55 protein-coding genes (1 of these 55 running past the window's edge) are annotated in these 57,671 nt (G+C 58.9%); 26 read left to right on the top strand and 29 right to left on the bottom strand.

Going from position 1 to position 57,671, the window contains the following annotated elements:
* The 4 genes from Q4481_RS21280 to Q4481_RS21265 form a co-directional block, all read right to left on the bottom strand.
* Positions 1-286: the start of a sugar ABC transporter ATP-binding protein gene (locus tag Q4481_RS21280; protein WP_304378425.1), read on the bottom strand. Its footprint begins 1,214 nt before the window's first position; the window shows 286 of its 1,500 coding nt (coding positions 1-286); the start codon lies at positions 284-286; its stop codon lies beyond the left edge, outside the window.
* A gap of 75 nt (positions 287-361) precedes the next feature.
* A complete protein-coding gene (locus tag Q4481_RS21275) occupies positions 362-1,309 on the bottom strand; it encodes a sugar-binding protein (RefSeq protein WP_304378423.1) in 948 nt (315 codons plus the stop codon).
* A gap of 128 nt (positions 1,310-1,437) precedes the next feature.
* Positions 1,438-2,424, bottom strand: a complete 987-nt coding sequence (locus Q4481_RS21270; protein WP_377353352.1) for a substrate-binding domain-containing protein — start codon at positions 2,422-2,424, stop codon at positions 1,438-1,440.
* 47 nt (positions 2,425-2,471) lie between these two features.
* On the bottom strand, positions 2,472-3,452 hold the full coding sequence (locus Q4481_RS21265) for an NAD-dependent epimerase/dehydratase family protein (protein WP_304378421.1): 981 nt from the start codon (positions 3,450-3,452) through the stop codon (positions 2,472-2,474).
* A 153-nt stretch (positions 3,453-3,605) separates the two neighbouring features.
* Between Q4481_RS21265 and Q4481_RS21260 the strand changes: the two genes are divergently transcribed.
* The 3 genes from Q4481_RS21260 to Q4481_RS21250 are packed head-to-tail and all read left to right on the top strand — an operon-like array spanning position 3,606 to position 6,407.
* Positions 3,606-4,346 carry an ATP-binding cassette domain-containing protein gene (locus tag Q4481_RS21260; protein WP_304378420.1) on the top strand — a complete coding sequence of 247 codons (741 nt, stop codon included), beginning with the start codon at positions 3,606-3,608 and terminating at the stop codon, positions 4,344-4,346.
* Between the two features lie 12 nt (positions 4,347-4,358).
* On the top strand, positions 4,359-5,348 hold the full coding sequence (locus Q4481_RS21255) for an ABC transporter permease (protein WP_304378419.1): 990 nt from the start codon (positions 4,359-4,361) through the stop codon (positions 5,346-5,348).
* A gap of 48 nt (positions 5,349-5,396) precedes the next feature.
* Positions 5,397-6,407, top strand: coding sequence for a LacI family DNA-binding transcriptional regulator (locus Q4481_RS21250; protein ID WP_304378418.1), 1,011 nt, complete (start codon positions 5,397-5,399; stop codon positions 6,405-6,407).
* A 126-nt stretch (positions 6,408-6,533) separates the two neighbouring features.
* Here the strand turns inward: Q4481_RS21250 and Q4481_RS21245 are convergent, their stop codons facing one another.
* From Q4481_RS21245 to sctV, 11 genes are all read right to left on the bottom strand, one after another.
* Positions 6,534-8,312 carry a protein kinase domain-containing protein gene (locus Q4481_RS21245; RefSeq protein ID WP_304378417.1) on the bottom strand — a complete coding sequence of 593 codons (1,779 nt, stop codon included), beginning with the start codon at positions 8,310-8,312 and terminating at the stop codon, positions 6,534-6,536.
* Positions 8,313-8,321: 9 nt separating this feature from the next.
* Entirely contained in the window at positions 8,322-8,780 is a 459-nt protein-coding gene (locus Q4481_RS21240; protein WP_304378416.1) for a type III secretion system chaperone, read from the bottom strand.
* 259 nt (positions 8,781-9,039) lie between these two features.
* Entirely contained in the window at positions 9,040-9,360 is a 321-nt protein-coding gene (locus Q4481_RS21235) for an EscF/YscF/HrpA family type III secretion system needle major subunit (protein ID WP_304378415.1), read from the bottom strand.
* A 29-nt stretch (positions 9,361-9,389) separates the two neighbouring features.
* Positions 9,390-9,665 (bottom strand): hypothetical protein, encoded by a 276-nt coding sequence (locus Q4481_RS21230; RefSeq protein ID WP_304378414.1) that lies wholly within the window; start codon positions 9,663-9,665, stop codon positions 9,390-9,392.
* Positions 9,666-9,672: 7 nt separating this feature from the next.
* Positions 9,673-10,350 carry a Crp/Fnr family transcriptional regulator gene (locus Q4481_RS21225; RefSeq protein WP_304378413.1) on the bottom strand — a complete coding sequence of 226 codons (678 nt, stop codon included), beginning with the start codon at positions 10,348-10,350 and terminating at the stop codon, positions 9,673-9,675.
* Complete coding sequence (locus tag Q4481_RS21220; RefSeq protein WP_304378412.1) at positions 10,347-10,547, bottom strand: hypothetical protein; 201 nt, start codon at positions 10,545-10,547, stop codon at positions 10,347-10,349. The genes Q4481_RS21225 and Q4481_RS21220 overlap by 4 nt, the downstream gene beginning before the upstream one ends.
* Positions 10,548-11,171: 624 nt before the next feature.
* The gene (locus Q4481_RS21215; protein ID WP_304378411.1) at positions 11,172-11,474 is read right to left on the bottom strand and encodes a hypothetical protein; all 303 of its coding nucleotides are present in this window, start codon (positions 11,472-11,474) and stop codon (positions 11,172-11,174) included.
* Positions 11,475-11,554: 80 nt separating this feature from the next.
* Entirely contained in the window at positions 11,555-12,358 is an 804-nt protein-coding gene (locus tag Q4481_RS21210) for a hypothetical protein (RefSeq protein WP_304378410.1), read from the bottom strand.
* Complete coding sequence (locus Q4481_RS21205) at positions 12,343-12,852, bottom strand: hypothetical protein (RefSeq protein WP_304378409.1); 510 nt, start codon at positions 12,850-12,852, stop codon at positions 12,343-12,345. The genes Q4481_RS21210 and Q4481_RS21205 overlap by 16 nt, the downstream gene beginning before the upstream one ends.
* Complete coding sequence (locus Q4481_RS21200; RefSeq protein WP_304378408.1) at positions 12,849-13,883, bottom strand: MotA/TolQ/ExbB proton channel family protein; 1,035 nt, start codon at positions 13,881-13,883, stop codon at positions 12,849-12,851. The genes Q4481_RS21205 and Q4481_RS21200 overlap by 4 nt, the downstream gene beginning before the upstream one ends.
* An 82-nt stretch (positions 13,884-13,965) precedes the next feature.
* Positions 13,966-16,074 (bottom strand): type III secretion system export apparatus subunit SctV, encoded by a 2,109-nt coding sequence (sctV, locus tag Q4481_RS21195; protein WP_377353334.1) that lies wholly within the window; start codon positions 16,072-16,074, stop codon positions 13,966-13,968.
* 338 nt (positions 16,075-16,412) lie between these two features.
* Between sctV and Q4481_RS21190 the strand changes: the two genes are divergently transcribed.
* The 13 genes from Q4481_RS21190 (at position 16,413) to sctU (ending at position 26,478) form a co-directional block, all read left to right on the top strand.
* A complete protein-coding gene (locus Q4481_RS21190; protein WP_304378406.1) occupies positions 16,413-16,787 on the top strand; it encodes a hypothetical protein in 375 nt (124 codons plus the stop codon).
* Positions 16,788-16,863: 76 nt separating this feature from the next.
* The gene (gene sctI / locus Q4481_RS21185; RefSeq protein ID WP_304378405.1) at positions 16,864-17,307 is read left to right on the top strand and encodes a type III secretion system inner rod subunit SctI; all 444 of its coding nucleotides are present in this window, start codon (positions 16,864-16,866) and stop codon (positions 17,305-17,307) included.
* A gap of 150 nt (positions 17,308-17,457) precedes the next feature.
* A complete protein-coding gene (gene sctJ, locus Q4481_RS21180) occupies positions 17,458-18,294 on the top strand; it encodes a type III secretion system inner membrane ring lipoprotein SctJ (RefSeq protein WP_304378404.1) in 837 nt (278 codons plus the stop codon).
* Complete coding sequence (locus Q4481_RS21175; RefSeq protein WP_304378403.1) at positions 18,291-19,037, top strand: hypothetical protein; 747 nt, start codon at positions 18,291-18,293, stop codon at positions 19,035-19,037. Before sctJ ends, Q4481_RS21175 begins: the two co-directional genes overlap by 4 nt.
* Positions 19,016-19,681, top strand: coding sequence for a hypothetical protein (locus Q4481_RS21170; RefSeq protein ID WP_304378402.1), 666 nt, complete (start codon positions 19,016-19,018; stop codon positions 19,679-19,681). The genes Q4481_RS21175 and Q4481_RS21170 overlap by 22 nt, the downstream gene beginning before the upstream one ends.
* Positions 19,678-21,063 carry a type III secretion system ATPase SctN gene (sctN, locus tag Q4481_RS21165; protein WP_304378401.1) on the top strand — a complete coding sequence of 462 codons (1,386 nt, stop codon included), beginning with the start codon at positions 19,678-19,680 and terminating at the stop codon, positions 21,061-21,063. Before Q4481_RS21170 ends, sctN begins: the two co-directional genes overlap by 4 nt.
* Entirely contained in the window at positions 21,060-21,563 is a 504-nt protein-coding gene (gene sctO / locus Q4481_RS21160) for a type III secretion system stalk subunit SctO (protein ID WP_304378400.1), read from the top strand. The genes sctN and sctO overlap by 4 nt, the downstream gene beginning before the upstream one ends.
* Positions 21,560-22,360 carry a hypothetical protein gene (locus tag Q4481_RS21155; protein ID WP_304378399.1) on the top strand — a complete coding sequence of 267 codons (801 nt, stop codon included), beginning with the start codon at positions 21,560-21,562 and terminating at the stop codon, positions 22,358-22,360. The genes sctO and Q4481_RS21155 overlap by 4 nt, the downstream gene beginning before the upstream one ends.
* Positions 22,357-23,460: a FliM/FliN family flagellar motor switch protein gene (locus Q4481_RS21150; RefSeq protein WP_304378398.1), complete on the top strand. Its 1,104-nt coding sequence runs from the start codon at positions 22,357-22,359 to the stop codon at positions 23,458-23,460. The genes Q4481_RS21155 and Q4481_RS21150 overlap by 4 nt, the downstream gene beginning before the upstream one ends.
* Positions 23,461-23,547: 87 nt before the next feature.
* Positions 23,548-24,198 (top strand): type III secretion system export apparatus subunit SctR, encoded by a 651-nt coding sequence (gene sctR, locus Q4481_RS21145; protein ID WP_304378397.1) that lies wholly within the window; start codon positions 23,548-23,550, stop codon positions 24,196-24,198.
* Between the two features lie 12 nt (positions 24,199-24,210).
* Positions 24,211-24,480, top strand: coding sequence for a type III secretion system export apparatus subunit SctS (gene sctS, locus Q4481_RS21140; protein WP_304378396.1), 270 nt, complete (start codon positions 24,211-24,213; stop codon positions 24,478-24,480).
* A gap of 7 nt (positions 24,481-24,487) precedes the next feature.
* Complete coding sequence (gene sctT, locus Q4481_RS21135; protein WP_304378395.1) at positions 24,488-25,363, top strand: type III secretion system export apparatus subunit SctT; 876 nt, start codon at positions 24,488-24,490, stop codon at positions 25,361-25,363.
* Positions 25,360-26,478: a type III secretion system export apparatus subunit SctU gene (gene sctU, locus Q4481_RS21130; RefSeq protein WP_304378394.1), complete on the top strand. Its 1,119-nt coding sequence runs from the start codon at positions 25,360-25,362 to the stop codon at positions 26,476-26,478. The genes sctT and sctU overlap by 4 nt, the downstream gene beginning before the upstream one ends.
* Before the next feature lie 26 nt (positions 26,479-26,504).
* On the opposite strand, the gene Q4481_RS21125 is transcribed toward sctU, so the two are convergent.
* The 3 genes from Q4481_RS21125 to Q4481_RS21115 form a co-directional block, all read right to left on the bottom strand.
* Entirely contained in the window at positions 26,505-26,969 is a 465-nt protein-coding gene (locus tag Q4481_RS21125; protein WP_304378393.1) for a type III secretion system chaperone, read from the bottom strand.
* A 235-nt stretch (positions 26,970-27,204) separates the two neighbouring features.
* The gene (locus Q4481_RS21120; RefSeq protein WP_304378392.1) at positions 27,205-27,810 is read right to left on the bottom strand and encodes a hypothetical protein; all 606 of its coding nucleotides are present in this window, start codon (positions 27,808-27,810) and stop codon (positions 27,205-27,207) included.
* Positions 27,811-27,942: 132 nt separating this feature from the next.
* A complete protein-coding gene (locus Q4481_RS21115; RefSeq protein ID WP_304378391.1) occupies positions 27,943-30,570 on the bottom strand; it encodes an FHA domain-containing protein in 2,628 nt (875 codons plus the stop codon).
* Between the two features lie 753 nt (positions 30,571-31,323).
* On the opposite strand from Q4481_RS21115, the gene gspD reads away from it, so the two are divergent.
* Positions 31,324-33,528, top strand: coding sequence for a type II secretion system secretin GspD (gene gspD, locus Q4481_RS21110; protein WP_304378390.1), 2,205 nt, complete (start codon positions 31,324-31,326; stop codon positions 33,526-33,528).
* A gap of 248 nt (positions 33,529-33,776) precedes the next feature.
* Here the strand turns inward: gspD and Q4481_RS21105 are convergent, their stop codons facing one another.
* Positions 33,777-34,271, bottom strand: a complete 495-nt coding sequence (locus Q4481_RS21105; RefSeq protein WP_304378389.1) for a type III secretion system chaperone — start codon at positions 34,269-34,271, stop codon at positions 33,777-33,779.
* Positions 34,272-34,383: 112 nt separating this feature from the next.
* On the bottom strand, positions 34,384-37,386 hold the full coding sequence (locus Q4481_RS21100; RefSeq protein ID WP_304378388.1) for a coiled-coil domain-containing protein: 3,003 nt from the start codon (positions 37,384-37,386) through the stop codon (positions 34,384-34,386).
* Positions 37,387-37,809: 423 nt separating this feature from the next.
* On the opposite strand from Q4481_RS21100, the gene Q4481_RS21095 reads away from it, so the two are divergent.
* Together Q4481_RS21095 and Q4481_RS21090 are read left to right on the top strand one after the other, a co-directional pair.
* Positions 37,810-38,118, top strand: coding sequence for a hypothetical protein (locus Q4481_RS21095; protein ID WP_304378387.1), 309 nt, complete (start codon positions 37,810-37,812; stop codon positions 38,116-38,118).
* A complete protein-coding gene (locus tag Q4481_RS21090; protein ID WP_304378386.1) occupies positions 38,115-38,792 on the top strand; it encodes a L,D-transpeptidase in 678 nt (225 codons plus the stop codon). The genes Q4481_RS21095 and Q4481_RS21090 overlap by 4 nt, the downstream gene beginning before the upstream one ends.
* A gap of 56 nt (positions 38,793-38,848) precedes the next feature.
* On the opposite strand, the gene Q4481_RS21085 is transcribed toward Q4481_RS21090, so the two are convergent.
* The 9 genes from Q4481_RS21085 to Q4481_RS21045 all read right to left on the bottom strand — a co-directional run bounded on the left by Q4481_RS21085 (position 38,849) and on the right by Q4481_RS21045 (position 46,828).
* Positions 38,849-40,669 carry a hypothetical protein gene (locus Q4481_RS21085; protein ID WP_304378385.1) on the bottom strand — a complete coding sequence of 607 codons (1,821 nt, stop codon included), beginning with the start codon at positions 40,667-40,669 and terminating at the stop codon, positions 38,849-38,851.
* 3 nt (positions 40,670-40,672) lie between these two features.
* Positions 40,673-41,206 (bottom strand): hypothetical protein, encoded by a 534-nt coding sequence (locus Q4481_RS21080; protein ID WP_304378384.1) that lies wholly within the window; start codon positions 41,204-41,206, stop codon positions 40,673-40,675.
* A 57-nt stretch (positions 41,207-41,263) separates the two neighbouring features.
* Positions 41,264-41,719: a tetratricopeptide repeat protein gene (locus Q4481_RS21075; protein WP_304378383.1), complete on the bottom strand. Its 456-nt coding sequence runs from the start codon at positions 41,717-41,719 to the stop codon at positions 41,264-41,266.
* 146 nt (positions 41,720-41,865) lie between these two features.
* Complete coding sequence (locus Q4481_RS21070; protein ID WP_304378382.1) at positions 41,866-42,399, bottom strand: hypothetical protein; 534 nt, start codon at positions 42,397-42,399, stop codon at positions 41,866-41,868.
* A 28-nt stretch (positions 42,400-42,427) separates the two neighbouring features.
* Positions 42,428-43,270: a hypothetical protein gene (locus Q4481_RS21065; protein ID WP_304378381.1), complete on the bottom strand. Its 843-nt coding sequence runs from the start codon at positions 43,268-43,270 to the stop codon at positions 42,428-42,430.
* Positions 43,271-43,301: 31 nt separating this feature from the next.
* Positions 43,302-44,528: a type III secretion system translocon subunit SseC family protein gene (gene sctE, locus Q4481_RS21060; RefSeq protein WP_304378380.1), complete on the bottom strand. Its 1,227-nt coding sequence runs from the start codon at positions 44,526-44,528 to the stop codon at positions 43,302-43,304.
* Between the two features lie 27 nt (positions 44,529-44,555).
* A complete protein-coding gene (locus tag Q4481_RS21055) occupies positions 44,556-45,104 on the bottom strand; it encodes a tetratricopeptide repeat protein (RefSeq protein ID WP_304378379.1) in 549 nt (182 codons plus the stop codon).
* Between the two features lie 102 nt (positions 45,105-45,206).
* Positions 45,207-45,590, bottom strand: a complete 384-nt coding sequence (locus Q4481_RS21050; RefSeq protein WP_304378378.1) for a type III secretion system chaperone family protein — start codon at positions 45,588-45,590, stop codon at positions 45,207-45,209.
* Positions 45,591-45,601: 11 nt separating this feature from the next.
* Positions 45,602-46,828, bottom strand: a complete 1,227-nt coding sequence (locus tag Q4481_RS21045; RefSeq protein WP_304378377.1) for an HrpJ domain-containing protein — start codon at positions 46,826-46,828, stop codon at positions 45,602-45,604.
* Positions 46,829-47,127: 299 nt separating this feature from the next.
* On the opposite strand from Q4481_RS21045, the gene Q4481_RS21040 reads away from it, so the two are divergent.
* From Q4481_RS21040 to Q4481_RS21010, 7 genes are all read left to right on the top strand, one after another.
* Positions 47,128-47,592 (top strand): type III secretion system chaperone, encoded by a 465-nt coding sequence (locus Q4481_RS21040; protein ID WP_304378376.1) that lies wholly within the window; start codon positions 47,128-47,130, stop codon positions 47,590-47,592.
* Between the two features lie 243 nt (positions 47,593-47,835).
* The gene (locus Q4481_RS21035) at positions 47,836-49,266 is read left to right on the top strand and encodes a coiled-coil domain-containing protein (protein ID WP_304378375.1); all 1,431 of its coding nucleotides are present in this window, start codon (positions 47,836-47,838) and stop codon (positions 49,264-49,266) included.
* Positions 49,263-49,778, top strand: coding sequence for a hypothetical protein (locus Q4481_RS21030; RefSeq protein ID WP_304378374.1), 516 nt, complete (start codon positions 49,263-49,265; stop codon positions 49,776-49,778). Before Q4481_RS21035 ends, Q4481_RS21030 begins: the two co-directional genes overlap by 4 nt.
* 70 nt (positions 49,779-49,848) lie before the next feature.
* Entirely contained in the window at positions 49,849-55,056 is a 5,208-nt protein-coding gene (locus Q4481_RS21025) for a hypothetical protein (RefSeq protein ID WP_304378373.1), read from the top strand.
* Between the two features lie 8 nt (positions 55,057-55,064).
* Positions 55,065-56,573 carry a hypothetical protein gene (locus Q4481_RS21020; protein ID WP_304378372.1) on the top strand — a complete coding sequence of 503 codons (1,509 nt, stop codon included), beginning with the start codon at positions 55,065-55,067 and terminating at the stop codon, positions 56,571-56,573.
* Between the two features lie 13 nt (positions 56,574-56,586).
* Positions 56,587-57,009, top strand: a complete 423-nt coding sequence (gene sctX, locus Q4481_RS21015) for a type III secretion apparatus assembly protein SctX (RefSeq protein WP_304378371.1) — start codon at positions 56,587-56,589, stop codon at positions 57,007-57,009.
* Positions 57,010-57,048: 39 nt separating this feature from the next.
* Complete coding sequence (locus Q4481_RS21010) at positions 57,049-57,504, top strand: hypothetical protein (RefSeq protein ID WP_304378370.1); 456 nt, start codon at positions 57,049-57,051, stop codon at positions 57,502-57,504.
* The last annotated feature ends 167 nt before the right edge of the window (positions 57,505-57,671 follow it).

The raw sequence follows: 57,671 nt of genomic DNA, 5'->3' as shown, positions 1-57,671 counted from the left end.
AGAATGGATTGAGTTCCTGGTGAACGAAGGCGATCCCATGGCCGAGAGCCACGGCAGGTGTCAGCTGCGACCGCTCGACGCCATCGATGACGATCCTGCCTTCATCGGGCGCAATCGTGCCGCCCAGGACTTTCATCAAGGTCGATTTGCCGGCACCGTTTTCGCCGATCAGCCCCAGCACTTCGCCACCCCGGATACCGAGCGACACGCGGTTCAGTGCGACCGCGCTCGGATAGACTTTCGTGATACCGGCAAGTTCGAGCGATATCGGGATGGCAGTGGACATCAGGAACACCTCGACTGGAAATGAGGGCCTGCGCGGATCCGAAGTCTCCGCGCAGGCGAGACACCGGAAGCTGTTTCAGCCGCCGATCCGCTCCTTGAGCTGCTTTTCGAAGGCATCGACATTCGCCTTGTCGATAACCTGGGTCGGAACGATGATCAGCCCGTCCGCCGGCACCTGGGACTTATCCCCCTTGAGATAGGCCGCCATGAGCTTCATGCCCTGGTAGCCCCACTGGTAGGGATCCTGCACAACGGTTCCGGCAAAGCTGCCTTCGCGGACGGCTCCTAGCGTGATCGGATCTTCGTCGAAGGCAATGACGGTGATCGCCCCGAGCTTGCCTGCTGCCTGCAAGGCCTCATAGATTTTCGGCGGATTGTAGGAATAGAAGCCGACCATGCAGTTGATATCCGGATTGGCGGCAAGCACATCATCGACATTCGAGCGGGCGCGGGCGAAATCGACATCGTCGCCGCGAACATCGACAAGCTCGATCGACTTTCCTTCGACGGCCTTGCGGAAGCCGGCAATGCGTTCCTTGGCGTTATCCGCCCCCAGGAAACCGACAAAGCCCATGCATTTGCCGCCGTTCGGCATGGCCTTGACGGCGATCTCACCGGCCTGAATGCCGGCATCCGTATTGGACGATCCCAGATAGGCGATGCGATTGGACTGGGGTGCGTCGCTGTCGGTGGTGAAGAGCGGGACTTGCGCCGCGATGCGGTTGAAAGCGTCCACGGAATTCTTCGGATCGGCAGACGAGATCATGATCGCGTCGGTTCCCGCGGCCACAAGGTCGTCCATGAGCGCGTTCTGAAGTGCTGCGGTGCCCTGCGCGGGATAGCGGAACTGTAGCTCAAAATCCGGAAGTTCAGCCTGGGCCGCTTTCACGCCGGCCTCTGCAAGTTTCCAGAAATCCGAGGCGGCGTTGACCACGAAGGCAAGCGCCTGTTTCTCCTGGGCGACCGCCGGGATTGCCGTCATCGTCGCCACGGCCGCAAGAGCCGTAATCATCAGCTTTTTCATTGTGTCCTCCCGCAGCCCGTTCCTCCTGGGCTGCTCATTGTTGAAAGGCGACAACCGGGAATGCGTTTCAACCAACCCGGTTGCCGGATTCATGCTCGGCGGGCGCACGAAATGTGCGCCTCCTGGCCTCAGTTATCCTTGCAGAAGCCGGGATCTTCGGTGTTGCAGACATCAAGGCCGGTATAGAGCGGATCATCGACCGCCTCGCCCTTGATGAGCCGGATCATCACATCGGGAGCCTTGTATCCCATCTCGAACGGGCGCTGCCCGACCTGGGCATGGCTGCGACCTTCACGGAAAGCCTGGGTCTGCGGCGGCAGTGTGTCACCGGCCACAATGATCAGTTCCTTTGATTTCAGCTTGTCCATGACCTGATCGGTGACTTGCGTGTAGGCCTGGGGTGCAAACTGTGCCCAACCGCCGATCAGGATAAAGGCATCGAGATCCGCATGGGCGGTAAAGACATCCGACATTTGCTGGTTTGCGAGATCAGCCTGGTCGTTGGTGTAGACCGGGCATCCTTCAATCTCCGTCCAGCCGTTCTGGCCAGTCAGGCGCTCGACATCCTTGGCGCCGGCAATCGTGTCGCGAAAACCCTGGGCACGGGCGTTGATGTTGGCGGCAGCGACATTACCAAGCTGCAGGCAGACTGTTCCACCCTCAGCCTTCAGTTTCTTCGCCTCCTCCGCCATCTTCACACCCATCAGATAGTTGTCGGTGCCAAGATAGGTCTTGCGGAGATCGTGGTCCTTTTCGAGAAAATCCGCATCAACCGTCATGACGGGAACCTTCGGGGCAATCTCGCGAACCCGGTTTGCCATCGCCGGCGCATTGGACGGCGAGATGGCGATGGCCGCGACGCCCTTGGTCAGGAGATCGTCGACGATCTGGACTTCGCCGGCTTCATCGGCGGATGATGCCGGTCCGGTATAGAGGCATTCATATTCGCTGTCGGGGTTTTCCGAGAGCCATTTCTTGCAGCCCAGATTGATCTGCTCGAAGAACGGGTTGTCGAGACCCTTCACGACGATCGCCAATGTCTTCTTGCCCTCAGCAGCGCTTTCTCCGGCCAGCAACATGAGAACAGGTATTGCAGTGAATGCCAAATATCTGATGTTCATTGCCTTTCTCCTCCTCCAAATCGCCGGCCGGGCCCTCCTGCTCAGCCGGGATACCAAATGACGCGCGGATCATCCGGTGCGCGTGCATATTTCCAGGCCCGCTCGACGAGACCGCCAAGGTCGATCTCAGGCTGCCAGCCGAGCACCATCCGGGCCTTCGAGTTATCGAGCCAGTTGCTGTGAAAGGGCGTCGGTATATCGTGGCGAATATGTTCGCCTGTTGCTTCCAGGAAGCTGGCCACGTCGCCGTAATCGACAGGTCGATCCATCGCGACATTGAAAAGCTGTTTGAAGGCCGCCGGATTGTCGAGCGCGGCGAGCACAGCCGCCACGAGATCATCGACATGAATGAAGTTGCGCTTCAGATAGGCGCCGGTTCCGTCGCGCAGGGCAGGAACAGCATGCTCCTGCTTGATCTTCGTCAATTCATCCTCTTCCAGAAGGCTTTCCCAGGAAGGGCCGCCGAACTGATCCTCGCCCAGCGCGAGAGCGTAGCGGAAATCATCCTTCTCCATGATCCAGGGCGCCCGAAGCGTCGTCCAGTCGAGCCCCTCCTGGATCCCGAACTGTTCGAGCATGGTTTCCTCCAGAACCTTGGTCAGGGCATAAACCCCGCGATAAGCATGTCTCGGCGCCTGCTCGGTGATCGGCTCGCGATAACCATGGAAGATATGCCCCACCACGCAATCGCCGCTGAGCAACAGGAACTGGCGCCGCGATGCCGCACGGCAGAACCGATCAAGCAGCAAATAGAGGCCCTTCAACGCCACATCGATCGCCTGGTCTGGCGTCTCCTTCACGGCAGCGAGATGCAGGACATGGGTAACCCCGTCCAAGGCCCGGACAACGACTTCCGGATCGGCGACAGAGCCCTTCACCACCGAAACGCGCGGCTGCGGGGCAAGAGAGCGATTGTTGCAAAGGGCCACGACCTCCCAAACCGCAAACCGCGGATCGGACAGAAAGGCCGGAAGGAAGGCTTGGCCCACCTTTCCGGTGGCGCCCGTGATGAGCAGCCGCATCCGAACCTCCCCGACTTCGTTTCCTGGTTGAGCAATTAATATTTAGTAATAATATTAAGTCAAGCATCATTAATATCAATTTGCGCGCACCAAACGTGCAAGCTATGGTGCCCGAGGAGGACCATCACGAGATCAGCCGGGGGAGGGCGGAGCGTGCCGCGACTTTCATTGCATTCAATTTCAAAGAGTTATGGCGCCATACAGGCGCTATCCCAGGTCAGCCTGACGATCGAGCCGGGCGAAGTGCTGGGCCTGATGGGAGACAATGGCGCCGGCAAGAGTACATTGGTGAAGATCATCGCGGGCAACTTTCCGCCATCGACCGGCGAGATCCTGATGGACGACCAGCCGGTCGCCTTTCACAACCCAAGAGATGCACAGCGTCATGGGATCGAAGTCGTCTATCAGGACCTCGCCCTGTGCGACAATCTCTCAGCCGCCTCGAACGTTTTCCTCGGTCGCGAGACGCTGCGGCGGTTCGGCCCCGTGCGCTACATCGACTACACGGCAATGAACCGCATTGCGGCGGGCCTCTTCCGTCAGCTGAAATCGGAGACCAGACCGCGCGATCTGGTCAGACGAATGTCCGGAGGACAACGGCAGGCGGTCGCCATCGCGCGGACCCTGCTCTCGAAACCCAAGATCGTGATGATGGACGAACCGACCGCCGCCATTTCCGTGCGCCAGGTCGCCGAAGTCCTCGATGTTATCCGCAGGCTGCGGGACCAGGGCATCAGCGTCATCCTGATCAGCCACCGGATGCCGGACGTCTTCGGCGTTTCGGACCGGATCGCGGTGCTCAGGCGCGGTGAACTCGTGGCCAGCAAGCGCGCCGAACATTCCTCACCCGAAGAGGTGACCGGTCTCATCACCGGCGCCATCGAAGCCGCCTGAAAGGGGATTGCCATGACCACACTGGACGATGTCATTGGCCGCAGCGAGCATCGCAACTGGTTTTCGCGTCTGTCGAGCCAGCAACTGTTCTGGGTCTTCGTGGCCGCCGTTCTGGCCTGTCTGGCGCTGAGCTTGCTCACTGACACCTTTGCGACCGAACGCAATCTCTTCAATGTCGCTCGCAATTTCGCCTTCGTCGGCATCATCGCGATCGGAATGACGACCGTCATTGCCTCCGGCGGGATCGATCTGTCGGTCGGCTCGACTGTGGTGCTGAGCGCCATGGTGATTAGCGTGGCGATGGAGGCCGGTGCGCCGTTCGTGATCGCGGCGCCTCTGGCCCTTGTCGCGGCGCTGCTGGTCGGCCTTCTCAACGGCGTGCTCGTCGCTTATGCTGGCATGCCGCCCTTCGTCGTGACACTCGGCAGCCTGTCAGCCGCCCGATCGCTCGCCATGGTGCTTTCCGACAACAAGATGATCTGGAATTTCGGCCCGGACCACGACCTGCTGATCTGGATCGGTGGCGGCTCGACCCTCGGAGTTCCCCATCCCCTGTATGTGCTGGCGGCGCTGACGCTGATCATGTCGCTGGTTCTCAAATGGACGCGCTGGGGTCAGCATCTCTTCGCCATCGGCAGCAACGAGAATGCAGCCATTCTCACCGGCATTCCCGTCCGCCAAATGAAGGTCAGCATCTATATGTTTTCAGCGCTCACGGCCGGCATCAGCGGCATCCTGATGGCGGGCTGGCTTGGCAGCGTCACCACCAATCTCGGGCAGGGCATGGAACTGACGGTGATTGCCGCAGCCGTGATCGGCGGCGCCAACCTGGCCGGCGGCGAAGGCAATGCACTGGGGGCTGTGGTCGGCGCGCTGTTGATAGAGGTTATTCGCAACTCCCTGATCCTGCTGGGCATCTCGACATTCTGGCAAGGAATGTTCATAGGTACCTTCATTGTGGTTGCTGTCGCCTTCGATCGTATCAGGACCTTGCGATCCTGATACGTGTCAGATGCCTTCAAAACCACGGTGTTCGACATGGAGCATGCCTTGAAACCGACGATGATGGATGTGGCAGCGCTGGCGCGCGTCTCGCAGGCGACCGTTTCCCTCATTCTCAACGGCAGTTCCGGCGCCCGTTTCAGCGAAGCCACCCGCAAAAGGGTGTTCGATGCGGCAGAGCAACTGGGTTACCGCCTCTCCAACAAGTCGGCATCCCAGACAAGCTCAGGCAGCACCCACACGAACAAGGTCATCGTCTTCGTTGTCGACGAGCTGACGACCGATCCCTGGATGTCCATGGCTTTCGAAGGCGCCCGCGAAAAAGCGCTTGAGCTTGGTATCATCGTCACGCTGGGCGTTTTCCGCAAAGGAGAGGACCCCGATGGCGGCATCTTCTCGGTCTGTGATGGCCAGATCCTGGTCGGATATGTGTTCGGCACGATCCTCACGCGCAAGATCGACCCTCCCGAACCGCTCCTGAAAGTGCCGTCGGTGCTGGTCAATTGCTACGATCAGGAACGCCGGCTGGCGTCGATCCTGCCGGGTGATATCGCGGGTGGCAGGGCCGCGACAGAAAGGCTGATCGCCGCCGGGCGCAAGCGCATCGCCCTGATCAATGGCCAGGAAGGGCTGGACAATCCGCGCGACCGGCTCCGCGGCTACAAACAGGCACTCGCCAGCAACGATCTCGCCTATGATCCCGACCTCGTCCACTATGGCAACTGGGAGCCATCATCCGGCTATGAGAAGACCCAAGCGTTAATGAAGCTCAAGAACCCTCCCGACGGCATCTTTTGCGCCAACGACCTGATGGCGCTGGGCTGTATCGAAGCGTTGAAGGAATTCGGCAAGTCGGTGCCGAAGGACGTTTCCGTCATCGGCTTCGACAATCGTGACATCGCGCAGTTTACCATGCCACCACTGACGACTTTCCACCTGCCGATGTTCGAGATGGGCGCCATGGCCGTCGAATTGATCAGCGATCTGGCGGGCGGGCTCACCAGTTCCCACGACCAGTTGAAAGTCGAATGCCGGCTGGTGGAGCGCCAGTCGGTGTAGGAACAGAACTGCGCGCTTGCGGCGCGCAGTCTCGGGTGGGGCCCGATCAAGGGAGCTATGAAAGGATAGCGGCACAACAAGTGCTCGGCTATTGCCGTTCGTTTGACCCGCCTGAACCGTGACGCTTCAGACCGTCCCGAGCAATCGGGTCAGGTTCGATCGGGCGCGAGCAATATCGCCTTCATCACCCGAGGCGATTGCCTTGATCAACTCACGCACCTCAGGCGACCCGACACCGGGACGATTCATAACAGGACTGGTTTCAACCTCGAAGGCAGAGCTGCGGCCTTCCGGATCAGCGCGGAGCATGCCGTTGATAAAGCTATCGAGACGATTGTCGCCCGTGCTCTTGCTGGAGAGGCCACCCGCATGACCGATCGCGTCGAAGCCGGTCTTTCCCCAGTCCGCGATTTTCCGCTCTGCGATAAACTGCTGCGCATCACCCTCGATCTTATCTTCAGTAACACGCTCGCCGACGAGCAATTCGAAGGCGGCCGTGCCGAGGCCCCAGACATCAATTTTTGACGTTCCGAACAACCCGGCACGATTTGTTTCCGTAACATTCAGAACCGAATGAAGTTCGTCCACAAGCACGTTGCCCATATTGTACCAACTCTGACCGATCTCTTGAATACCTTCAGGTGACACGCCTTGTTTCGACAGGTAGTCATCGAGCTCAAGCTGTAGCTCCTGCTTCAGGGAGATCGGAGCCTGCTCCTTTACAGCCTTGCTTTCATGGTCGAACCGCTTGAGTTCCGGCGCACGGTAAAGCGGGTTGGCGACAATTGACTTGACGTTCGGATTCAGCTTTTTGCCCTGCAGGCTTTCACCAAAGTCGATCACGACAGCGCGACCATTGCTGTCAATCATCATATTCTGCGACTTCACATCAGCGTGGATATAGTCTCCCTGACGTTTGATCTTGTCGAGGCCGGCAGCGGCATCCTTGATCAACGTCAGCGCAACAAGCTCGCGCTCCTGTTTGGTGATCTTGCCCGGCAACGGCGGAATTCCGGTATTTCCGGTATCGACGGTGACATCTTTGAGCTTGGAGCTCATCTTTTCCAGGTCGCCGTGGGTGGCAAGCTTGCCGGCTAGCGCCAGGCCTCCGTTTGCAAGGGGAACCACTTTGCTGAAGCCGAGCGCATTCGGGTTGTTTGCAGTCAGTCTGTTGGCAACATGGTACTCCTCAAGAGCAATCTGTCTCTGGTCTTCCGGGTCAGGCGTGTTCGGCGAAAAAACCGGCAGTTTCACAGCAAGAGGCTCGCCACCCGGTGCATCGTAACGCACCACGACGCCGGCACCGCCAGCACCCATAACCTGCGTGGGCGTGTAATTCAGGCCGTCAATATTCATGTTAGGAAAAGTGCCAAGCTTGTTTGCCGGCGGAATGGGAAGCGAGACTTCGCCGGCGACCACCGTGTTGGCCGTATGCGGCATGGGTGTAGGAATTTTCTCCGGAACCTCGTATCGGTCAAGCAAACTTGCAATACGTCCCGTCATGCGCTCCATGACGCCGAACGTATCGGCGAGTCTATTTGCGCGCACCGCGCCATAATCGAAGATGTTCACGTCGATATGCTTGAAAATGTCGGTCAGTTTCTGAATTGAACTTTGCTCAAGTCCGGCTCGCTGACGAACTGGGTCCAGCCGTTGATGAACAGACTGGTTATATCTGCCAACGAGCGTCATGATTGTCTCGTTCGCCAGCTGCTTTTTGTAGGTGGCGCGGCTCATCAGCTTGCCGTCGTGGAATTTCAGCCTGATTTTATCGAGCTTGTTCGACTGCGGCTTTGTATAGAGTTCTATGCCGCCATCAACATGTTTGGCGACGATTTTCTGATCACCCTTGGATGACAGGAATTGGGCGGCTTGCCCGAGAGTCGTATTTCCATCTACACGCATCTTCGTTCCTCACACCCGAATCATTGCATGGTTGTTGACGGCATCCGGCTCATCGGCCACAACCGCCCCCCGCAGGATCAGCGACCAACTGGCCGCAACATTTCCGAGACCGGCCGCAGTTCTGGCGACAATGGCAGAAGTCGCGAGCGCCGCCGGAATGTCGATGGAGATTTCAATGGCGCCGTTGTTGCCGGCAAGCGCGATCCGGACACCGCCGGTCTCCCGCCAGAGCCCGTTCTGCGCCAGCATCGCGCGGAAGGCGTCCGCCTCTTTATCGGCGGTCGGCCCATCGATCAGGATCGAGAAAAACAGCTTTCCAAGTTCAGGGATATTGTCAACGATCACGTCATAGTTTTCGAAACGGATGAGCCATTGCCCTTCGCTGTCTTCAAGGGCAACGACACTCAGAATCCCCTCATCCTGAGGCCCGGATTCTGCGATGATCGCCGCGATTGTTTCATTGTCCATCTGTCTTGCTCCCCTGGCCATAGAACCGGTTTTTCAGTAACCGGAGACTAGCAAGAGCACGGGAAGCGCTTTGGTGTTGGGCGATACACAACAGGCATGTCGTTTGACATCACCAGATCTGCAGCGAGAGGACGTCGGTCACTATCGTCCGCTGGCCCGTGCCGCCTTCGGTGCACAGCCGAACACCGGAAATGCAAGAACCGACCAGCCAGCCAAGCCGACTGATCGGTTCTCTGATTGCTACACGAAACCTGAGAAATCAGGCGACGTTGCGGATGATCGACTTCAGCGTATCCGAGATCGACTTCATCATGTTGGTGCGAAGGTTGGTGATCGTCGACCAGGTATTCATGAGCATCTGCATTTCGAACATACGCTCGGTGTCAGACAGGTTTTCATTCTGCTGGATCGCGCGAAGCTGGTCTTCGAGCTTCTGACCCTGTGTCTGAAGCTGCGACTGAAAATAGGCAAGGTCGAAACCCTGCTGGCGGCGGAAGGACGTTGAGTCAACGCTAATCGAGGTCAGCGTCGCGTTCATCGCGGTAGCTGTGGTCTTAGCATCTGCCGGGGTTACAGCCATTTTTGAATTCCTTTGTTCCTGTCTGGAGATCAGCCCACACGCCGTGTCGCCAGAATGCTTCCGGCGGCTAGCACGGCCTTTTTCAATGCAATCACGACTTCAAAAGCGTCTTTGGGAAGACCTTTGCTCTCGAGGCCGGCGAGATGCTTGTCCAGCTCGATAAGACGCTCCATAACGGCTTGCGCCTTCTCCACACCGTTGGCACCCAGAAGCTCCGCTTCAAGATCGGAAAATCCCAGAAACTCTTGCAGTTCGATATTGGGATTAACGGTTTCTTTATCCCCTGGGTGTGTCGTTTGGCTCATTTGGTTCTCACAAATTGAAGGCGATGGCCTCGAGCTTGGTCCGGTTCGTCACGATGATATGGCGATCTTCGACCACAACCAGACCATCGGCGATCCAGGCCCTGAGGATCTTGTTCACATTCTCGCGCGTGCCGCGTGCCATCGCCCCGAGATCGCGCTGTGTCACCACCGGTCCAAGCACGGGTGCCATCTTGTTCTGGTAACGGATTTCGTTGCCGAGACTGTCGAGCAGCCGGATGATGGAAAGAGCGAGCCTGGCTGTCAGCGTTGGCAGATAGAGGGCGCGGGCAAACTCCATGTGGGACCGGTAGCGCTTGGAAATCATCCGCGCGATGACGGTCCGCAATTCATTATAGGGAGCGCCTTCCTTGTCCATCCATTGTAACGAGATCGCGGTCAGTTCCACGGCATCGATCGTCGAGGCTGTATCGCAATAGCCGAGCCGGTCGAAAGCGCCCACTTCCCCGAAGGAGGCCCCCTGCGGAATGATGGCATAAAGCGCCACCGACCCGTCTTCCATGATGTGGGACAGGCGCACATGGCCACGGTCGATAATGAAAAGAGTGTGCGCGGGATCATCCTGAAAATAGACGATCGTGTTGGCGGCCAACTGTTTGCGACGCGAATGAGAAAACAGGATAGCCTTGGCTTCTTCGCTGACATTGTCGAACGGGCTGTGACTCATAGTCTGCCGATCGCCTCCATCAGCACCCGGTCCCCGTTGGAATAGAAACGGCGCATGCCTTTCGCGGCAAGAGGCGCCAAAGATAGACATCTCAGGTCGACAGCGGCGTCACCCATCCGGACAATCAAAGGGCCCGGCTTTCCTCTGTCGGGTACTATTCTGTCGATGCCGTGTCCGCCACCCATGATGGTTGCCATTTCATTCCTCCGGCCGTGCTCCAAGGCCTGGAGCCCCCGCTTTTGTGCCGTTATCGAGGGTCTGCCGCGCACGCCGATCGACGCTCTTCGTGCCATCGAGGTCAATCTCGCGCTTGCCTTCCGCCATGACGACAACGCCCAACCCTCCGTCATTTCAGGAACTTCTTCAAAACCTCCGGGCAACGGTCAAGACCTCGATCGTCAAATGGGATTCTGGGATAAGCAATTGAGACGCTGGGATAATGCGCGCCAGCGCTTGTCCCGTCTTGAGACACGTCTCACGACCCTGCAACCGCCTCTCGTCCCTTCATGGTGCAGGAAAAGAACGGGACCCGCATCGACATGAGGCCAGCCTGCTTTCTGCTCGAAGGCGGTGGGAACCTCGTTCCTTGTGGACTCGATGCTGATGGAACAGACGTTCGACAGGGGATGGCGACATGTCTTTCATCATCACCATGCTGAACCGCTTTGATCCGACCGAGACCGCGTCTGACGATGAAAATCGTTAACCGTAGGAAATGCGCCTCAAGTCTCCGGATCGGGAACGGGCTTGCGATCTTGTGCCGCAACAGGCCAAGGCCGAGAGATCAGAGAGCCGCAAAAGGTCCGGCCAATATTCCCGGTTCACACAGCCTGGTTTTGCCCAAGGGCACCATATCCCTGCAAAGCTGAATTCCTGGCGATTTCCGCAGCCGGATCGAACGTGTTGGACGGAGGCGTATTGTTGGCGAGGACGGTCGTCACCTGATTGCCGTTGAGATAGTTTTCGAAATCTTCCGTCTGCTGTTGAACCTGACCCTGCCGGTTCACGACGCCGACCTGAATATCCTGCGTGACGGGATTGTTTTCCGGCGGCTGGCGTTTGCCGAGATTCTGGATCTCGCCGGACTGGTAGGGCGCCATTGGCGGCAACTCGCGCTCGATCATGACAAGCCTCCTGAAATCTGCTCATAGCGTTGGATTTTGGGCATCATTTCACAAGGCTTACCGGCTGGCAGTGACATCCGTCACTCAATAGGCTTCTGTCGAAAGCCCAAGGATCTGCGACGAAACCGGATCATGAAAACCAGCGCCGCACCGACCAGCATCAGGCGCCACCAGAACCCGACCGTTTGAAGAAGCCTGTCGAGCGCTGCTTGAATGCCACTTGGGCTCGAACGGAGACCATTCGCTGTTGTCACGTCCCCGACATCGCCCTGCCCGACAAGAATTTGCTGAAGGCGTTGCTGGAACGTCTGCCGATCCAGATCGCGCCCGAACAGTGATTGAAATCCTCGCGACCAGCTCTCCGCATCGTCAGCACTTCGCAGCGCCAGGGGAACATCTATCTCCCGGCTGGGCAACCCCGCCTTGTCGATCGCGGTTCGGACAGCGGCATAGCCGGACTGATCGAAGATAAAGAGCAGGACGGTTGCCTTGCCGCTTTCGGCCAGCAGACGCGCGAGTTTTCCCACCGTCACATCGCGATGGCTGAGCCGCACCGAAGTGGCCGGTGGGGAATGGGCGCGCTTGACCGTCACGCCAGTCTCATCGACATCAATGGTAACGCTCTCGGCCATCGTTCCCGTCCTTGCACGAAAGGCGTCAACCAGGCCGGAAGGCGCCAGGATCGGCGCAGTGACGACGGATACATCCTCGCGTACAGGTTCCGCGCTGCGCCGGTCGATGACCAGGCTGAGCACGAGAAGGATGATGGCGGTGCAGAGCAGGTTGGCGGTCACATCCAGCATCACGGTCAGAAATGCCGTGTCTGTCGCGGAAGACGCTGTGTCAGGGTACTGCGGAGCCCGCTTCGTTACCGGCGTCGGCATGATATCCGCCATCCGGTTGGTGCAATCTCGATCGTCTCGATATCTGCACAATCCCTCTCCAGCCGTACGCGCCGCACTGAGGGAACCCCGAGCGCCGCCAACCGCGCCGTCAGGTGAAAGGCTGCATCGATACCGTCCGGCGCAATCACCAAAGTTGGTATCCCGGTCAGGGCTAGGGATGGCAGTCGGCTATTGGCCGCAATCTCGCTGACCGTGACAAGATGGTCGCTGCCGGCAAGACGGATCCCTCGAGCCTCGGCGAAGAGGACGGGCCCATCTGCTGCCGCAAGAAGTGCATCAAGCCGGGCGGTCGACGGAGGGGCATCACTATCCGGGAGCGCTTGCTGGCGCATCGCCTGCGCTCCAACGGCCAACAGGACGACCAGAAGCAAAGCGGTCGTCCCCAGCATCAGATCGACCATGGCACGGGTGCCGGCCTCATCGGCGAGCGTGTCGGTTTCGGCCTCATCGTCCGCCACCGGCCGTTTCGTCATGCCTTATCCGCCCTATCCGGATCCACCGTATCATTTGCTTCCAGAAAGGCTTCGGCCCTTTCGATCTGGGCGAGCGCCAGCGTCGCCGCAATCGAGCCGAGAAGTCCAAGCAATGTCGTCTCAAAGGCCGTGGCAATACCCTTGAGGCTCTTCGTCATATCGGAAATCGCTTTCGACATGTCCCCTGCCTGATCCTGAAAGAACAGTTCCCGCGGAATATGCGAAAGCGCGATCTTGATGCCCCAGACTGTGCCGAGAAAACCCATCACCGGCAACAAGGCGATCAGGGTCTTGAGGAACCGGCGCTGGATCTGGCTGCGCATGGCGATCAGCTGAGCCGGATAAACCGCATCACTCACAGACCGGATCTGTCGCGGCGCATCCAGCCAGATGCTGAAAAGCACGCAACAGATGGCGGCAAACAGCACCAGGATGGCCAGATGAATGGGTGTAGCGACCAACCAGGCCAGCCCGCTTCCGGCGCCCACCGCGCCCGCCCCGTAGTAAGTGATTGAAAGGATCGTGAGCGTCAGAGCGATCGCATAGTTGACGAGCGCTCCGCTCGATCGGACAAATTGTTCAAGCACGGTCTTTGCGGCGGGGGATGCGGGCCTTTGCCTCCGCATGATCTGCCGCATTTCCGAAGCGGTGGCCAGGGCATCGAGCGCCCCACCAGCCAAAAGGCCCGTCACGATCACGGGCCAGAAGGAAAGGCTGGCAAAGGCCGCGATCAGCAGACTTTGCTGGTTCGCCTCCTCCGGTGGGGCAAAGTCGATTGTGCCGAGCGCCAATCCTCCAACAGCAAGCGAGGCAATCAGGACGGTTGCAGCGGCATAACCGATAAGCCCGGGCCAGCGAAGACAAAGACCCGAAAGCATCGGCCCGCTGATGATGGTGGCGATCAGCACGGTACCGGAAAGACCCTGTAGCGCGATCGGGAAAAGAAACAGGGTCAGAGCCTCGCCCAACGCAGCAACCAGCGCATAGGCCGATGCCCGATAGGCCAAGGCTTGCACAATGTTTTCCGGCACGGCACTCCCCCGCTGCAATGCAGTTCCTCAAGTCATCATGAGAGGGCGTCACTCGCCAGGAGCCGAGCCCACACCCTCGATGTCAGTTTACCCTTATGCGATCGAGAGGCTGCACATTCACATCCGGCGCCAGTTCCTGGAATGACAGGATGGCGAGTTCGGGGAATTCCCTTTCGACGATCTTGCGCATGAAGCGGCGGATATCCATCGGCGCCAGGAGCACAGGCGGCAGCGCGTGGCGCTTCATGTCGCCGATACTGCCGCGCAGGCTTTCCGTGAACCGGCGATGGAAATCGGGCGACAGGGCCAGATAGGAAGCGCCGGATGTCTGGCGCACAGCGCCGCGAACTTCATCCTCCACTTCCTTGGAAAGCAGGTAGGCCGGAATGACATTCTGCCCTGCCGAGAATTTGTGCGTAATATAGCGCGACAGAGCGCCACGCACATGTTCGGTCAGCAGGATCGGGTCTTTCTCGCGCTGTCCCCAATCGACCAGCGCTTCCAGAATTGTGCGCATGTCGCGGATCGAAATGCCCTCTCCCACCAGCCGCTTGAGTACATCAGTGATAGTGATGGTCGGCAGGACACGGGTTGCCTCGCGCACCAGCTGGGAAAAGTTCTTTTCCATCTGGTTCATCAGGAACATGGTTTCCTGGACACCGAGGAAATGCGGCGCATTGTCCTTGAGCACATGGGCAAGATGGTAGGTCAGCATGTTCGGCAGCGTCATCTTCTGGATGCCGGCCTGATCGATGACGGCGATATGCTTGCTCTGAACCCAGAGGCTAGGCGTATTCGGCAGAAAGTCCTCACCCTTCTCAAAGGGAATGTCGAACATTTTCAGATTGGCTTCGCTTTCGCGAACGATCACATAATCCGCACGCGCTGTGCCGGCCGCGACCGGGACTTCGTTGACCATGATGCGATAATGGCCGTCCGGGAGATTCTCGTTCAGGCGCAAATGGATGCCGGGAAAGGGCACGCCGAGATCGAAATAGAGGGCGCGGCGTACGCGCGCCACCTCTCGATCCAACCGGTCGGGCTTGATGGCATTGCGCACAGAGGCTGCAATATCCACCATCAGCGGCACGGTGAGGGCAAAGGTTACGGGTTCGACCGGGCGCGTATCGTCTTCCTCGTCGGGAAACCGCGGCGACTGGCCCGCAGGGGCAACAGCTGCCGCCAGCGCCGGCATGCGGTTATTGTCTGTCGCCGCTCCAGCACTCTTGCGCTGACGGCCGATATAATAGCCGCCAAAACCCAGAACGGCCGCCAGCGTCAGGAACACCAGCGTCGGAAAGCCCGGAATCATCGCAAAGCCAAGCATGATACCGGCCGAAACCAGCAGCGCCTTAGGCTCGGTTACCAATTGATCGCCGATATCGGAACCGAGATTTTCGCTTTCATCCGAAGAAACACGGGTAACGATGAAACCGGCGGTAATGGAAATCAGCAAGGCCGGAATCTGCGCCACCAGGCCATCACCGATGGTCAGGATCGCATACCGGGTCAGCGCATCGCCAATGCCCATGCCGCGCTGCATGGTGCCGATCAGGATGCCGCCGATGATGTTGACGAAGATGATGATGATGCTGGCGATGGCATCGCCCTTGACGAACTTCATCGCGCCGTCCATGGCGCCGTAAAGCTGCGATTCCTTCTCCAGCTTGCCGCGGCGGCTCCGCGCCTGATCCAGGTCGATCATACCGGCCCGCATATCGGAATCGATCGACATCTGCTTGCCGGGCATCGCATCGAGCGAGAAACGGGCGGCCACTTCGGCCACGCGCTCGGAGCCCTTCGTGATGACCATGAAGTTCACGATGGTGAGAATGAGAAAGATGACGCCGCCGACGACCAGATTGCCGCCCACCACGAACTTGCCGAACGTGTCGACGATATCGCCGGCATGGGCATGCAGAAGAATGAGGCGGGTCGTCGAGATCGACAAAGCCAGGCGGAACAGGGTCGTCAGGAGCAGGAGCGACGGAAAAGCCGAGAATGCGACGACATCCTTGAGATAGATCGCCACCATCAAGAGGATCGCAGAAATGGTCAGATTGGTGGCGATCAGCACATCGACCAGGAACGGCGGCAGCGGCAGGATCATCATGAAGACGACGCAGACCAGCAGGAACGCCAGGATGACGTCGTTGCGCTTGGAAATGGTGATCAGTAGCTTTGTCAACACAGCAGGCGAACCTAGGGTCAGGATTCAATCAGGTTTCGGATGTGGCGCGAGCCCAAATCCACGACAGGGTTCGACATAGATCCGGGGCGGATGCTCGATCCATCATCGGCTCCGCTCCTTAAACCGAACGGTCCTGCCCCATACCATGCTCCAAATCCTGAGCGCGCTTTGACTCTCTCGTGCTTCACGTACCCACCTGCCGTCTTTCTGCCCGCTTTCGTAGCGGGAGGCGTGTATCCGATGACACCGTCGATGGCCGCGGGCACCTGATAAGCAGGAAGGAGAAGAAGGGCCAAGAAGGCCGGCACTTGAAGTGACAATTCGGGGAACAGGCGAGCGTGGTAGAGATCCTGTCGACAGATGCAGCCAGACTGCTGGCATCGCTTGGCATGCTGGGCCTGTCGCGTGGCGCCTTCCAGCAGGCCGAAACGGTGTTCAAGGCCCTGAGCCTTGCCCGACCCGACCAGGAAATCGGCCCGCTCGGCGAAGGTCTGACGCTGCTGGCCAAAGGCGAGACCCGGCGCGCGATCGCGCGGCTGCGGCAGGCACCGCCAACCGAAAGCGCGAACCTCTTCCTGGCGATGGCCTATGGCCAGATCGGCGAGCGCGACGAAGCGCAAGATATTCTCGAAAACCTCCTCACCGCAGATAATCCGGCTGTCCGCCAACTGGCGGGCCAGATGCTGACGGAGGGGAGCGGCATGAGCGCATGACCCCCGAAAATGTATCAGATCCGGTACGGAACGAACCGGATCCGTCTTGAGCAAGCCAGTAAACAGGAAACAGCAAATGGTTTCGTCAATTGAAGTTGCCCAGCTTGCCACACAGCAACCGGTAACCGCCACAGATGCCCAGCTGCCCAGCGACGAGCGGGTGGAAGCTTTCGAGCAGATTTTCCGGGATGCCAACAGCCGGCAGCCGACGGCGACGGAAACCGCCCCCGCGCCCGAGAGCCAGGATGCCCGCCAGAACACGATCAATACGCTCGACCTCAACAACAACGCCGCACCGGCCAGTACGACCGGCGACACGATCCTCAATGGCTTTTCGAAGCTCCGCGAGATCTTCGACGTCGAGCAGGCCAAACTTGCGGGCATTGGCTACACCGATTCAGCATCCGGCCTGATCGCCGCCCAGCTGGAGGTGGTGAAATACAGCATGCTTGTGGATGTGACCTCCAAGTTGACAGGCAAGGCAACCCAATCGTTCGACACGCTCATGAAGGGTCAGTGACGGGGGCGAAGTCACCGGCCGCCTGCGCGGAAGGTGCGGCGGGTCAGCATTCGGAGCAGGTGGAAAACAATGGGCGGAAGCAGGATTGCGACACGCATTGGGGCCGTCCGCTGAAGAACGCCCCTCCGGTAAAGGACTGAAATACTCGTGATGGAAGCTTTTCGTACTGCGTATTATGCATTTGCCGGCAGCATCAGGCTGCTTGTCAGGCTGGTCATTGTTTCCAGCCTGCTGCTTCTGGCCGGCTGTTCAACGGAGCTTTATTCCAAGCTGTCCGAGACGGACGCCAACGAAATGCTGAGCGTGCTCCTGGCCAACAATATCAATGCCGAAAAGCAGCCAGGCGCCGAAGGTACATTCAATCTTGTCGTCAGCGACGAAGAGGTTCTGCGCGCGCTCGATGTGCTGCGCAATGCCGGTCTCCCCCGCGCCACCCGGGAGAATATGGGCCAGGTCTTTGCCAAGTCCGGCATCGTTTCCTCACCGTTTGAGGAACGCGTCCGCTATATCTACGCGCTTGGCGAGGATGTTGCCGCAACGATCCAGCAGATCGATGGGGTGCTCACCGCTCGTGTGCATATCGTGATGCCGGAAAAAGCGGAACTGGGCCAGGAGATAAAGCCATCTTCGGCGGCCGTTTTCATCAAGCAGCGTCCGAATGTCGATCTCGACTTTCTCGTTCCGCAGATCAGGCGGCTGGTCTCGAACTCGATCGAAGGCGTCACTTTCGACAATGTCACCGTTGTTCTTGTCGAGGCCATGGACACGCCACCCGCTGCAGCGGGCCGTGACGAGCCGAAACTCGAGCAGATCCTGCCGGGAGTGACGATTGCGGCGGCTTCCGCCTCGGGTGTGTGGATCTGGATATCGGTCGTCGGCCTCGTCCTTGTCGGCCTGATCGCCGGCATCGCCGTCCTTGCCTGGCTACTCTTGCGCAAGAGGGGACCGGCGGGTGCAACCGGCAGGGAAGCGGAGGCCGCACGTTGACCGAGGTTCCGCAGTCGATCCGGTTGATTGCCCGCCTGGCGGAAGTCATGGCACGACCTGCCGAGCATTGGCCGCAGGAAATGACTGGCCTTGCAACCATGCCTCCTGACACCGTCTCCGGCCTTTATCGTGGCAGCCGAAGCGCCCTTTTCCAGAAGGCGTTGGCGATCGATCTCAAACTCGCCGACATCAAAATCGACGACAGTTTCATGGTCGACCTCCGAACCGTTCCCGATATGGCGCATGCCGTCCGTATTGCCTGCGCGCCGATCGCCGAAATCATGGTGGCGCTGCGCCATCTGGCGGCCTGCATCTATTGCAAGGCGGTCAATGGCGCGGTGCGGAAATCAGACCGGGAAGCGATGCTTGACATGCTGGGCGTCGACGGTCTTCTGACCGCCCAGCGGCAGGCCGATGTCTTCTGGCCATCCTTGTCTGGCCTTGCCGCTGTCACGACCGGGCTGGCCACAACGCCCGCCGAACCGCCGACATCCGATGGACCATGGCACAGGCCGTCCACAAGCAAGGCCATCACCGCAAGGCCGCCCGCACTTCAGCACGCCTACGCCGTCCTGCTTGGCCATGTGAACGCGCTTAGTGAAACAGTCAGCAGGATATTGCAGGCACGACTGGGCACAGTACCGGCCAGCTACGGGCCACAAACGCTGTCCCCGCAGCAGGATCGGGATATCCGAGATCTTCTGGAGCGAAAGGTACCGACATGGTCGACTACTATCGCCTGAAGGAGGTCGGGCTTCAGATTGGCGCAGGCACGCGCATCATCAAGCGTGCGGAGATGGCCGATGTGGAAAATGCCACCGATATCATCATCGCCGCCCGGCAGAAGGCTGCGGAAATCGTGGCCGAAGCCGAACGGTTGCGCGAAGCGGAGCGCCGCCGCGGTTATGAGGAAGGCTTGAAGGCCGCCGAAGTCGAATCCTTCGAGCGCTTGATCCGCGAGCAGACATTGTTCGACGATGCGCTGGAACGGTCACGCGGCGAGATCACAGAGCTCGTTCTGCGCTGCACGCGCGCGATCGTCCAACATCTCAATCCGGTGGATGTCGCCGTCTCCATGACACGTTCCGCCCTTGGCCGCATGCGCCGCGAGAAACGGTGCCAGCTCTATGCACCGGCAACGATCGCGGCTGAAATCCAGACGCGTCTGGAGACGATTCTGGCCGATTTTCCGGAGATCGAGCTGGTCGATGTGGTGGAGGATGCAAGCCTCAATGCACCCAATGTGGTCCTCGTGTCGGCGCTCGGTCGTGTCAGTTGCTCTGTCGATGAAGCGGTGATGGCGCTCGAAGCCGCGCTGCATGGTGGCATGAGCGGCCGCACGCGACCGGAGCCGGCAGCTGTGCCTCAGTTCGGGGTAGAGCCATGAACCTCAGAGCGCGCGCCCATGACCAGAGTGAGGAAATCACCCGCCGGGAACAGTCGATATGCTCGTTCCCGTTCGATCAGGTCGCCGCGTTGAAATCGCGCGCAGGCGATTACAATGCTTTCCCGTTGCTCGGGCTGGTCAAGAAGGTCGTTGGCACCATCATCCATGCGTCGGCGCCGGGCGTTCAGGTGGGCGAACTCGTGGAATTGCGTACGCCCGCCACCGGCCACAGGTTGATGGCCGAAGTGGTGGGCTTTCTGGGCGACGAGGCACTGCTGTCGCCGATCGGCGAAACCCAGGGCATTGCGCCGCATACGGAAGTCGTGCCCACGGGCCGCGTCCAGTCGGTGGCGGTCGGCGATGGCCTGCTGGGTCGCGTCATTGACGGGCTGGGCAACTTTATCGACGGCGTCAACCGACCTTTCGAGCCCGAGACCTATTACCCGATCTACCAGCTGCCGCCGGACCCGATGAAGCGGCGAGTCATCACCGAGCATCTTTCGCTCGGCGTACGAGCGCTCGATGGACTCCTGACCTGCGGCGAAGGCCAACGCATGGGCATTTTCGCCGCCGCCGGCGGCGGCAAATCCACCCTCCTGTCGATGCTGGTCAAGGGCGCCGACGTAGATGTAACGGTGCTGGCGCTGATTGGTGAACGCGGCCGCGAAGTGCGCGAATTCATCGAGCACGATCTTGGCCCGGAAGGTCTGGCAAAATCCGTGATCGTCTGCGCAACCTCCGACAAATCCTCGATGGAGCGCGCCAAGGCAGCCTTTCTGGCGACATCGATTGCGGAGTTCCACCGCGACAAGGGCCGCAAGGTTCTGTTTCTGATGGATTCCGTCACGCGATTTGCGCGCGCGCTGCGCGAAATCGGCCTGGCCGCCGGCGAGCCACCGACCCGTCGCGGCTTTCCGCCATCGGTATTTGCCAACCTGCCCAAGCTTATGGAACGCGTCGGCATGAACGAGAAGGGTTCGATCACCGCTCTCTACACCGTGCTCGTCGAAGGCGACGACATGAACGAACCCGTGGCCGATGAAACCCGTTCGATCCTCGACGGGCACATCATTCTCTCGGCCAAGTTAGCGCAGCAGAACCACTATCCGGCGATTGACGTGCTCGCCTCCAAGAGCCGCGTCATGACCAAGGTCACGGCACCTGATCATCTCGAAGCCGCCGGCGCCGTCAACGAGCTGATGGCCGTCTATAACGAGGTCGAGCTCTTGGTGAAGATCGGCGAATACAAGGAGGGGTCTGATCCCCGCGCCGACCGCGCCATTCGAAAGGTCGAGCAGATCCGGTCCTTCCTGCGCCAGAAGACGACCGAGCTGACGCCATTCGATGAGACTGTCGCCATGCTGAAGAAGGTGGCCTCATGAACGCGCTCGTCCAGTACAGGACACTGGCCAGGGTCAAGTCGCTGCGGGAGCAGAAGGCGCTGGAGGCCCTGCAGAAGGCCAGGCGGGAGGAGCTGGAAGGCGAACGCAAGGTGGAACGCCTGACAGAACAGCTGGCCGAAAGCGCCCGAACGCTTCCCGATCGTATCCATGCCCTGTTTCAGGAAATCATCGGCACGCCGGTTGCGCTCGACGACATCGACGACGTGAAGTACCGCGCCACTCTTCTTGAGGAAGAGCACCAGAAGATTGCCGACCGCAAAGCGCGCGCCGAACACACCTTGCTGAGCCTTCGCGAACGCACCAGGGCAGCACTCGCCGCCTACAAGGCCGCACAGATCGATCGCGAAAAGTATGACGACCTGATCCGCGATCTGAAAGTCGAAATGCTGGCAGCCGCGACGGCCGCCGAGGAAGTCGAAGTCGAAGATCTGTTTTCCCGCCCGCGCATGATGAGCGGCAGGAAGGAGGCTACCCAATGAGCATCTTTGATCCCACGCGCCCAAACCAGCTCAATCCCTTCCGGCAGAAATCCGGTCACGATCTCGGAGGCTATCAGGAGGGTGAGACCGGAAAGCAGCTCGAAACGGGCCTGAATTCGCAACAAAGTTTCCGCGATTCCGCCAACCAGGGCCACCAGATGCGTGACCGCGAGAACAGGTTCGCCGCCTCGCTCAAAGCCCAGCTCAGCCATGGCAAGCAGCCGAAGCCCGACCGGCATGGGCCGGACGACGAGTTCCATCTGCTCGCCCGTATCATGCCGCGAAAAGACAATGAGCATGACAAGGCCGTCAAGCCGTCCACGATGGAACTGCCCATGCAGCTCTCCTTCATGAATCCGGAAGGCGACGGGGTGCTGCTGACGGTCAAGGTGAATGTGGAGCCGAAGGCGCTGTCGCAGGAACTCGCAAACCGGGTCCGGCACGTCGCCAAGATCGTCGGCGATCAGATCAACGCCAACCTCAGGACCAATCTCGAAGGTGCTGGCAAGGATGGCGTGCGCTTCGATATCCAGGTGCAGGACAAGGGCATCGCGCTCAACGGCATCTCGGTCCACAGCCAGGGCAATGTGATCACGGTGACAATGCGCACGGTCGAAGGGGCGCTTGATCCGGAAACCCTGAATTCCCTTGCCGCCTCGCTCGCGTCCAGCCTGTCCATGCGCTTTCCGAGGAAAGTCATCGAGATCGCGGGCCGCATCGATACGAACGCCAGAGAGAACAAACATTCAGAAAGAGGCAGCGGCGATGAAATCGCCGCCATACTTGGCAAAAAATGAACGAACACGCCTCTTTGCATATTGCGGCGGATGCCGCCACGACAGCCGATGAGGTGGCAGACGACACCGCAGCCGGAGCGATTGCCGCTGCCCTGCCCAGGATGATGTTGGGCAGAGAGCAGCTGGACCTATGGAATGCGCTGATCCGAACGCAAGGCAAACTCGTCCATGCCGGTGCGATGCAGCTGATTTATGAGCAGGTTGCGGCGGGTGACGATCGCCTGTTCCGTCAGCAGGTTGCTTGGAACGACGCCCATGGCGAACATCACGCATTGCTGGCGCTCGAGGAATTCTCCTTCCGGGAAACGCATGGCGCCGAGCTGACCATGGAATCGCTCGGCCAGATGCCCGAGGCAATCGCTTCCGTTCTGGAAAAGAGCGCCCTCGATATAATCGCCGAACGACTGCAGCAGGCAGGACTGAAGGGACGGCAGGTGGCGCCTGTGATCGCGCCGGCCGAAACAGGCAGCATTGAAGTCAGGGTCAGGATCGGCGGGCTCTTTGCCGAACCTGTCGGATTTCGGTTGAAGGGAACGCCCGCCGCCCTGGCGCTTCTCGCCGATGTTGGCAGCCTCTCGGCACTCAGCGCCGTGCCGGAAATCGCATCCTCGATCAACCTACCGGCAAGGATCGAACTGGGAGCGGTCGTGTTGGCGGCTCGCGATGTCGCCGATCTCGAAACAGGAGATGTCCTGCTGCTGACAGAAGAGCGGGATCGGGCACCGATAACGATCTTGGTGGCTGGCCGGCGGCTACTGGCGGCTAACCATGAAGGGCAATGGATGATCAGGGAGACAGGAATGGCCGACGAGGATCCGCAGATGGGCAGGGAAGAAACGGATCTGGCTGAGATCGGCTCCGCCGATCAACTTCCCGTCCGCGTTCATGTCGAGCTGGCCAGTCTCGATCTGCCGCTTTCCCAACTTGGATCCTGGGTTCCCGGTGCGCTCGTCGATATCGGCCTCGGGCCGCTTGCAAACGGTCTGCCCATCACATTGCGCGTCGGCGGCAGGAAGCTCGCTTCCGGCAATCTGATCACCATCGACGATCGCTTTGCCGTCCGGCTTTCGACGGTCGGCATGGCGCCTGCAAAGAGCTGAGCGGGAAGATCAAACGACACACCCGCGGCGCGCGCGCCGACCTATAAACGACTGTCCGTTCACTGCTGCACAACCGTGGAAGCACCCATGATCGATCCGCTTAATCTAATTCTCATCCTGGCGGTCGCGGCCCTGCTTCCCTTCATCGCGACCGTGGCAACCTCCTACATCAAACTGTCGGTGGTTTTCCTTCTGTTGCGCAATGCACTGGGCGTGCAGCAAATTCCGCCGAATTCGGCACTGAACGCGCTGGCCATCATCCTTTCCGGCTACATCATGACGCCGGTCTTCTATGAGACGGCAAACATCATCTCGGCGGGCAACTACCGTTTCGACACCGTGGAAAATATTTCGGCCACCTTCAATGCCGCCAAGGGGCCGCTGGTCACTTTTCTCAAAAGCCATGCGGACCTCAAGGAAAAAACCTTTTTCCTGGAGGCGGCAAGCCAGCTCTGGCCGCCGGCGGTCCGTGCCACACTGACCGAGGACTCGCTTGCCGTGGTGCTTCCGGCCTTCACAGTCAGCGAACTGAGGGAAGCCTTCGAAATCGGCTTCCTGCTCTATCTGCCCTTCATCGTCATCGACCTGATCGTCTCGAACATCCTGCTCGCCATGGGCATGATGATGGTGTCGCCTTTGACGATCTCCCTGCCTTTCAAATTGTTTCTGTTCGTCATGGTCGATGGCTGGTCACGCCTGATCCTTGGCCTCGTGACCTCCTACCAGATAACACCATAGCGGGATCAGGCCATGAGAGCGGATGAAGCGCTGTATTATGTCACGCAATCGATGACCCTGGTCATGGTGCTCTCCATGCCGCCGATCATTGTCGCTTCGGTCGTCGGCATCATTATTTCTCTTTTGCAGGCGCTGACACAGATCCAGGAACAGACGTTGCCCTTCGCCATCAAGCTGCTGGCGGTCGCGCTGACGATTGCAGCCATGTCGGGCATCTTGGGTTCGGAACTGCTTCATTACACCGAGGGCATTTTCAACGACTTCCCGAAGCTGGTGAGGTGACCCCGCCTTGGGAGAGCTGATCCTTTCGGTCATCAACGAATACAAGCCTTATCTGCTGGCCCTGCTGCTCAGCTTGGCGAGGCCTCACGCCTTCTTCTCGGCGTCACAGGTCCTGGCTCCCAGTGCCGTACCGCGGATGGCACGAAATGCCGCGATCCTCACCATCGTCGTCCCTATCGTGCCGGTCAACATCGCCTATGCGCAGATCATCGAACCGTCGCTCTGGACCTATGTGATGCTGTTCGCCAAGGAATATGCGCTTGGCTTCCTCATGGGATATGGTGTCGCCTGGCTGTTCTGGGCGGTCCAGACCGCCGGTGATTTCATCGACAACCAGCGCGGCGCGGCGATCGCGTCCTCCATCGATCCGCTGCAGGGCCATGAAGCCTCGCCGCTCGGCAATCTGTTCAGCCAGGCCTTCGTCACCTATTTCTTTTCCATGGGCGGCTTTCTTCTGGTGGTCAAGCTGCTTTACAGCTCCTTCTCGGCCTGGCCGGTGATGCGGGGATTGCCGCTTCTGTCGCCCGAGTTGCCGGCTCTGGCACTTCAGATCATGGACAGCGGCATGCGGCTGATGTTCGTGCTTGCCGCGCCCGTCATCGCCATCATGTTTCTGGCCGAATTCAGCCTGGCAATCGTCAGCCGTTTTGCACCGCAATTGCAGGTCTTCATTCTGGCCATGCCGATCAAGAGCGCGCTCGCGCTGATGATCCTGATCTTCTATTGCGTGACCATGTTCGAGGTCGCCTACAGGAATTCCTCCTCGTTCGAGCCCTACATACGCAAGCTCTACGCCATCATGAACGCGGGAGATGAAGCGGCGCGGACCATCACCTGGCCCACTGTTCCAACCGTGCCACCCGCGGGAGACAGGGCGCCATGAGCGAAGGTGGGGAAAAAACAGAGAATCCGACACCGAAAAAACTGCGTGACGCCCGCAAGAAGGGCCAGGTCGCGCGCTCGCAGGAACTCGCCACGACGATTTCGCTCTTCGGCGTCATCGCGCTCATCTGGATGATCGGATCCATCTACTATCAGCAGCTGGTGGGGATGATGGATACGGTGGCGCAGCTGGCCGCCAATATGGATGGCCACAGCAAGACCACCATGAATTCCGCGGTCGCCATCGTCTACAAAATCGGAACGGACATCCTGTTTCCGATCCTGGGTGTGACGATCTTCGTGGGGATTGCCGCGAACTATATTCAGTTCGGCAGCGTCTTCTCGCTCGAGAACCTTATGCCCAAGCTCGAAAAGATTTCGCCCGGCGCCGGTTTCAAGCGGATCTTTTCAGTCAAGCAACTGATCGAGACCCTGAAATCGATCCTGAAAATCGTTTTCCTTTCTGTTCTTCTCTATTTCGTCATTCGCAAGATGATCGGCCCCTATATCACGGCGGTCTATTGCGGCATGGATTGCCTGATGCAGGTGACTGTCCATTCCTTGCTCCTGGTTTTCGCCTATAGCGCGCTCGCCTTTACGGTCGTCGCCATCGCCGATTTTGCCTATCAGAAACACACCTTCACCAAGGGTCTCATGATGTCGAAAGACGAGGTGAAGCGCGAATACAAGGAAAGCGAAGGCGACCCGGTGGTGAAGGGCCAGCGAAAGCAATTGGCCCATGAATTGCTCATGAGCGATCAGGTAGGACAGGCGCGCAAATCCACTGCCGTCGTCATCAACCCGACCCATCTGGCCGTCGCGCTCCGCTATGAGGAAGGGGAAATGCCGCTGCCGATGGTGGTGGCAAAGGGCCGCAATCTCAATGCGGTGGCAATCCGCGCAGCGGCGGAAGAGGAGGGCGTACCGATCTTCCGCAACGTTCCGCTTGCCCGCAACCTGTTTGCCGATAGCGAACCCGGCGAATATATCCCCGACGAGGCCTTTGAGATGGTTGCAGAGATCCTGGCCTGGGTCGCGCGAAACAGGGATCGGCTCTACCAGGGGCCACTGCCCCACGGCGTTCTCGACATGGATAACGAAAAGCTTCCCGACTGAACCCGTTTTGGATCGAATGCCAGGCTCTATACCCGGATCAGTGGACCGCCCTCGCCATCCTTCGACAAGTCATCTGCACGCACCGGACTGCCGGGATCTTTGGCGATCGTGAGATCGACATCACGGAAAGTCATGACTGTTTTCACGAAATCGAGCACCAACCGGTCCAACGCTTCGCGGTCGACGAGTTGAACATCGACCCGCTGACAGAGAAACGGCACACCGCGGGCATCGAGCGCAAAGCGTGCCGCGCGCAGGCCCTTGTCGATGGAGTTCAAACGCAAGAGAGCCTGGAGCTGTTCAACGGACACATAACGATCCGTAGCGGTCGTATAGGCCGTCAGTTCGAGTTCGTGATCGGAGATGCGAAAGATATAGAGGGAGATCTGGTCCTCGATGATGAGTTCCGCACGGCCAACACCGTCGAATTCAAGCGTCGGAGCGCCAACAATGTCCTTCAGCGCCTCAAGGGCGTCTCTTACGTCCCTCACCTCTGGACTCCCACTGCACTCCGGCAGAGCAATGCCGCAGGCTGCGCATCAGATTTGCTTGCGGTTCGATTGTCAAACACGGTCGTCTTCCGAGTAAGTTGGTCGCCGCCCATCGGATCGACGGGCGTTGCTTGCGGGTCTGGGCAAGCGGCCGGATCTGGCAGCGATAAATGACGAAAACCTCTTCCGGGGGCACATCGCGCTGACCATCCGGCCATTCATCGCACCAGTCCGTTCAGCCCTCCTGCGATTCATTTGGCATGATGCCGAACTGTATCCCGATGAGGATGCGCTGGGCCGTATGCTGGTCTTCGCGATACTTGGGATTATGGCGGCCGCGCTGAGCCACCTGCATCAGATGACGGCGGGCCTCGGCGACCTGATCGCGTTCGAGCGCATTGAGCCCCAGCAGCAGATAGACCCTGGGATGCGCGAGCTCCTGCTCGATCAGCCAGTGGCAAATCCTGTCGGAAAGATCGCGCGCATCGGCCCCGGCTGCAATCGACGCCAGGCCGAACAAGGCCGGCAGATGCGGATTGCTCGGAGCCGTCATCCTGCCATAGCAATAGGAAATCACGAAACCGAAGGCCGCATTCCGCCGGTGTCCGGCCTGATGATCGCGGCAGGCTCGTTCGTAAACCGCCATGATCGGCACTTCCTTGCCGTCGAAGCTCTCCTGATACTGGCGGATATCGCCATCCATCAACCAGGCACGAATGAAGTCAGCCATCACCGGAGCCATATCACCGAGAGGGGCCCAGAAATCGCTCCGAGAAGCAGCCTCTATGATCTGAGGTACCTGTTCGACCTTCAGCACGGCATGCTCATCCTTTGCCTCCATCCGCAAGCTACTCGTCACCCACGCCATGGGCGCCAAAGCGCGAATTGCCTGAGCCTGCATTATGGTCTTACCTTTCCTTGCCACGCCTTACTCCCTTCATAAGCAGAGAGTATCATCGTGTGCGTTTAGTTCCTAGCGTATCATCCACGGCATGGACTTCGGATAAACTTCCGCCACATAGCCGTTCGGCACTTTCACGAGAACGCCCAGCTCGCCGATACTGGCAATTCGGCTGTTCAGCGACGGCGCTGCACCCTCAGTCAGCTTGTCGCCATTATCCAGCTGGATATATCGTGAACCGTTCGTATTGGCGCCCGCGAGCGCCAGAGTGTATGTCGGTGAACTGCGAAGCAGGAACCGGATGAAATCGGGATTGCGCCCGACTTCTTCCAGATAGATCGAGCTTTCAGCCAGTTTTGCGATTTCCGGATCCTTCTGGCGAAGAAGGCAATCGCGGACGCGATCGGGCGACAGGCCTGCCTCGAGCAGAAGACCGTAATTGTCGATGAACAGATCGTTGATCGACACATTTTCCGAAATGCTCAACAGATCCAGCCAGAAGATCAGTGTCGGCAGGACGTCCGGCGTGATGTTCGATCCCTGCCAGCAGGCGCTGGCATCCTGCGGGCCGGCCTTTTCGGCAATCAGCGGTCTGATGGCCGCCTGCTGTTTGACATTGACCGAAATCCGGTCGAGCGCCTGCTGCACGTCCTTGCCGCGTTCGGGTCCCAGGAGATCATTGAGCCGGGTACTCTTGTTGAGTTTGAGAATGGCGGTTGTCGCATCCCTGAGCTGGCGAACCGCCTTCGCCGCTTCCTTGGTTTGCGTGAGCTGGGCGACGTCCAGAACGGGCGGCGTTTCAGCTTTTTTGGTGGTATCGGATTTGTTGGTTCCATCGGTCGCCGGCTTGGCAGGCACCTCGGCTTTTTCGGTGGCGGCGGGCAACTCAGGTTTGGACATGTCGTCGGCGACAACTGGCGATGATTGATCGTCCGGCGTCTTGACCACCGCAACGTTGACCGCTTCGGCGGTATCACTGACCTTGTCGGCTGACTTGTCGACAGCGTCCTCGGTCGCATCGGTCGTGTTCTTGATTGTGTCGTTCTTGTCCCTGGTCGTATCCGGCAGCCGGGCGGTCTCCGGACCTTCCTTCGCCCCTTCGTCGTCAGCAGGCAAATTGTCGGCGGCAGGCGTCACGCCAAGCGCCTGCATCAGCGATGTATCCGAAGGATTGTTCGGTTTGGACCTGTCGTCCGTCAGCGCCCTATCGGCATCGGCAGCCTTGTCTGTATCGGGATCGGTCGCAACTTCATCAGAATTGTTCTGCTTGTCAGCAGTCGTTTTCCGAACTGAATCCGGCTTAGCGGGATCGGCCTTTGAAGCGTCTGCCTTGACAGGATTGCTTTGGTCAGCGTCGTTCTTGCTCTTGGAAGGCGCGACAGCATCAAGCAGCTTTTCGTAGCTTGTCTGGTTGTTGAGAAACATGTCGAGCGGCACGCGGCGACCCACAGTGCCCGGCGCAGACTTCTCGCTCGCCAGGATGAGGGGCACCGAGGCTGGGGCATCGTCTGTCGTCTTGACTGTGTTGGCAGGACCGGGCGCCGCCGGATCTGTCTTGTTGACGATGACCGTCTGCCCCTCGATCCCGACATAGGAACGCAGGGCCATGATGTCGGCGATGCTCGCGGCATAGGATTTCAGAAAGCCGAGCCAGGCATCGATCTGGTCGTTGCGGATCGCCCCGGTCGCCTCGATCAACTGACCACCGCTATCGAGCGATGCCAGCCTGAACAGCACACCTTCGCCCACCTTGGCGCGGCGCGCGAGTTCACGCACATTCTCGAGCACATTTTCTGCTGTCTCGACCTCAGAGCGAACCCCGGAAACACCCACGACCTGTTGACTGATCAACGCACTCAGCTCATCGACCTTCGCCTTGTCCAGTTCCCGCCCCTTGAGCACGATCTGGCCATCCTTGGTCATGTCGAAGGTAAGCGGCAATCGCCGCACATCGATCAGGGAGGTCACTTCATTGCGAACGACCTCGCGCGCCCACAGGCGCATTCTCACTTGCACGCCACTGGCCGCCACAGCATCGTTGACAGCGCGACGTTCGACCAGGCTATCGACATAGCCGCTAGCGAAGATCGACCCATCAACCTCTTCAATGACCTTCACCTGGGCTGCAAACGGGAACCTGGCGATTGCGGCGCGGACAACCTCGACATCGCTGCTGTTGCTGCGTTTGATCAGGCTGGAGATCGAGCCCTGCGAGTTCGTAAGCCCAATGGCCAGGAACGTGACAAGCACGACAAGTGCCAGAACGGGCAGGCCATATCGCATCAGCGTGCCGGAATGAACGGGCAGGCTGCTCTCGGTACGAACGGTTTTTTCAGGCGACGCGTTGGCCGATGCGGAGGCAAGAAGCCCCGCCCAGTTGGCGCTCGCCTTGCCGACCGCAAAGCGTGTCGCGCCTGTGGTTACGACATCGAGCTGGTCGATATCGTGCCATGCTGTCTCTCCGGCGTTGAGGATGAGACCGGTAGAGGTTGAAATCGAGCCGCTCCCGGCTGTGATGGAAATCCGCCCATCGGCAATCCGCAGCCGACCATGCTTTCCGCTCAAGGCGACATCGGTAATCTGCAGATCATCGTCGCGGTCATTGCCGATAGAGTATTCGCCAGATTCAAGGGCGACCTCGACCCCGTTTTGCGGGCCGTTCAGGATCTTGAAGATCATGCTCTGACTGGGGTCTTCCATACTCTAGCCCTGATTGATGCGAACTGCGGCGTTGCTGCGCAGGACGCCCCTTTCCCCTGGCCGTCCGACTGTTGCTGCCCAAATGGCAATTTGAACTCTGGGCGCTCTCCCTTCAAAGAGCGCGTGACCCCAACAACCATTTTTATCAGGCTGCGAGTGTGACCATGGACACACCGGCTCAAGGCACCATCAGCTTCGCGCAAGGCAAGGGTTGAGCCGAATTGATAGCGGCAATCGCACAAGCAAAGGCTTTTTGAATTTTAGTTGCCGCATAAGTTTTTAATTTCAATAGCTTACAGCCACGCGTGAACGGACCGCTCCGTCAATCAACCCGAGCCCAGCCAGCAATGCCGGGATCCATCCCTGTGTTGCATGGAGTGTCATGCGATACACCCAGCACCAGAGGCTCAGTTAATACCTTACTTAATGACGCATTTACGATTGCCGCATGCATCCAGCCACACATGTCGTGGATCTGTGAGGAACAAGAGCCGGGATTGCAATGGCCTGTATTGAAGCGCTCTGGGGATGCAGAAATCCAGGATGTATTGTGTCGCGCAGAAATTGAAAATGCAAGGGTCGGACCATTCTATTTATAGAAATAGGTCCGTCAACTGGGTGAGGCAATGCTGAAAACAAAACTATCATCTGGTATAGGATATTTAATTCGACATATATTTTTTCATTACACAACAGAGAAATCTGAAAATACATCTATCCGCCTTCTGAATTCGACGAATGCTTGAGGCGGACATGAAGACCATTGCCAAAACCGGTGTTGCTCTTGTCCTCGCGGCCACGATGGCGGGATGTTCAGCAACCGATCTCACCTCAGGTCTGGATACGGCCGGGCCGCGTCTCTACAGCCCGAACCGCAATACGGAAAAGGGATACATCAACACGCGCGCCATCAATGACGCTGCGGGTCGTCCGATCTACGCAAAGAACGAATATTACGAAGCGAGCCTCAATGAGGGTGATGGCCAGCCGGTAATCACCGGGCCAGACGGCAACCAGCCTGACGAAACCGGCGTTCCCGGCGGACGCCGCTTCAAGCCCGGCGAAAAGGTTACGCTCAAATTCGACAATGAACCGCTGTCGAAAGTCATCCAGCGGATGCTGGGAGGCATCTTGCGTGTCAACTACGTCGCCCCTCCCGATTTGCAGGGTTCGGTGACATTCAAAACCGAGGAGCCGATCCCGGCCGATCAGGTCCTCTTGGTTCTTCGCGATCTGCTGGCGCGCAACAATCTGGCGATCCGACGTGTCAGCAATGTCTATCACATCGACACGCCAGAGAAGCTCGAAGCGCTGCAAACCAACAGCAACGCGAGCCAGCTCGACAATGCGACGACAAAGGTCATCAAGATCCCCAACGGCCGCGCCGTCGAATTCGCCCGCGTCATCAGTACACTCGTCCCCGCGGGCACACAGGTTTCGGCAATCGAGTCATCAAGCTCGATCCTGGTGAAGGGCAGGCCAGAGGATTTCGAGTCGGTCAGCTCGCTCATCGATACGCTGGTACAGACCGGCGTGGTCGATCAGCGTATCGCGATCATACCGCTGCGCGAGGCAGCGCCTGAACAGATCGCCGAGCAGATCATGAAGGTCTATAGCGCCTTCGGCACTGCAGCTGTCGTGGTTATCCCGCTTGAAAGCCGGCAGGCCCTGCTCGTTGCCGCCACCAGCAATTCCACGATCAACAATATCAGGCGGCTCGTCCGCCAGCTCGATGTCAATCTGTCCGAAAAGATGGACCTTCGCGTCATCCAGCTCACCAATCTGAATGCGAAGGAAGTGGCCGACGAAATGACCAAGCTATTCGGCGGCGAGGTCGCAGCAGTTGAGAATGCCACCGATCAGGCAACGGCGCCGAACTCCAACGTCACCGCCGCCGCCAAGGATCTCGCTACCCAGGGCGTCGATGCCCGAATGGGCACAGACCAGGATGCCAACACGCAAGCCGCAGCCAGCGAGAAGGATGGCGTGAATTATGATCCGGCCGCCGCTGACGAGAATGCGGCCAACGCATCGGCAACATCGATTTCCCCGGGCAGCGATGGCATCAGCATTGTGGCGAACGAACGTTCGAACTCGCTGCTGATCCGCTCCTCCTTCAAGGATTACAAGCGCATCAAGGAGGTCGTGGCGGCACTCGATGTTCCGGCCGGCCAGGTCGTCATCGAGGCGACAATCCTTGAAGTGACAATCAACGATCGCCTGCGTTACGGCGTGCAGACCTTCCTGAAGAGCAAGGGCCTGTCGCTGCGTTCAGCCGAACTCACTGCCCCGGCCGATCCCGGCAATGCAGGTTTCACCGGTGTCCTGTCGCAAAAAATCGGCTCCGTCGATGTCGGTGCGGTCGTGGATGCGCTGAAATCGATTACCACCGTCAAGGTCGTATCCTCGCCCTATCTTACGGTGACGAACAACAAGGAAGCACGTCTGGCTGTCGGCGACCAGATTCCCTATACCACCACATCCCAGACCTCGAACTCCGGCGGTGCGGTCACCGTCACCCAGGAGGTCAACACCCGTGACACCGGCATCATTCTCAAGGTCACGCCGCTGATCAGGCCGGACAATTCCGTGACGCTGGAGATTTCGCAGGAAGTCTCGACACCGCGCGAAGAAGCTACGGGTGACTCGAAAGGCACGAACCCTGTGATTGCGCAGCGGTCGATCGAATCCCAGATTACCGTCGATTCGGGCGCCACCGCGCTGCTCGGTGGTCTCATACAGGACCGCATGAACAAGACGAAAAACGGCATACCTGTTCTGGGCGACGTGCCGGTGCTGGGGACACTCTTCAGCCAGACCAATACCACCAACGCCCGGACCGAACTGGTCGTCCTGATCACGCCGCGGGTTGTGCGTCGATCCAACCAGCTCGAATATCTCACGGAACAGTTGCGCTGGCAGACATCGATACGCCCGAACTCGGTCATCAAGAAGTAGCCGCCGGTCTATTGAAACCCGCCTCCGGAGCAGATTGTCGGAGGCGGCTGTCCCAGGCAGGGGACTCACTCAACCGGCCATCATTGGCGGAAAACAGCGCGACCAACGCCCTGTAAAAATCGTAGATATCCCAATAGATTAAGCCGATCCAAGACGAACTTGGATCGGCTTCCATTTGACGCGCTGTTTGCCGGCCTTGTGAGCCAGAATTGGGTGCGCAACCCTATTCAGCTCGAGGATGATCCGGCTCAAAGCCGGATCATGCCGCCGAAGCCGGCATCGTCGCGGCCCGATACCGCTGGCTGCGCCGCGACAGGTTCATCATGATCGCCGATGGTGCGGGCGGCCTCGACAAGTGTGTCACTTCCCTGGCTGAACCAGTAAGCGCCAGCACGCACGAACGCCTCGGTGCGGCGGTCCACGATGCCGGGGCTCATCTCGGCAACGTCCCAGCGCTCGCAGTAGATGGCCTCGAGCTTGACCGGGTCGAGCGCCAGCCGGCCGAAACCGGTTGCCTGGCCGAGAAAATTCGCCGCCAGCATCGCCGCCATCATGCCATGCGTGGCGAAATCGAGGTTGGGCAAGGGGAACGAGAGTTCCAGCATGTTGGAATCGATACGGGTGATATAGGCGACGAAACCGTTGCCGAAGTCGATTTCGACCTGACCGTCGGCGTTGAGTTCGATACCGGACATTCCGAGCTTGGCGGACATGGCGTCAAGGACATGAGCGATCGTTGTCATGACATGGGTCTTTCTGTTTGCTAAAGAGTTTGATTGGGAACGTGCGTCCGTGGCCTTTGGAATGGCCACGGAGGAGAGCAACTGCCGGCTAACGACCGGCGGCAGATCAGGCTCATTCGATGTCGCGCAGATTGAGAATGTTCTTCGATGTCGCTTCGGGCCGCAGCCCGGCCTTGATGAACATCTGGTCCTGACGTTTGGCCAACTCTACTGACAGACCGAAGATATCCAACGCAAACTGACCCTGCGGCCCTTCGGTTTTGACATTCAGATACTTATCAACCTTGCCGGCCTTCGGATCCTTGAGGTTCGACTGGTTCGCACTGTCCTGGGAGAAAGCCGAGACCATGCTCATCAGACGTACCACGGACTTGGAGATCTCGTTTTTCGCGTTGGCGACCGGCAAACTGGTGGTGATTGCCGGGTTGATGACCTTCAGGAAAAGCTGGTCGGCAAAGATCTTGTGAACGAAGATGTTCTTGTCACGCTCGGTAAGACCGTTACCGCGATCCTGTTCGCCCACTTTTTCATCAACGGTTGGCCGCTCCAAAAACTGTTTTGAAAGTTCGCCGAACAGTTTCTTCACCCCGGGCGGAATCTCCAGCTTGCCAATCTCCTCCTGCAGCCTGATCGCGATTTTCGCAATCTTCTTCGCCACCCCTTCGGTCATCCCGTTGGCCCAACCGGCGATCTGCTCCTTTTGGATTCTCTCCATCAATGCCTTGATGTCCTGGTCTTCATCCAGTTCTTTCGCGAAATTGAACACCAGATCAGTGACCTGGTCCCTGAACGTTTCCATTCCGGATGCATTCATCAAGGTTGCCATGGCAACCGCGATCTCATCAGATCCGGAACGAAGAAATGTCTCGGCATTGTTCGATTGCGCGAGACCATCCATGACAATTGGACGGTAAATCTCTTCCTGGCCTTTGGGGGACTTGATGTAGACGACCTTGGCGGAAACGAGTGCCAACAGTTTGGCGCGCTCCTCGTGGCCTTGATTGCGCAATTCCTTGACGATTTCGCCTATGGTTTCGGGATGGAAATCCTTGATCTGATGGACTTTGGCGCTCTTGACCATTTCATAGACCTGGTCTTCCATGAACTCTTCGAACGTCGGCGCACCCGGATCCTGACCAATGGCAGCATAGTCAGACTTGAGATCCGCCAGCATCTTGCGCATGTTGAGGCTGACCTTCGGCAGGTCCTGCTTCATGTTGAGAGCCTTCTGCTCCTCGATCTCCTTCCTTCTCAGGGTCTTTGCGGATTCGCTGAGCTTCTCGTCGATGCTCTCATCGGTCACATTGACGTTGAAATGGTCAAGCGCCAGCTTGGTCTTGTAGCTGAGCGTAGGCTTGTAGTTGTTCTCCTTGATTTCCTCGTCGCGATCCCGACGCATTTGCTTCAATTCTTCAGGCGACGACTTGATCTCGCGGAGTTCAATCTCGGAGATGAGAGTACGCACGAATTTCGCTTTCGACTCATGACCGATGGATGCGAACTTGTTTGCGAGTATCTGGAGGTCCGCCAAAGACACTTCCGAAAGGTGCAGGTCGCTGGAACTTGCGACCAGATTGCGAGCATTCTCTAGTCGAACCATATCAGGCGTGGAACCGTCGATATTCAGTTTTTTTATTTTTTGCTTGGCATCCTCAATCTTCTTGTTGCAATCCTGAAGTTCTTTAATTCGCAATTCTACCTTTTCGAGATTTTTGTTCCGGGTCTCTTCACTTACAGACTTCTTTATTGCCTCCTTTAAGTGATCGACATAGCCCCTCAGCTTTTTCTGTTCTTTTCTGAGCCCTGCCAAATCTCTTTCAAGTGACGGAAGCTGACCCTTCAGAGATTCGAAATCTCTGCGCGCATTCCCTTCCAGCTTTGTCAGCATGTTGCTGATCTTGTGGAAGATCTTGCTGTCCTTGTAGGTGTCGCCCGTCCAGTTGATGTTAAGGAAAGCCTCCATGGCATCCACATTGTGGACGTTGTTCAATTCCGGGCGCGATGGTTCGAGAAAGAAATGCTTGCGATCGAGCCGAGCCTCATGACCGTCTTTGGAAGGGTGGGGAACAGAGGTTTCGACGAACAAATCAGAGAGAGCGAACTTGAACGACTCCCAACCTGTCTTCATCTTCGAAAACACGTCAGCCAGCTTTTCCTTGGCCCGTTCCTTGAAGGGTTTCTTAATGTCGTCGTTCAGGATCTTGCCGCCATCATTGACGCCGATGCCCGCTTCGATTTCGCCGTGCTCTTCAAGACCGAATTGTTGAAGATCGGGAAGATCTTTTGCCACAACGACCTGCGGGTTCTGATTGCCCGGCTGAACTTCTGGCAGGACCTCCGGCTTCACCTCGGCCTTGATTTCCGCCTTGGCCCCGACCTTGGCATTGCCCCAGATCGCCTTTTCGAGCTGACGCTCGACCCAATCCTTCTGCGGCTGGGCATCGTTTTCCTCGGTGGTATCCGATTCAGTCTCTTCCTCCACGATCGGCTGCTTCTTCAACTCGATCGATGCCACGGTCTTGTTTTGAAGCGTCGAGAGATCATTCGGCCCGAAGTCGAAATCCTCCGATTCCTCAAGGTCGTCATCGACGAATTCCGAATGCGTATCGTCCTGCTTCGTCACTCTTTCGAATTTGATTGGTTCGCTTTTGGATCGACCGCGCGTTTTGAAACTCGAATCGTCGGACTCGTGATCGTCTTCCTCGCTGCTTTTCGCTTCCTGGTCGAGCAGGTCCACAATATCGTTCTGAAGCTTGTCGGTATCTTCGAACGTATCATCGTCATCTTTGGAGCTTGCGTCGCTGTCATCATCTTTCTTGCTGACACCCTTGGCATCATTCTTGACGAAGCCGTGGTCCTCGGCTTCGTAGTCTTCTGAATCATAATCCGTATCTTCGTCGGTCAGGATATCGAAGTCGTCATCCTGCGTGCTGCGATTGACAGCCTTGGTCTCGCCCTGACCGGTCTGAGAAGCCTTCGACCCAATCCCGCTTGGAAGAGTCGGGGCATTCTTCAGCGCAAGACTGCGCGCGATCGGCACCGTCATCGACTTCGCGCGCTCGCGTTGAAAATTCTGAGTGCCCTGAATGTTTTTGCCAATAACTCCGCCAACCATGGTTCGTCCCCTGTCTTGAACATCAACTGGGCATAGATTTTCACAGCCGTAAGTGCTGCCTTGTATCGGGCGACACCGTGCCGAAGATTTTGTTGAGAGATGAAAAGAATACTGGCTTTGCCTGTTCCGGCATTGCTGTCTTGAGGCTTGCTTGCACCGGGCGCGCATTCGTGGGAATCTGGTAATGGCCGTTGACGGCAGCGCGCATTGTGTTTTTAAACAGTGCGTCAGTCAGGAACGATGGTGCCGCCAGTGGCAAGGTGGCAAGCAATAGCGAGAGCAGCGTTCAATGATCGGCAGTGCCGGAAGCGAGCTTGAAAGGACACGATTGCAGCGCGGCGGCACTGTTGCGGATTGCGCCGCGCCGATGACAATTCCACCCATTCCTCAACCCCTCGCACAGGCGATTGCTTCTCGGGTTCCATGATACGAACGGTCGGCAACAATGGTGGCACTCCCATTGATCCAGCGACAAGGCACGCTGGAAAGGATGCTGTCGCCAACAAGATCGCCAAAGCCGAAACCCTGGGCGCGTTGAAAATTCGTGCCGGCAACGGCGAGGGAATGCCGACGCGGATGGAACAGAGCGGCGCCTCCTTCAGCAACTTTTCGGCGCAGCTCGGACTCGGAGAAGCGATCCTCGAAGGCACCGGCGCCCAGCAAACAGCCGAAACCCTCAGCCGCCTTCGTTCCGAGGCCCGGCAGCAAACGAAAACCGACCGTGATCCATGACCATGCGTCTTGAACGCCGCGCCCTTCTGGGGATAATGGCAGCCTCGCTGCTGCCGCTTGCGGGTTGCACCACCACCGGAACGAGACGCAGCACCAAGACCGAAAGCGGCAGAGCATCGGAAACACTGGTCGGAATCGACTATGTGCAACCACTCTACAATGAGCCCTATTTCGTCCCCGGCATCCGTCCTGGCACCCTGCCCGAGAAGTTCCAGCGCCATGTGGTCGCCAACGCAACCGGATATCCACCCGGCACGATCGTGGTCAACACCAGCAAATTTTTCCTCTATCTCGTCCAGCCCGGTGGCAAGGCGATCCGCTATGGCATCGGCATTGGCCGAGACGGCTTTGGCTGGAAAGGCGAGGCTGTCGTCGGCGCCAAACGGGAATGGCCGAACTGGAGACCGCCAAACGAGATGGTGCAAAGGGACCCCCATCTGCAGCCTTTCGCGAACGAACCGGGTGGCCTGCCCGGCGGCACGAACAATCCCATCGGCGCCCGCGCCCTATATCTTTACCAGAATGGACGCGACACACTCTATCGCATCCATGGCGCAACAGAGGCGGAATCGATCGGCGCTGCGGTCACATCTGGATGCGTCCGCATGCTCAATGTCGATGTCATCGATCTCTACAATCGCGTGCCCATCGGCGCCAAAGTCATCGTCCTTTAGCCCGACAGACATCGCCATATTCAGGTCATGGAAACGCTCTGAACGACAATCCTTGGTCAGATATGGAATTGCTTTCTGCGCCGCGGTCGTTTGGCCGCGTCTGCAAGTTCGGCGAGCCATTCGGGAATGTCCATACCGTCCTCGAGAACATCCTTCAGCGATTTCTCGAGCAACTTGAGCGCAGAGACAAGGCCGGCAAGCCAGGCCAGCAGGGCGGGACCGTTCTTCTTTTCGACCCGGCTCACCAGTTCCTGCAATGCCCGCAACAGGCGGAGATTGGCCCCGATCGACACAAGATAGGCCAGCAACTGCTCAGGCGTCATCGGCGCCTCATTCGCCTCCGTCGTCTCGGCCAATTGTACGAGCGCATCCGCCTGTTCGGCCGCAGCGGGGTTTTCGACCAGTCTCGGCGGCGGCCAACCGGGGATCATCGCGGCGTTGAGAATGACCGACGAAAATGACTTCCAGTCCTCGCCTCCCTCGGTCGGGGGCGCGAGCGCGACCAGCGCATCGAGTATTTCCAAAACCTTCGCGCCAGAAAGGGCCACGGCCGGCCTATTGGACGCGCTGAATCCAGCGGATGCGACTTCTGAACCATCTGAAGCGGGCGACGTACTTTCCAGACCGGATCTCTCCGTGGCCTCTGCCGGAACTAGAGGCTCGCCATGGGCCTCGGAAGGCGGCCGGAGCGGCCCCGCGACCGGTAACTCCGCAGTATGCGCCCTGGCTTCCATGGACCGCGCGGCCTCAGCGGTTTCCAATAGCAATCGGGCACCGGCAGTCTGCCTGGAGATCAGCCGCGCGTCATCGCCCGATCGGCCATCCGGCACCTCTGCCTGCTCCGCCTCCAGCGACGCGCCGGCAATCGAAGGCCGCGACAAGCGAGCCGGATCCCGATCCCGTACCGTGGTGTTTTGCTGAACCGGCTCGTCGTCGCTGTTCAGGAGGATCTGTCCATTCTCCCTGAGTTGCGGATGGGTGGCCGATGTTTGAGGCCGGTTCCTCTGGTTTCCCTCGACGATGGATTGCAGTGTATCAACCGCCTGAGCCTCGCCAAACAGCGAGACTGCAGATGCCAGCAGCGTTTGCGGCTTTTCCAAAGCTGTGCCACCGCGCTTCGCAGCAGCAGGATCTGCGATGGAACCACCACCGGCGGCCATTTCGCCGTCCGGTGCCGGATCTCCCGGCGTCACGGTCTGGACCGGCAACGGCGCGACCGAGGTCTCATCAGCCAGAGTTTCCATTGTCATGAATGCCTGCAGGGCCAAGGCAGCGTCGGTCGTCAGAACCGGCAAGCCCGGCCTGCCAGTATCGGGCAATGCAGCGTCCGTATTGGACTGCATCTGCGGTTCGGCGGCGGCCAGTTCTACCGCCACGGCAGACACCAGTGCCTGCGCGGCTTGCATTGCCGGCCTTGTCAAAGGGGCGTGGTCATTGGGCGTACTTGCGGCGCTGCCTGTCCCGGGTTCCTGGATGGTCGGCTGACCTGGCGCAACAGTCGCGGTCTGCCTGCCGTCTGGCGACCCACCCGGTCGGGCAAGACCTGCCAGTGACAGGGCCGCGTTTCGCGGTCCGGATGGCCAGCGCACGGCCTCGCGTTCTGCCCCTTCAAGCCCTTGATCGAGCGCCGCGCGCATGTCGTCATCGAGGCGATCGGGAATGTGGTCGATGTTTGAGGGTGCCGGGTTACCGGCTGCAACCGAAACACCGGGCCCGACGGCAGGTGTGGACAACGCTGTATCGTGCGGGCGAGCCGGTTGATCCGCGGGCGCTCCCTCTGCTTCGCCCGGCCCGGAGGAAACGACATTCCTGCTGATTTCGATTGCCGCAAAGCTTTTGACCAGTCGAAAAAGGGAAAGGTCAAAATCGTTGCTCATGGCTCATCCTCTCGCCCGACGCTGCAGCGCCAGGCGGAAGAGATCCATCTCCTCCCGCATGTGCGGTGTAAGATCGTCCAGGCGCGCTTCGATCCTCGGCAAAAGAGCCAGGGCGGCCTGCATCTCGGAACGCCGCATGTGAATTTCGAAAATGTGGAAATGGGGAACGGCCCAGTCGCCACGCAGGCTCGATGCCGTCGAAAAGGCAACCATTGCGCTGTCGAAATCATCCCTCAGCCGCGCGCAGATGCCAAGACCCATCCAGTGATCGGCGCGTTGGCCGTCAAGAACGCAGAGCGCGCGGAATGTCGCCTCCGCCCGATCGACATGGCCCGCGTCGAAGAGGGCGAAGGCCCGTCCGTAAAGCGCTTCGAGAAGCTGCGGCGACAGGCCGAGAAAGGTTGCCAGAGGCGTCCCGCTATCAAGCGCCTTCACCAATCCGGTTGACCGCCCCGGCAACAACTCGTCGAGACAGGACTGAACAAGATCCAGATCCTCCCCCTTAAGGTCGAAAGCGCGTTGCAAGACTCCGGTCATCGTGTTTGTTCCCTCGCAGCCTCTCTGTTCCCTGCCGGGCTCGACATCAAAACAGCATCAGCTAACTCGAATGCCGGCCAGCAGCCGTTCGGCAAGGCCCAATGTCCGGCTGTCACCAGTTTCGCTAGCGATCGCGATGGCGGTCTGCAGATCCTGCCGTGCCTTGTCATGCATGCCGAGGCCAAGGCTTGCCCTGCCCGACAGATAATAGCCGCGCGGTTCCTGCGGATTGATCGAAATGATCAGTGACGCCGCCGTCATCGCAAGTTCGAAATTGCATTCGGCGATCGATGCATCGGCCAGACCAACCTGAAAGCCCACTTCTTCCGGTGCCATCACGGCGAGAACGCTGTAAAGCTTCAAAGCACTGGCAAAATCGGCTGAGGCCATCTTGAGATGCGCCACATGCGCCATGGTCCTGAGCTGGGTGATATCAAGGCCGAACTGGTCGCGCAGAGCGGCAATGACGTCCAGCGTGCCGGCCTGGTTTTGAACGATAGCGATCTGGTCCATATTCACGTTCCTCATCTGGGATCTGACCCTGTCCGGACGGCTTTGCCAGACGGTCACGGTATTATTCTTTGCCTGGCGCGCTCCATAGAATGCCAGGCAGGGGTACGGAAGAACGCAGGCGTGTCCGGACCGAAATGCCTTTGGGTTTATGGCCGGAGAACCAAGAACTCTTCCTCGTTGGCATGGTGTGTGCCGCTGGCGATATAGGGCGCGCCACGACCGACCGACGAGCCACCTGCCGCAAGATGCGCACCCTGCCACTCCAGTTGCTCCATCACATCCTCGATTGCCGATTTCATCTCCCGACCGATCTGGCCGAGCGGATGAGAAAGCGCCACCCGGGCCGTAACAGCCAGAGCTGGTGGCTGCTCTATGGCTCCGGATTCCTTCAGCCCGGCAGCCGCACGGTTGGTGGCTGACAGGCCGAGTGCGGTCATGAGGACCTGGCGTATCTGCTCCTGCCGCACGGACCGGTCGTCCGCAAAACGGGGCGGGTCGTCTGCCTCGACGATCACTGCGCGGCCGTTGGGTGCGAGCCGCAGCGAAATGCCGACGGGCTTATCGTCGATCTCGAACTCGATCCGGTGATGACCCGACACCAGCTCCGGTCGAAGAGGGGCAGGCATGTCGAGCACACGGTAAAGCGCATCGACGGCCTGCGCAAAGGATAGGTCAGCCATGGTCTTGCTCCGGATGTTGGCCGCTTGATCAGCCGCGGGTGATCGACTGCATGCGTTCGATCTCGGCGTTGCGGATTTCCTTGATGAACTGGATGACCGCCTTGATGGCTTCGGTCAGGTCCTCGGCGAACTTCTTCTCGATATCCTGCTGGCCCTGCGTATCCTGGGCGATCGCCTGGATTTCCTGCCCCTGCGCCTGCAGGTTGCTGGCATCCGACTGCATGGTGCCGGAAGCGCCCTGGCCCGCCGAGCTGGTCATATCCTTGGCAGCGCCGCCGAAAGAGCCGATCGCCTGGGTCCGGTTTTGCAGCTTCGCGGCGGCAGAGTTGATGACCGCGTCGTTGGTCTGACCCTTCATGTTGGCCGTGTGCTTGGTCTGGGCACCCAGGGTGAGGCCGCCGGTGCCAATCTGGGTCGCCCCCGCGATGATGCCCAGCACAAGGCCGGCAATGGCCGCGTCCATCTGCTTGTTGGCCGCTTCCTTGCTCTTGCCGGCAGCGTCCAGAAGCTCATTCTTTGCGCTTTCGCGGGCATTGGCACGCTGATCGACCGCGGACTGCCGCTGGTTGTTCATCATTTCTACGAGGGCAGAAAAGAGAGCCGTGCGGTCCTTGGCGCCGGAGATGAACTCTTCGAGCACCTTCTGCAGCTTTCCAAGATCAGCACCGGCCGGCAGCTTCTTGTACTCATCGCTGGTGATCATGTCCTTGACGCCGTTGCCATTCTTGTCGAGGCCAAGTGCCGACAGCATTTCGGGCGTGATTTTGGCGCCGTTGAGGCCCTTGGCGACCGACGGTTCGACATAGACGGTATCACCCGTGGTCGTCTGGATCGGCTGGTAGTTCATCTTGGTAGCGGAAATCTGGTCCATGGTCTTGATCCTTGGTTGAGCTCTGGCCGCGTCAGCCGGCAAACATGTTCTTGGAAAGCGATGCGCCGCGATCGTTCAGCGACTGCATGGCTGAATCGATCATTTCGCCGGAGATCTGGTTGGCGTTCATCAGCATGTCGAGCGCCATGTCGATCAGGCTTTCGAGCGTCTTCATTAACGCCTCAATTTCCTGACCTTCGGCCTCCAGCTGCTTGGCCTCTGCCTCCCGCTTTTGCTGGCCGTAGGTAATGGTCGAGGAAATGACGCCGGTGGTTCCGCTGCCGATCTCGACCACCGCACCGCCGACCCTCGCGACGGACTGCAAGGTCCGAACGCTTTCCTTGATGGTTTCGGACGCACCCTGGACATATTTGGCGAGGTCGGCGCTCTTCCCCGCCCATTTGAGGGCTTTCTCAGCCGCTTTCATACCGGCATCGAAGCCTTTTCCGGTGGCATTGACGGCGCTGTCGAATGATTTGACCGCAGAGGCAGCCATAACCTTCGCTATCCCCTTCAACACGGCAGGCGCAAGCTGGGCGCCGATCGTCAGAACCGATAGCGCAACGGTGATGCCCATCATCGCTTCGCCAAACACCTTGTCGGCCTTGGCGATCGCTTCCTCGCTCGCCCCCATCGACTTGGCAATGTTGCCGGCGATGCCCAATCCCGTCGCATCCTTGACAACCGAATTGGCAAACATGACTGTCATGGCAACCGCACCGGCAATCAGCAGTGCACCCATGCCGGCACCCACACCCGTCGCCATGGCAAGGCCGGCCATAACGTAGGTGAAGACGAGGGCAAGCGCTTCGAACAGCCGCGAGAAGAATTTCGCGATCGCGCTCTTCTTGTCATCGGCAATCGATTTCTCGATCTTTTCCTTCCGTTCGGCGAGCTTGGACTGTTGCTCCTTCTGGGAAGTGCGAACCTTTTCCTGATTGGCGTTGACGCTTTCGAGACTCGTCTTCTCGCGCGTATCCTTCAGCGTCGCCGACACTTCGGCAAGCGTGATTTCCACATCGCCGGAGCGCTTTGGTGCAAAGGACGACGATGCGAAGATGACCGAGAAACTGATGATCGCCGCCGCACCAAGACCCGTCGGCACATCGGGCACGCCGCCCGTCTGGCTGAGTGTCCCCTGACCGATCTGGTCCTGGTTCTGGATATTGCCCTTCTTCTGGACATTGCTGGTCTGGATGTTGTCCAGATTGCCGGTGTTGACCGGTATGCCGCCGCCGCCAATCGTCAAGTCTGCCATTTCACGTTCTCCAGATTGGTTCGGGGCCTATTGCTTGCCACCGTGGATCGCCCACTTGGCACGCGCCTGTTGCAGCGATTCCGGTGATCCATGTCCGCGTTCGGCTTCACCCAAAGCGATTTCGTAGCAGCCCGCGGCATTTTCGGTTTCCCCGATCGCCTCGAGGCACTCGCCAAGCCGCAGATAGCCATCCGGATTGGTGGCATCCATGGTAATGAATGTCGTGTAGATCTGGGCGGCGACATCGAACCGACCTTCCATCTGATAGGTGGCAGCGAGAGCATAAATGCCGCGTTCCTCGCTGGGATCGAGCTGAAGCAACGTCGTCAGGATCGCGCGCGCCTTCTCGATTTCGCCGACGGCCAGAAGGTCATATCCCTGCTGGTAAAGTGCCTCGATGTGGCGGCTCTCAAGTCCAAGTGCCGCCGCAGGCGTCGCCCCCGCCTTGATCGCCTGATAGTAGGGCGTATCTTCGAGTTCGAGTGCCTTCATGACCTCATCGAGAAACATCGGAACGCCCTCGGCGGCCGATTCCATATCGATCTTCAGTAGCGGGTGGCTGTCGAGGATGCTCATGTCATGTCTCTTGCAATGGATGGGAGCAGTTAATCATCAGGCGCGGCGGGCGATTGTATCGAAAGGCACACTGCTGGCCGGTAGAGGCGTCTCGCCTCGCAATCACCCGACACTGACGGTGCCCCGCAGCACGGCCCATGCCGCTTCGAGATCGGAAAGCTCGAACCGCTCGTCACCAAGCGTCGTCCAGGCCACGGCGCGCTGGTCGCGCGTCGCACCGACATGGATCATCCGGTCGGTTGCGGCATCATAACCAGCCCTAGCCAGCAAAATCGGCATGGTCTGATGGGCAAGCCCTGCCATCGGCCGGCTCAGGCTCATCATTGGCGCATGGCCGTTACGGTCGGGGTTGGGCGTGAAAGTCAGCCGGCCCGATGTCTCAAATTCGAACGTATAGGAACCGTCGCGGCTGGGCTGAGCGACGAGGTTCATGGATTCGGCGAAGCGCTCGACTGTCACCAGAATGGATTGCGGAAGACTGGCCATGATGTTCCTCTTCAGCCGGAATGCGATTCGAAATAGGCCTCTTCGCGGGCAACGAGCCGTGTCGAGAGATCCATGATGGAACGGCTCTGCTGTTCGCGCGAAACCGATGATGGAAGGACCGCGTCGGGCATCAGTCCGTGAATGTTGCGCAGCATATTGACCGCCGTGACCGAGATCCCCGGATCATTGCCGGAGATGCCGGAGATCACCTTTTCCGCATCGCCGACCGAGGTGGAAGGGTTGGAAGCGAAATGCAGCAGCCGGCTTGTCAGGTCGTTCTGGTCGGGCATGGTGTTGGAACCCTTGAGCTCCGGATGCACCCGCTTGATCGTATCGAGAACAAGACCCGATTCAGAGTGGAGCGTCTTGATCTGCTTGAGCTTGGAAAGCTCCGACAACACATTGCCGATCAGCTGCGAGGTTTCGCCGATCGTCACCTGATCCTTGTCGGCATTCAGCACATCGAGATCGCGACCGGCGATCCTGGTGAAGGAATCGATGATCTGATCGAACGAGCTCGCGAGGTTGAACGTGCGCAGATGATCGAAAATCTGGCCCAGATTCTGGTTCTCCCGCACCATGTCACGGTAGCTGTTGCGGATCGCGGTCGGATCGGTTTCAAGCGATCCGGCCATCTTGTTGGCGATTTCGGCTGCAGCGAATCCGGCCGTAACTTCGCGCCGCATCGGTCCTTCACGGAAGCTGGCGCGCGCTTCATCGATAACAGCGAGAAAATCGTCTCCGGCGCCGAGAGCCGCAACATCCTGACGGAACCGCTCCAGCGCAGCGAACTGGTGCGTCGGATCGGAATCATAGCGGCGCAGTGCTTCGAGAATATCGTCCTTTGTCGGTCGGCTGGAACCGCTGCCACCGCGCTCGAAACTCTGGCGGAATTCATCCAGCTTTTCGCGCAGATCGCGCAGGCGTTGATCCACCGGCTGATCGGGCAGCTTTTCCTCGATATCGGTAATGCGGCCCATGCCTTCGGCATTGGTTCCCGCGCCCTTGCGAACCTTGGTTTCTTCAAGCCGCGGCTTGCGTCGCTCGGCAACGACTGCGCCCAGTTCCTCCATCGCATCCATGATGTCGGACTGGTCGACGCCGCCCATCTGGACATTTTCCTTGGTGACGGGCGACTGACCGAGCATGCGCACACCGACTTCGCTTTCGGCATTCTGCGTCGCAATCTGCGTCCTGACCATTTCCAGAGGTGCGCGGGTAGAAGTAATGTCGGCCATTGTGCGATGTCCCTCGTATGGCTGAGCCCAGGCTGTTGCCAAGGGTTTAGCCAAACTTTGACGAGGGGGTCGTGTCAGGCGACACCGGTGCGGCGATTGGACGATCTACTGAGGACACGAGACCGGCGCAGGGAGTATAATTTCCTCTCCGCCTCTGCTACTCAAGAAACGCGAAAGCGACTGATCTTGCTCCATCTTTCCAGGCCTTGCCGCAGTGGCGATTGCCAAGTCACGGATTTGGCGATACATCTTTTTTATTATCGTGAATGTTTTCTTATTTATGTGGGGATAGTCCTGTTATGCAGAGCAGTGCTGATGCGCTTGCACTGATCAGAAAAAAGGTGCGTCTGACTGACGATGCCAACCCGAATGACGCGTTGAAGATCGATATCGAGAACGTCGTTCAGGTCAATCTGGCTCCATCATCTCCCGATCATATTCTCATGGTCGCCGAACTGCATGAATTCAGCGGCAGGATCAACGAAGAGGTCATGCGGAGCATGCTGCATGCCAATGCTTTCGGCGAAAGCACGGGGCCGGCCCGGCTATCGATCGAGGCGGACAACCGCCCGACCCTTTCGCTTGAGCTTCCGGTCATCAACCAGACCGAGGACAAGCTGCTCAAGAAGGTCATCGAGTTCATGAACTATGCCGCCTACTGGCAATCCATCGGCACCGATATGTTGGTCGCCGCAGCGTCGGGACGCAAACCAGAACCTGAACCCGTCAATGAATGGGATGATGTGATGCTGGTGAGGATCTGAACCGACGCGCAATGTCTGCCGCCGTCTGACCGCTGAAATCGAACCCGTTTCAGCCCCTCTTTCATCCCGAAGTAGACAGCCAAACCACCTGGCAGTGCCAATCGACACATAGCCATTCTCTAACGCGCCCTAACATCTTCACAACTTGCAGAGCAGGACCGGCATTGCAGGATGGCGTACGACTTCGTCCGCTTCCCTGGCGATCGGGTCGATCATGGCCCTGCTGACGGAGAAAGCGAGATCATGGCTGAAATTACGTCGTCACCGACTGTCTCTATCCAGTCGCTGCTCTATCCAAACACCACCGACACGCAGACAACCACCCAGACGACCCAGTCGAACCCCACGGTCACCTCCACGATCGTTCCCACCGACACCTCGATCCTGCCATCGAGCGGACGCGGCTATTCTGCAGCGACGCTGGGTCTGACCCCGCCGCGGCCGGGCGGCTCCGCCGAGGCCGATCTCCTGATGATCCGGCAGATGCTCGAGGACATGAACAATGACACGCGCAACAACGAAATCATGGCCAGCACCCAGCGCAAGGCGACAGCGCTCGGTGGCGCGCTCTCGCTCCTTAGCGGCATGGTGGAGAGCGTGGGCACGGCCTTTTCCCTGATCCTCGAAAAGCCAGTGGCATATGCCACAGCCGCAAGGACCAGAATCGATTACGATACCAAGAAGCAGGCGGCTGACGATATCGCCACCCAGCTGGCGCCGGTGAAGACAGAGTTCGACAAGCTCACCGGCGATATTGCGAAGGCCAACCAGGACATTGGGAATATCGATTACCAGATCGGCCTCACGGATGCGTCCATCGACATCACGAAAAAGCAGATCAAGGACGCAAAAGACGATCTGGGCGTTATCGAACAAAGCATCTATCAGAAGAACCAGCAGATCGACGGACTGAAACAACAGCTTGCTGCCGCCACCACAAATTCAGAAAAGCAGCGGATTCAAGGCTTGATCAACACCGCTCAGAGCGAACTGAGCGGTCTCCTGGACCGGAAGACGGGCAAGGAAGGTGACATCACCAACCTCAACACGACGCTCGATCAGTGGAATCAGACCCGCTCGAACTACGTCACCACCCGTGCGGAAAAGGTGACCCTGATCGATACTGCTCAGACGCGCCTCGATGAGATCACGCCCACCAAGCTGCAGCTTGAATCGGATCTGAACGCTGCCCGGCAGGTCGAGAACGATGCCTATAATGTGTGGCACGCGGCCCAAAGTTATGCGGATGGCATTCAGCCCCGGATAGACCAGGCATTCGCCGATTTTGCCGCCACAATGGCGGGGTTCACGCTGATGGCCAACCGTTTGGCGGCGGTGCCAGGCATGCCGGATGCAGGCCTTGAATCGGAACTGGCAACGCTCAGGAAGGAAAACAAGGACGCGCTTGCCGATCTCTGGAACATCATGACGCAATCGCGCGAAAAGCTCGGCACCGAAGCCAAGATCAACGAGGCCATCAATGCAAAGCTGAAGGATGTCGATGATGTCCAGCGCGCCAAGTTGGGCCTCGCCTTCTCGTCGATCTTCACCTCGCTCCGGCAGGCACTGGGCACCATGGCGGTGCTGCTGGATCCCACGGCGACGAACGGCGGTAGCAATTTCTCCGAGCACCAGCCGCAGCGCATGCGCTTCGCGATCGGCGGCACGGCATGACCTTTTCACCCTTCGACCCCGAAGTGATGCGCGTAACGCTCGGCAGGGCTCGTGCCCCATCGGGCGGCAAGACCGATATCGACCGGATTGCAGAAAACACAGCCTTCGAGGAGGCGCGGCTCAAAAGCACCTATCGCGAAATCGAAAAACGGTTCGCGGAACTGCTGTCGCTTGAGTTCGTCAACAGCGACCCGGAGGCCATGGACCGGTTGCATCAGCTGTTCTATGCGGTCGATATCGAAGACTTTTCACGACGTTTCGACCACTTTGCCGATTATGCATTGCAGCGTCTTGAAGTGATCGGCAACGACGATGACGCGGGTGCTGCAGCACGTGCGCGCCTTCGCGCGGGGCTCGGCAAGCTGGGCAGCACGGCGACGGCAACAGGTAGCGCCGCGCTTCATTCGCCGATGTCGCTGATGAACGAAAGCAGCAGGAAACCCGGCGAAACAGAAACGGAGAGCCCCGGAGAGCCCAGTGCGCCGAGGCCACGCATGCGGTTGCGGCTCTAGGACTGTTTGAGGCCTGAAAACGGGACGGACCGGAGGAACCGGCCATTCTGATTGATGTGGAAAGGTGAGCATGACCACTTCGGTAGCAGCTTTTGGCGGCCAGTATAGTTTTACGCCGTCCTCCACCAATCCCTTGTTTGCGGGTGACACGCCACTCGATCCGGCGAGCGTTTCGCTTGCGACTTTTCTAGCAGCAAGCACATCAGACCAGATCGAATATCTCAAGGCAGCCGCCAGCCTGCTTGGATCCACCACCAATGGCGTGGAAGCCTATGGCCTGCGTTTCAACGATTCCGGCACCACACGCACCTTCATCCTGTCGGCCAATGCGCAGGCAGTCATTGCCGTCGACCAGTTGAGTGAGAGCGGCTATCGTTCGCTGGATGCCGCAGACCGACAGGCAGCCATTTCGACTGGCGCACTCCTGGTGACACCCGATGCCGATGATTTCGCGGCACAGACCTCGAGCTTCCGCCTATCCTATGTGCAAACGAACGGAACCTTCATCGGCTCGGTTGCGCCGCAGCCAAAGGGCGTGGCCTTACCGGAGGCGGGTGGCGACCGGATCTTCATTCTCAACACGGCTGGGAATGACGTCATCGATGTCGGACTGCTCGACATCAAGGCCTATTTCAGCCTTCCTGCTGCCGATCGGACGCTAGCGCGTCTTTCTGGCGGGCTTTCACTTTCCCCCACGGCCTTTGAACTGCGGACGATCGCACCCGGCCAGCAGGCGGAATATCTGACCACTTTCGGCAGCACGATTGCCACGACAACGGGCGGCACACCGGTTCAGGGCCTTTTCCTGATCGATAATGGCCGCCAGAGCGCCTTCATCCTCAGTGAGACCGGAACCGCAATCGATCTTGGAACCCTGAGTTTCTCGGCCTTCAACGCCTTGTCAGCTGCTGACAGGGAGAGAGTCCTGGCGACCGGCGTCTTGCGCATCGATCCTTCGGCAACCGAGTTTCGTGCCGCCACGGATCTCGAGCGGCAGCGTTTTCTCGATCTCTTCGGCACCTCACTCGGCAAAACCATGGACGGAACGGATGTCCGGGGATTGATCTTGCGGGACAGCACCGGCGCCAAGGCCTTCCTGTCTGCACCCGGCGGTGTGATCGATGTCGCATGGCTGGCACCCACCGCCTCTGCCTTCAATAGCCTTTCGGCCTCGGAAAAAAGCCTGATCATGGCCACGGGTACCCTGCCCTTCCTGCCGACACTCGATCTTTTCCAGTCCTGGACGCCAACGAGCCAGCTGGCGTTTCTGACGGCTAACGCTCTGGTGCTGGGCACGCCGCCCGGTGGATCAAGTTCGGTCTCCGGTCTGATTTTCCTGGGCGCCAATGGTCCCGTTGCCTATATCCTGTCAGCAAGCGGCGTCCTGATCGATCCGGCTTCCGTGAATTTCAGTGCTTTCGCCGCCGTACTGCCGGCAGCCAATGCGCTGACCGACAGCGAACGGGAGGCGATCGTCTTTTTTCGTGGCAGCATGCCCACGCCGACACCGGCCGAACTGTCGGCCGCCAGTGCAGCTATTCAGCTCTCCTACCTTCAGTCGGCGAAGGCAACGCTGGGACAAACTGCAGCCGGTACGCCGATCGAAGGCGTGCGCCTCTCTGACGGAACTTCGAGCGGAACCTTCATTCTTTCTGCGGATGGCGCCCGCGTCATCGACGTAACATCCCTGACGCTGTCCGACTTTCTGGCCTTGCCGGTGGCCGATCAACAATTGGTCAATGCCTTGCCGGAGTTCCAGGCTTCGCTTACGGCTTCGGCGTTCCGCAACGCCTCCAAGGCCGACCAGGTGGCCTATCTCACCGGCTTCGGCACTAACCTCGGCTCGACCGCAACCGGTGCAACGGTCCGCGGCCTGCGCCTGCCCGATGGATCAGACGCCGCAACCTTCATCCTCGATTCAGCCGGCTCATCGGTCATCGATGTCTCCAGCCTGTCGCTGGCAGCATTCGTGGCACTGGCACTGGCAGACCGGCAACTGGTCACCGCCTCATCGGCTTTCAAACCGAAACTTGCGGAATTTCTGGCGCTCAACGATCTCCAGAAGGGTACTGTCATCGATGAAGCTGGCGAAGAACTTGGCACGGTCGCGCCATCGACAATCATCAAGGGACTGCGGTTCACCGAAACGAGTCCGATACGAACCTTCGTGCGTTCCGCAGATGGATTGCAGATCCTGGAACCCGAAGCATTGACGCTTGACGCCTATGCAGCACTTTCAGGTGCGGACCGGGCTATTGTCATCGCCAGTGGTGCCTTTGGCGGCGCGATGACAACGGAGGCGTTTTCCTCCTCCTCGACAGCGGCACAGTTGCAATGGATTGCCGATCAGGGGCAACGACTGGGTGCTCTGCCGGACGGAACCGTCATCATGGGCGTGATCCTCGATGGCGCGACCGGACGGACTGCCTTTATCCGCAATGCCGCCGGCACCGGCGTCATCAATGTCACGGACTTGTCTCCCGTGACCTTCCTCTTGCTTGGAGCGACCGACCGGGCGCTGGTGGCCGGTTCCAACCTCTTCAAGCCGACGCTTGACCAGGTTAACGCTCTTGGCACCGGGCTCCAGGCGGATTTCGTGCGCCAGGCATCGACCACGACATTCATCAAACCGGATGGTTCCAAGGCATCCGCCCTCACGGTTTCGGCATCGGATGGCGACCATGTGATCATCGTCGACAGCGCCGGCACCGGGGTGATTGACACGGGAGCTCTGACCTTTTCGAGTTTCTATGCGCTCGGCACCGCCGATCGCGATCTCGTCCTGGCATCCGGCGGCTTCGTGCCCAACCCGACATTGGCGGAATTCAAGGCCGCAGCGCCGGCGGTGCAGGTCGCCCATGTCAACCTTGCCGGCTATCAGGCCGGTTCGTTGGCCGATGGCACAGCCGTCAAGGCCGTGGTCCTGTCCCACGGACTGAGCCGGTCGATGTTCATTGTCAACACCGGCGGAAGCGCCGTCATCGATGTCTTGACGATCAATGCCATCGGCTTTGCCGCCCTGATGCAGACCGATCGCGACCGGGTCTATGCTGCCGGTCAGTTCACCGCTCTCCCCACGGCAGTCGCCATCCGTGCCAATCCGTCGCTGGTGACCTCCAATGCGGTGACGCTCGGTTATACCGCGGCCAATGTGCCTGTCAGGGGGCTTGTCGTGTCAGACGGCAGCACGGAAACGCTGTTCATCATCGACAACACGGGCACCGTGATCGAACCCGGCTTGATGTCGACGGCGGAGCTCGATGCGCTGACCGCGACGCAGCGCGATTATATCCGGAGCGTGGCGTCCTATCTTCCCGCAGGGCTTATCCCGCCCTATTTCCGCGATGCCAACGAGCGCGATCCGATCAATACCACCACGGGCGAACTGGGCGAACTGGTCCGCATTCGCGAAACCAAGGAGCTTTATGCCACGACGTTTCTGGATGGCGAGACGCGCAAACTGGCCGACAATCCCCTGTTCGGCCTTACCGGCGATGCGCTCGTCAACGCGTTCCTGCAGGCGCATACGGCCCATCAGCTGGAATATATCAAGTCCATGGGCGACACGCTGACCTTTACCGGTACCGTCGGCGGGTCGTCCGTCACCTATACGACAAAGGCGCTCAACCTGACCGTAGGCGGCGATACCTTGACTTTTATGGCCAGCACCGACGGCACATCCGTCGTCAACGTGGCGAAACTGTCGCTCGGCGGCCTGGCGCGCCTCAACCAGACCGACCAGGCGCTGGTTTCGAAAACCACTGGCTTCGCAGAGCTCGCGGTTTCTCTCGGTGTAACAGCCGACAGTACCGAGCGCAGCAACCTGAGAAGCCTATTCACCACCATGATCACGAATGTGGAGACAGCCTTCCCGTCAACTTCGACCGACCAGGACATTCTGGATGCGCGCTCGATCTTCACACAGGAACTCAACCTCATTATCGATCGTCTCGACAACACAATTGTCGTGTCCACATCGGCGTTGCAGACCAAGCTCTCCGAAATCTCTGCACGGTTTGAACGCGTCAAGGCATTTGCCGAAACGCTGACCCAGGTGCCCGACAAGGCGAGCGCCTTCGCACGTGGGCTTGACTATGACAAGCTCAAGGAGGGCCTGACATCCTTTGTGCGCGAGGAAAAGCGCATTGCCGTCAACGACGCCCGCATTGCGCGGCTGACACGGCTGGCCCAGCTGGGCATTCCGAGTGTCGATCTTGCCGCGATGATCGTCGAATTCCAGACGCTTTACGAGATCGATTCCCGCGCCAAGGCCGATGCCGACACGGTAGAGGTCAAGCAGCAGAATGCCATGCTGGCGGATTATAACGAGTATCAGCGCGTCATTACATTGACCGCAGGCAGCTTCCCGGCCAAGGACGATGGCAAGACGGCGCTCGAAATCAAGGACGACACGCTCGATGCGCGCGTCAAGAACATGTTCGACGCCCGCGTCGGCACGATTATCCATCCGATCGAGAAACTGACAAGCACCAAACGGCCGGTACAATATACAGCCACGCTGACTTTCACTTTCTCCAAATGGAGCTACAACAACAATGGTGTTCGCGACCCCGAGGAGATCGGTGAAGACTTCCTGCCGCAAATCATAAGCATCCTCGGCGTTGTCGTTCCGCACTCTTCAGGCAATGGCATCCCGACATTCATGGAAGACTTGACGCAGATGGACTATCACATCCGTTCGGTCACGGATGACTCCGGCCTGGAGGAAATCTATGATTTTCTAAATAAAATCAAGGACGATGGCTACGACGCGCAACGTGCAACCATGAGACAGGTCCTGGGTCTCAACGACAATTTCACCCAGGATGATTTCAAAACACTTGCCTCGGAATGGAGGCACGAAGTCGACGACTATGCCAACCACCAGGAAACCAAGAATCTTTTCAGCACCTTCTTCCTTCGCTTTCTGCAAAAGCATGATGGCAACAGCAATTGGGGGCGGACCTGGTTCCCGCAATGGGTCACTGACAACTATTACAAGGATAACAACGACAAGGGCGACAAGCTGAACTACGATGAATTGACGACCGAGGAAGAAAGGCCTCTGATCTACAAGGCCCTCAAGCGCAAGGTCGACTGGGACAATATCGGCACCCAGCTCTCCAACGCGATTACCAATGTCAACCAGTCGAACCAGATCCGCCAGAACTCGATCAGCCAGTATCAGAGCGAGGCGACGCGGCACTTCGACCTGGTCAACAATACGCTGAAACGCATGTTCGACCTCATGCAGAGCATCGGTCGCAACACGGCATAGGGCGGATCATGACCACGATATCAGGCACACCAATCTATCTTCGCCTCGCCGATGCCGATGGCAAGCTGCTGACGGACGATTTGCTGCAGGAATCGCTTTCGCTCGAAGACGGCATTCCCTATGACGGCGAGACCCGCCTGCTCGGCAACAGGCCGTCAGACTTCGGCGATCCGTCAACCTCGACCGCCTTTCCGACCGGCTTTCGCTATTGGAACACGATCTACCAGCTCGAATGGCTGAAGGAATATGCAGCCGCCCATCCGGATGCGAAGGTAACGTCGACGGATGGCGGCACGAACCTGTCGACGATTGCGGTTACGCTTCCCTACGGCTCATCCTCAAACGACACAATCAGTGTCGTGGTGACATCCGGCCTGATCGGTCAGGTGGCCGGACTGCAGCTGGGTGTCACCATCCTCAATGATCTCACCCCGGAAAAGCTGCGCCGATTGACGCTGGATGATCAAAGGCTGATCGCCGCCCACCCCGACTTTAACCGTCTGGTGGCAGAGCCATTTGCTCTTCGCCCTTCGGCTGGCGAAACTGTCGCGGCTGCTCGGCAGGCAATGAAAGACATTCTTCTCGACCTGAAATCGGTTATAGCCTCGGCGGGTCCCCTGACATCCTCGACCGACAGTACGTTACCTACCGATCCGGCCAAGCTCATCACCGACTCAATCGATCTTTCGCTTGCTGCGCTCGACAAGATGGCCGTCTTCAGTCCCGATGCGATCGCCCAATTACGCGCCGATTTCTCCGAGCGCTACCAGCGACTTGCCAACTACTCCGCTGCCCTGCGCGGCTTCGAGACTTCGGGCACACAGGAGACCAACACGACAGGCTATATGAGCGTGGACGACCGCGCGGGCCTCCGGAGTACCTACGAAATATTCCTACAGTCCGCCAAACGCCAACTCGATGTCGAGACGACGGCGGCACAGATTGCCGATACCGGCCTGTTCAATGGCAAGTCACTCGATCTGGCCGGCCTCACCTATTCCTTCCAGGTGATGGCAAACTATGGCGGCGAAGCCGAAATGCAGGCGCGCACCGAGGAAATCCGCGCCCGTAGCTCGCTCCTCAACATCTATTCGATCGTTCAGAAGTTGATCAACCGCACCTCTGCAAAAGTGGATGATCCGCCGAAATCCAAGGATGGCGTCGTCGATCAGCCGAAAGGTCCGCTGGTGTACGATCCGAGCAATCAGGAAGCCGAAGAAAAAGCGCTGAAGCTGTTTCTCGCCGTCGGCGGCGTACCGCTCGCGCTTCATCCTGCGGAAGTGACGCTGGGGATCGAGCGGCCGACTCTGACCGAAACGACCATGACAAAATCCAACTGGGACCTGTTTGCCTCCAGCCTCTCTGGCGCCGTCCGCGTGCTTGACCGGGATGTTCAAACATTGTCCGATGCGGTGAATTCCGTGAGCCGCGAGCGAAACCGGCATTTCGACATGGCAACCGAAGTGGTTCAGAAAATGTCAGACATGATCAATACGATCACCCAGACCATGGAATGAGGCAGGGACCAGAATGAAGGCCACACGACCGACTGATGGCAGCGCCCGGTCCTTCCGAATCCAGTCGCTGGATGTCGGTGTCGAATCCATCGGTCGATGGCGGATCGATGATGAACAGCATCTGCCGGAAGACCGCAAACCGTCACCCGTCTTCCTGCCGGAAGCGCGCGCGCTTGATGAAATTTTACGTCGCCCGTCGCTCGATGAACGGCTGCCCAATCTTCTGCGGCCAGATCGGATCGACCCGGACCTTCTTCTTCCTGCCAGAATGAGTGCCGTCCGTCTCGATGTTGCCCAGCGGTTCCGGGAAATGGAGCGGCATGCGAAAACCCAGGCGTCACGCAACATTTTCGCCTTGGCCGCGACCGTGATGGAAGATGATGCCGCCCTCGACGACGAAGTGCAGAGCGCATTGGCGCTCCTCCTGCGTGGTTGATCCATTATGGCCGACGGCAACACCGAAACGGAATCGGGAATGCGAGAGGAACAGGAGCGCCAACACGGCTTGAAACGCCAATCGGGGCCGGTCGCCGAACGCTGGATCAAACCGATCGAGGGCGATGAGCGCGACTTTCTCCTGCTACTCGTCTTCGTCTATCTGCAGCATGAAATGCTCGACCGCGCCCAGGCAATCATCGAGGCAATGCTGGAAGCAGGCGACGGCAGCCGTGAAGCCGTCCTCGCCCAGGCAGTTATCGCCTTCTGCAAGAAAAATTATGAGAAGACGCTCGAAGTCCTTGCGCGCCTTGATCGCGTCGATCCGATTGAGCGTTACGGTCGTCGGACATTGACCGATCGGCAACGGATGCGCACTTATCTTCGGGCTCGGTCTCTTTATGAGCTTGGCGGGGACATGCAGGCGACGGTTGATCTCTACATCCGTCATCGGGATTTTGAAGGCGGTGAAGAGGAGAGGGCCGAGCGACGGTAGCGCGACCGTGGATTTTTGCGGAGCGATGGTTTGGGTGCGCTTGGAAACGCAAAAATCCCCTTGGTGGGGCTTTGTTGGGATTGTAGGGCTTTGGTTGCGGGGGCAGGATTTGAACCTGCGGCCTTCAGGTTATGAGCCTGACGAGCTACCGGGCTGCTCCACCCCGC

Origin of the sequence: Fluviirhizobium alvei, from assembly GCF_030551875.1 — a bacterium.
GTDB classification, from domain to species: Bacteria; Pseudomonadota; Alphaproteobacteria; order Rhizobiales; family Rhizobiaceae; genus Rhizobium_E; species Rhizobium_E alvei.
The sequence above is the reverse complement of the archived record's forward strand: the minus strand, read 5'-3'. Positions and strand labels throughout refer to the sequence as shown.

Coding starts and splice junctions, on each gene's coding strand:
- Q4481_RS21275 (WP_304378423.1), bottom strand. CDS start 1,309: ATGAAAAAGCTGATGATTACGGCTCTTGCGGCCGTGGCGACGATGACG.
- Q4481_RS21265 (WP_304378421.1), bottom strand. CDS start 3,452: ATGCGGCTGCTCATCACGGGCGCCACCGGAAAGGTGGGCCAAGCCTTC.
- Q4481_RS21255 (WP_304378419.1), top strand. CDS start 4,359: ATGACCACACTGGACGATGTCATTGGCCGCAGCGAGCATCGCAACTGG.
- Q4481_RS21245 (WP_304378417.1), bottom strand. CDS start 8,312: ATGCGTGTAGATGGAAATACGACTCTCGGGCAAGCCGCCCAATTCCTG.
- Q4481_RS21240 (WP_304378416.1), bottom strand. CDS start 8,780: ATGGACAATGAAACAATCGCGGCGATCATCGCAGAATCCGGGCCTCAG.
- Q4481_RS21235 (WP_304378415.1), bottom strand. CDS start 9,360: ATGGCTGTAACCCCGGCAGATGCTAAGACCACAGCTACCGCGATGAAC.
- Q4481_RS21230 (WP_304378414.1), bottom strand. CDS start 9,665: ATGAGCCAAACGACACACCCAGGGGATAAAGAAACCGTTAATCCCAAT.
- Q4481_RS21225 (WP_304378413.1), bottom strand. CDS start 10,350: ATGAGTCACAGCCCGTTCGACAATGTCAGCGAAGAAGCCAAGGCTATC.
- Q4481_RS21220 (WP_304378412.1), bottom strand. CDS start 10,547: ATGGCAACCATCATGGGTGGCGGACACGGCATCGACAGAATAGTACCC.
- Q4481_RS21215 (WP_304378411.1), bottom strand. CDS start 11,474: ATGATCGAGCGCGAGTTGCCGCCAATGGCGCCCTACCAGTCCGGCGAG.
- Q4481_RS21210 (WP_304378410.1), bottom strand. CDS start 12,358: ATGCCGACGCCGGTAACGAAGCGGGCTCCGCAGTACCCTGACACAGCG.
- Q4481_RS21205 (WP_304378409.1), bottom strand. CDS start 12,852: ATGACGAAACGGCCGGTGGCGGACGATGAGGCCGAAACCGACACGCTC.
- sctI (WP_304378405.1), top strand. CDS start 16,864: ATGGTTTCGTCAATTGAAGTTGCCCAGCTTGCCACACAGCAACCGGTA.
- sctJ (WP_304378404.1), top strand. CDS start 17,458: ATGGAAGCTTTTCGTACTGCGTATTATGCATTTGCCGGCAGCATCAGG.
- Q4481_RS21170 (WP_304378402.1), top strand. CDS start 19,016: ATGGTCGACTACTATCGCCTGAAGGAGGTCGGGCTTCAGATTGGCGCA.
- sctN (WP_304378401.1), top strand. CDS start 19,678: ATGAACCTCAGAGCGCGCGCCCATGACCAGAGTGAGGAAATCACCCGC.
- sctO (WP_304378400.1), top strand. CDS start 21,060: ATGAACGCGCTCGTCCAGTACAGGACACTGGCCAGGGTCAAGTCGCTG.
- Q4481_RS21155 (WP_304378399.1), top strand. CDS start 21,560: ATGAGCATCTTTGATCCCACGCGCCCAAACCAGCTCAATCCCTTCCGG.
- Q4481_RS21150 (WP_304378398.1), top strand. CDS start 22,357: ATGAACGAACACGCCTCTTTGCATATTGCGGCGGATGCCGCCACGACA.
- sctR (WP_304378397.1), top strand. CDS start 23,548: ATGATCGATCCGCTTAATCTAATTCTCATCCTGGCGGTCGCGGCCCTG.
- sctS (WP_304378396.1), top strand. CDS start 24,211: ATGAGAGCGGATGAAGCGCTGTATTATGTCACGCAATCGATGACCCTG.
- sctU (WP_304378394.1), top strand. CDS start 25,360: ATGAGCGAAGGTGGGGAAAAAACAGAGAATCCGACACCGAAAAAACTG.
- Q4481_RS21120 (WP_304378392.1), bottom strand. CDS start 27,810: ATGGAGGCAAAGGATGAGCATGCCGTGCTGAAGGTCGAACAGGTACCT.
- Q4481_RS21115 (WP_304378391.1), bottom strand. CDS start 30,570: ATGGAAGACCCCAGTCAGAGCATGATCTTCAAGATCCTGAACGGCCCG.
- gspD (WP_304378390.1), top strand. CDS start 31,324: ATGAAGACCATTGCCAAAACCGGTGTTGCTCTTGTCCTCGCGGCCACG.
- Q4481_RS21105 (WP_304378389.1), bottom strand. CDS start 34,271: ATGACAACGATCGCTCATGTCCTTGACGCCATGTCCGCCAAGCTCGGA.
- Q4481_RS21100 (WP_304378388.1), bottom strand. CDS start 37,386: ATGGTTGGCGGAGTTATTGGCAAAAACATTCAGGGCACTCAGAATTTT.
- Q4481_RS21095 (WP_304378387.1), top strand. CDS start 37,810: ATGATACGAACGGTCGGCAACAATGGTGGCACTCCCATTGATCCAGCG.
- Q4481_RS21090 (WP_304378386.1), top strand. CDS start 38,115: ATGACCATGCGTCTTGAACGCCGCGCCCTTCTGGGGATAATGGCAGCC.
- Q4481_RS21085 (WP_304378385.1), bottom strand. CDS start 40,669: ATGAGCAACGATTTTGACCTTTCCCTTTTTCGACTGGTCAAAAGCTTT.
- Q4481_RS21080 (WP_304378384.1), bottom strand. CDS start 41,206: ATGACCGGAGTCTTGCAACGCGCTTTCGACCTTAAGGGGGAGGATCTG.
- Q4481_RS21075 (WP_304378383.1), bottom strand. CDS start 41,719: ATGGACCAGATCGCTATCGTTCAAAACCAGGCCGGCACGCTGGACGTC.
- Q4481_RS21070 (WP_304378382.1), bottom strand. CDS start 42,399: ATGGCTGACCTATCCTTTGCGCAGGCCGTCGATGCGCTTTACCGTGTG.
- Q4481_RS21065 (WP_304378381.1), bottom strand. CDS start 43,270: ATGGACCAGATTTCCGCTACCAAGATGAACTACCAGCCGATCCAGACG.
- sctE (WP_304378380.1), bottom strand. CDS start 44,528: ATGGCAGACTTGACGATTGGCGGCGGCGGCATACCGGTCAACACCGGC.
- Q4481_RS21055 (WP_304378379.1), bottom strand. CDS start 45,104: ATGAGCATCCTCGACAGCCACCCGCTACTGAAGATCGATATGGAATCG.
- Q4481_RS21050 (WP_304378378.1), bottom strand. CDS start 45,590: ATGGCCAGTCTTCCGCAATCCATTCTGGTGACAGTCGAGCGCTTCGCC.
- Q4481_RS21045 (WP_304378377.1), bottom strand. CDS start 46,828: ATGGCCGACATTACTTCTACCCGCGCACCTCTGGAAATGGTCAGGACG.
- Q4481_RS21040 (WP_304378376.1), top strand. CDS start 47,128: ATGCAGAGCAGTGCTGATGCGCTTGCACTGATCAGAAAAAAGGTGCGT.
- Q4481_RS21035 (WP_304378375.1), top strand. CDS start 47,836: ATGGCTGAAATTACGTCGTCACCGACTGTCTCTATCCAGTCGCTGCTC.
- Q4481_RS21030 (WP_304378374.1), top strand. CDS start 49,263: ATGACCTTTTCACCCTTCGACCCCGAAGTGATGCGCGTAACGCTCGGC.
- Q4481_RS21025 (WP_304378373.1), top strand. CDS start 49,849: ATGACCACTTCGGTAGCAGCTTTTGGCGGCCAGTATAGTTTTACGCCG.
- Q4481_RS21020 (WP_304378372.1), top strand. CDS start 55,065: ATGACCACGATATCAGGCACACCAATCTATCTTCGCCTCGCCGATGCC.
- sctX (WP_304378371.1), top strand. CDS start 56,587: ATGAAGGCCACACGACCGACTGATGGCAGCGCCCGGTCCTTCCGAATC.
- Q4481_RS21010 (WP_304378370.1), top strand. CDS start 57,049: ATGCGAGAGGAACAGGAGCGCCAACACGGCTTGAAACGCCAATCGGGG.